The organism is Rhizobium sp. Root1204, assembly GCF_001424965.1.
GTDB lineage: Bacteria > Pseudomonadota > Alphaproteobacteria > Rhizobiales > Rhizobiaceae > Pararhizobium.
The window spans coordinates 1-44,706 of the sequence record NZ_LMCZ01000022.1 but is presented as its reverse complement, the minus strand read 5'-3'; the positions used below and the strand labels follow the sequence as shown (position 1 = coordinate 44,706).

The window sequence follows — 44,706 nt, the reverse complement described above, 5'->3', positions numbered from 1 at the left end:
AATCAGGTGCTCGACACAGAATCACAAGTGATTCTTTCGATTCAAGATTTCAGCGAAAGCTTTTTGTAAACGAGTCAGCTACTTATGGGTAATTGCAAGCTTCGCCGGATGCTTACGCAAAACCCGCATAACGAACAATGCTGCGAAAAGAGCGCCGCGCGATGTAGCTTGCGGAAGAAAAGCTTGATCTCTTCGACGGTTCCGACCGCAACGCAGACCGCGCGACCGTCATGCTCACTCTCACCATCACCGCACGGCTGAATGACGTAGACCTCGAGGCCTGACGCGCCGATATCTTTGCTCAAATCGCGGACCTACCTGCGTCTCGCCTCCCGGAAAAAAATCAGCGCCGGAAATCTTGTCTCACTACACGATTGAGCCGACAATATTCACAGTCAGAAGGAGCCCGGCCTCAAGGGGGCGAGATCATCTTGGAACAATGGGCAGCTTCATAGGAAGCTGCATCCCAGAAGTAGTGTTATGGGAATGGAAGCGTCGTCGCCAGTTCATCAGCAGGCAGCCTCAATCCACATTCCTTCATAATAACTCCGATCAACATCGCGCGAATCTCTCTTCCGCGTGACTAACGGATGCTTATGTATTACACGACGAAAAAATCTTGGAATCTTCTCGCTGCCGAAAAGCTCCTACCGTCAGCGTGGCAAGCCACACCACATCACATCCGGAAAACCCCGTATAATTTTTCGATATGATTCTGCAGAAGTTCAGCCTGCTGACCGCCGAAATCGGAAAAATTTCCGACCTTGGAATAATGCCGCTTCAAGCGGGCGAAAAGATCCAGGATTTCTTGGTTCTCGTCGGAAATTTCTAAAATGTTCAGCAGATGCCAACACGCGTCATTCAGATGCTTGCTATCGGAACTCAGGCACCTCTCGAAATATTTCTCATACATCCCCCTAGCTTCTGCATAACGGCCGAGTTCACGAAATGCATGTCCAAGGATCACGTCGAAATCTCGTAATCCATGCATTTCGTAGAGAGCCTGTGCATTCGGGAGGGCCTGTTGGAACCGCCGGGAATCCATCTGTTCGAGAGTTTTCCGGCGAAGCTCGCTCGTGTCCACTGCCTGCGGGGCATCCCCGACCGTGTTCAGCAACTCGCTAATCTCGGCAGTTCGTCGAATGTCATTAGCCCTTTTGTACCAATCCTTCGCTTTCGGGAGATCGCCGGAGCGATTGTAAAGATGGCCGAGCTGGACGTGAAGATCCCAGTCCTCAGGCTTCAATTTCAGGGCTTCGGCATAATGTGCCTCAGCCTGAGAGAAATTACCCAACTCCTTGCTCATATGGCCCATCTGGACCAAAATGCCGAAGCGCTGGTTGTCGTTCCTTAGAACCCTACGATAGGCTTCATAAGCCTCCGACCAGCGGCCTGAGCGTTGCGCGCGCTTGGCCTTATCGAGAAAAGACTTCGCCGTTCTACGCCCAACAAAATTGAGATAGTCCAGTTGCATTTTCATCAGTCCAATCTTCTCAGCTTTACACTCTGAATGCTGATCCACTGTTCTGGTACCGAGTCTTGCACCTGTAGGCGTACCTCTAGAAACGCGTGAGTGTTGAGTTTTTCGAAAACGAAGCTACCGCGGAGATTACCGCGGGCAGAGACATAGAACAAGCGATCGGCGCCGACATTAGCAACGACATCGATCGCAAGGGTCGCCCATTCAGGCTGAACTATATCAAGTTCCAGCGCCCAGCACCCTGACGCAACATGGCATTTTGGGCCGCTGAGGATAAAACCGTCTTTGACCACCCAAGAATCCGAACGAAATTCTTCCGCGCGCGCAATCATCGAGGGCGCCAGCTCCCATCGCTCGTCTAAGTAACGGCACAATGTGAGAGTTTCCAACGTGCTATGCGAAACCACACGAAAGCCAGAAGTCTCGATTAAGCCGCGTACTTTTGGAATGTCACCCTCTCGCGATTGCAGGCTTGCAGCACTGTCCCAATTGATAAGGTGCCCCTCCTCTATTGCTTTCGCGTTCAGAAGGGCAAGCAGATCAAGCCGAGATTTCGTTTCACTCTCCAATTGATGTACTAAACGTGCGAGCTCTACTTCTCCCGGGTGTCGAGAGAGCACCTGTCTGTAGGCATGCAGAACAAAAGCCTTCTCGTCATTGGGCGCAAACAACAGGACGTTCTCGACCACAAGAGCAGCTGCGGGAACGTTGACACGGGAAAAATTGAGCGCAGCTGTTGCCTTATCAGTCGGATATCGTTCCCCTTTCGCGTTGTACAAGCTTTGGATAATCTGCTCACGAGTGGCCCCGCGCTTAACCCGATCTACCAAGCGATGCAAAGTTGAATCACTTATATCAACCGCCATTCTCTCAGCTAGATGCCTGACAAAGGACCGAGGCTCAGATGCGAATTCCGCTGCCGATAGGCGGAGAGTTTTCGGCTCATCGGGATTGCTGATTTTGTCGTCGGTCATATCGCGCCTCCAATTTTTTGGTCAATGAACCATTGATACCTTCCGGCAAGTTTTTCATAGCTGAATGCGTCCATCATGTGCCGTGCATCAAGATCAAAGATATTTAATAGCGTCCGGTTGCCCATTAAAATTGTTATGGCTTCGGCCAAAGTTTCAACATTCAAATCGGTTATTCGATGACTTACGCGACTAAGATCGTTGAGAACGGGGGAGTAAGAGCAGAGGATCGGAGCGCCCGCAAGCAAAGCTACTCGCACCGCCCCAGTCGCGGTCTCATTTGAATCCCCATATGGAAACACAAGCAAGTCACATTGACTTAAGCGGGAGACAATCTCGCTTTCCGGCAGGAACGAGTAGTCGGTTTCGACGTTGTCCCTCAGGTCAAGAGCATCAATCACCGTTTCGGTCTGCCGTCGCGCTTCGAGCGACTGCTCTGCGTCAGTTACGCAGTTGAGAAGAACAAGCCGAACGTCATCGGCGACCATCGACCGGATGCGTCCGACTGCTGCGACCAAGAGATCGATATTTTTGTGTTTAAAGAGGAACCCAAAGCTACCAATCGTAAAAACGTCGTTCTCAACCCGTAGCCCCCCGTTTGCCCGTTGAAATCCATGTGGGATCACCACGACATCGCGCTGACCGGCGTTGGACAATAATGCGGCGTCGCCAGCAGAGTGAACAAACACACAGTCAAAGCTTTTGACCCAGTCGAGTTCGCCCTTAAGCGCAATCTCCTTTACGTTGTGCATTGTTATGACGCGAACCTTGTATCTCGAGCTCGCAAGCGCGTCGGTAATGCGAAGCATGTCATCGTATGAAAAATGACCGGGATGGTGCTGCCACCACAGAATCGGACTATCAGCCGAGAGTAGTGCATCGATCAACCGGTCTATACCACGATGATCGTAGCTCCATAGACGGGAAACACGATCGTCGGGATCATGGCTCGTGTCAATCCGATCCTCGTCTATTACGATGCGGCTAAAAATATTGGCGATCCGCCCGCCGAATATTTCAGTCGAATAGAGATGTTCCGAGTACGTCGCAATACCGCAGCGCTGACGCCATGTGGTGATCAGGTCAATCTGCGACGGCGGTGACAAGTCGTCTTTTGAGGGATCTCTATTTAGGGCGGCAAAAAGGCACTTTTCAATTCGCTCGGCAACACGAGCCCAGGTGAGTTCACGAAGAATCAACTGTCGGCCGACTTCCGTCCTTTGCTTTGCCTGCTGAGGATCGCTCAGAGCTAGCCGCATTGCAGACCCAATTGAAGAGACAGAGGGCTCGGCCCACATACTGTAGCCGCTCGAGACGTGGCTTTCGGAAGGAGCGAGCGTATATTCGATAGGGAAGGAAGTTTCGGGTGTGCAAAAGTCCGTCTGACCAGAAAACGCGGTCGTCGCAACTGGCACGTTAAACAGCATGGCTTCCGCGAACGGAAGCCCGAATCCCTCACCTCTACTTGGCGCGACCAAAAGGTCGGCGGACTTGTACAGAGAAACAATTTGAGAGTTTTCCCAGTGGCTGTTTACCACCGTGATCTTAGGGGCAGATTGTATGCCCTTTGTTGCCTTGCCGACATATCTTTCAATCTCGTTATGCGGGTTGGGTGTTGTCTTTATGAAAAGCTCGACATCGTCAGCTTCTGTGAAGGTACGACAATATGCATCGACCAACAACTCCGCCCCCTTTCGCGGCAAGCAAGAGGAGACGTGCAATATTCTTTTGCTAGTGTTCTTTTGGTAAGGAGCGACCGTGTCTTTAGCAAGCGCAAGGATATGATCACATCCGTTGCCTATGACATCAATTGGAATTGTTACACCTGATCCTTTGAACGATTGTTTCACAAAATTTGACGTCACCATCATGAAATCGAGGTCACGGTTGAACCGATCAACCATGTAAACTGGGATCTCCGTCTCTTCCCACGCGAAGCAAACATAAGCGTTTAATTCGCCGACCATATCGCGGGTCTCTGGAGGCCACGGATTTCTTAAGTGAAACTTGTATTTGCCTTTAGACGGGTAACTATCAAGCATAGCCTCGTAAACATCAGGCATCTCCTTGAGCTTGGTATCGGTCTGCCAGTCCAGTTCTTTAGAATGGCAACGGACCCGGAAACCGGCCTTGATGAGAGATCGCGCAAGATTCCTATTTACAATCGCAAGGCTATAGTCACCTTTAAAGGGCCCATCGAGCAAAATTGCATGGCGCTTTAGAATAGCCTTGTTACCAAGCGTCAATAGAGGGAATTCATCTAATTTATACACGATATTTACCATAACTGCTTAAATTGAGGAGCATTTAATTAGAATCTCATCATACTGTTCTGCCTTGCGATAACTGGGATCAGCCTAGAACCTGCTGGGGTCTTCCACGCTTGTCAGAGAGGCAATTTCGGTACTAAGTACCTTGGTCGAAGTCAACCCGATAGCAGATCGAAGCACTACTAGCGCTAAATTTCCGCAGGCCGAGACCGTCGGCGTACAACCAAAGTTCTAGCTCACGGATGACAAATCCGCGTTTCGCAGCACTCCAAAAACAATTCGTGAGATCTTTTTTACAGTAGCACCCCATGCGTCGTGGGCCTCAAAGGGTCCGGGCGTCATCGTATGCTCCAGCTCTTGGCGGAAGGCAACTTGATTTTCGGGGCACTAGTCGGTAGCCACGGCGTCAGGGCTATCTGCACAGTATCGAAATGCCGAAACCAAAGTCCAAACGCATTGCACCACACGTATCAGTTGGCGATCACTTCGCAGCGTAAAGTGCCCGCGACCGTTCCAGATGCTTCAGTACCGCCTGTTCGGCAGCATCGGGGTCACCGGCTTCCAGACAGGTGATGATCTCTTCGTGTTCGGCCAGGGTGAATTTTTCCTTGCCGGTCCAGATCAGCATTTCGGTATGGTATTCCTTCAGCCAGGCAAGCATCGCCTCGCTGACGGCAATATAGATCGGGTTGCGTGAAATCCGTGCGATCCGCGTGTGGAACTCCATGTCAGCGGCGATGAAGGCTTCGGCATCGCCAAGTGATGCATGCTGCCGTTCAAGGACTTCGCGCAAACTTGCGATGTCCTTGGCATCACTCTTCAGGGCAGCCTCACGCGCCATACCCCGCTCGAAGAAAATCCGGGCGCATTTCAAGTGCTCCAGCGTATCGGAGGATTTGGCCAGCATGATCTTCGCAGTCATGTCCATCTGGCGGAAGATCGATTGCGCCGTCAGTTCCAGTACCTTGGCGCGTTCGCCATGCGAGATGACGACCAGCCCCATGCCGGCCAGTGCCTGCATCGCCTCGCGGATCGCTGGCCGGCCAACACCGAAACGCTCCATCAGTTCGCGCTCTGACGGCATCTCGTCGCCCGGCTGGAGTTCGCCGGACGTGATCATCGCCTTTAGCCGCGCAAAGACTTCGTCGGACAGTTTGCGGCGAACGATCTGTTCGGTCTGGTGGCCCATAGTGTCTCGCTGGTTTGCATTTACCATCGTTATGCACCGCTCCTGTCGCGAAGGAAATCCACGCATCTGATTGTGAGACCACAGTCCACATTGATTGACGGGTGTGCAAGCTTCCTCTTGCTTAATTGATATACTCATTATACCAGTTGCCAGGGATGCGCCAGCTGAAACTGGCCGGGCTTTGACTTACCGGGAGGCTTTTGCGCGAACATGATTGTCGTCACCTACAGAATCGAAACGCCGGGCAGCGTCGAGGCCATGGCGGATAAGATCGCCAGCGATCAATCGACGGGAACCTTCGTACCCGTGCCCGGCGAGACGCCGGAGTTGAAGGCCCGTGTCGCAGCCCGTGTCCTTGCCATCCGTCCCCTTGACGACGCCGCCACCGTGAGCTGGCCAGAGGCTGAAGCAAGCCACGGCCCGATCCACCGCGCCGATGTCGATATTGCCTTTCCGCTCGATGCCATAGGCACCGATCTTTCCGCTCTAATGACCATTGCGGTCGGCGGCATCTTCTCGATCCGCGGCATGACCGGCCTGCGCGTCGTCGATCTGAAACTGCCCCAGGAATATAGATCCGCCTATCCCGGCCCGCAATTCGGTCTCGCCGGCAGCCGCAAGCTTACGGGTGTCTATGAGCGGCCAATAATAGGCACTATCGTCAAGCCGGCGCTAGGCCTGCGTCCTCATGAAACGGCTGAGCTTGTTGGTGAGCTGATCGGTTCCGGCGTTGATTTCATCAAGGACGATGAGAAGCTGATGAGCCCGGCCTATTCGCCGCTTAGCGAACGCGTCGCAGCGATCATGCCGAAAATTCTCGATCACGAGCAAAAGACCGGCAAGAAGGTGATGTACGCGTTCGGCATCTCGGCGACCGATCCCGACGAGATGATGCGCAACCACGACCTTGTTTTGGAAGCCGGCGGCAATTGCGCCGTCGTCAATATCAACTCCATCGGCATGGGGGGAATGGCGTTCCTGCGCAAGCGCTCCGGTCTCATTCTGCATGCCCACCGCAACGGCTGGGATGTGCTGACCCGCCATCCCGGTATCGGCTTTGATTTCAAGGTCTGGCAACAGTTCTGGCGCCTCCTCGGTGTCGATCAATTCCAGATCAATGGGATCGGCGTCAAATATTGGGAACCGGACGACAGTTTCGTCGAAAGCTTCAAGGCTGTCACAACGCCGCTGTTCGATCAATCCGACTGCGCCCTTCCTGTTGCCGGCTCGGGACAATGGGGCGGACAGGCACCGGAAACCTATCGCCGGACGGGACGGACCACCGATCTGCTTTATCTATGTGGCGGTGGCATCGTCAGCCATCCGAATGGACCGGCGGCAGGTGTGCACGCCGTGCAGCAAGCTTGGCAGGCGGCCGTGGCCGATATTCCGCTTGAGACCTACGCCAAGGATCATCCGGAACTTGCCGCTTCCATCCAGAAATTCGGCAGTGCAAGCGAGTAGGCATCATGAACGCACAGATCAATCCGCTCCTCTCCTATTATGGCGACGACCTGACGGGCTCAACCGATGTCATGGAAGCGCTGGCCTCCAATGGCGTCGATACTGTCCTGTTCATGGATGTTCCGGACGCGGCCCTGCTGAAGCGTTTCGGCCATTGCCGCGCCATCGGCCTTGCCGGCACCAGCCGCAGCGAAACGCCGGACTGGATGGATGAAAACCTGACACCCGCCTTTCACTGGCTAAAGAGCCTGGGCGCCGACATCTGCCACTACAAAGTCTGCTCGACTTTCGATTCCAGCCCATATATCGGCAACATCGGCAAGGCCGTCGAAATCGGCAGGACGATGTTCGGGCAGCCTTATGTCCCTGTTCTTGTCGGCGCGCCGCAGCTGAAGCGCTACACGGCCTTTGGCCATCTGTTCGCCGCCTATCAGGGCGAGGTCTACCGCATTGACCGACACCCCGTCATGAGCCGCCATCCGGTAACACCGATGACCGAGGCTGACCTGCGACTGCATCTGAGCGCACAAACGGCCCTGAACATCAGACTGGCAGATCTCTCCATGCTTGCCGCTGCTGATGCGGAGAACCGGATCGATGATCTTTGCCGCGATGCGAACGGCATGGTCCTCTTTGATGTCGACAGCCCTGAGAGCCAGTCCCAAGCCGGCCACCAGCTCTTGCGCCTGCGCCGCGGCGGCGGGTGGTTTGTCGCCGGTTCTTCCGGCGTCGAATATGCGCTGCTGGCGGCCTGGCGTGCGGCCGGCCTGACGGAAGGCAAGACGAACTTCCCTCTGCCCGGCAAAGCGGACCGTATCGCGGTCGTTTCCGGTAGCGTCTCACCGACCACCGAACGGCAAATCCGCCATGCGACCCAAAACGGCTTTTCCGGTATCAATCTCGACCCGCTGGAACTGCTCGGCGAAAATGGCAATGCCGCGCTGGAACAGGCAATTGCTGCTGGTCTTAGCAGCCTCAAGCGCGGCGACAGCGTCGTTCTCAACACGGCGCTCGGTCCATCCGCCGATCGCGGTGGCGATATCGATCGCATCCCGGGCAGCCGCCACCGTCTCGGCCGCCTGCTCGGCACGATCCTGCGCCGCCTGGTCGAGGAACAGCAACTGACCCGCGCCGTCATTGCCGGCGGAGATACGTCGAGCCATGCGCTTCGGGAGTTGCATGTGCAGGCGCTGACCACGCTGCTGCCACTGCCACAAACCCCGGGATCGCCATTGTGCACGGCCCACGGCGCTTATGCAGCGACCAACGGTCTGCAGATTGCGCTCAAGGGCGGTCAAGTAGGATCAGACGGTTACTTCGCGCAGATCCGCGACGGCCTTCAAGGGTAAAAATGCCTATACCCTACTGAACTGCCCGAGCCCCATTGCGACGGTCTTTCGGAGGCACGGGTGAAAACGACGCACGCAGACTGGCATTGAACTGCGTCAGCAGATGCCGGTCAAAATGGCCTTCCGATTTCAGCATCATCCTCAGTGTTTCGGCAGGCGTCCATGCGCGTTTGTAGGGTCGCGCCGAGGTCATCGCATCATAGACATCGCAAATGGCCGCTATCCGCGCGGACGGGCTGAGCTGCTTATCCGACAGCCCGAAGGGATAGCCCTTGCCGTCAACCCGCTCATGGTGGTGGAGGCAAACATCCAGCACGGTTTGCGGCATGTCGGCCTGGCGCGACAGCAATTCGTAGCCACGAACCGGGTGAGTGCGGATCTGCGCCATTTCCTCGTCGGTCAGTGCACCCTTCTTCGACAGCAGCGCGTCAGGCATGACCATCTTGCCGATATCGTGCAGCAGGCCGCTGACGCCAAGAATCCGTACGGCCTGCTCATCGAATTTGAGAAAGCGCGCGAAATGCACCATCAGCGCGCTGACGGCAAGCGAATGCAGGAACGTATATTCATCCTTCGTCTTGAGACGGGTAATACCAATCAGCGCTGCCGGATTGCTCTCCATCGATTTGGCGATCTGTTCGACAGCGCGATCGGCGGGCTCGAATGTGGCCGTGCCACTTAGCCTTACGTTGGCAAACAGCGTATCGAGGAGCGGCCTTGTTTGCTCGATCGTCTGCAGCGCTTCCTTGATCTCGGTCTGGGTAAACGCCCGGGAAAGGCTGGACAACGATGTCTCGCTTTGTCGCGCCTCCGGCTGGGCCGGACCGGAACCCACATCGACTCCCCTGCGGATATCGATAACAAGACTGATGATATTGCTGGCTCTGACCTTCGCCGCCGCTGCTTCATCCTTCAAGAGAAAGCTGCGCACAGGTGCCGCCTCGTCCCGCAAGGGATCCTCGATATCGGTGACAAACATCCCCACCCGGACTTGGTGTCGCTTGATACGCTTGAGCATTTCACCGCCTCCCTCAATCATCACGCGCACTCAACGGAGTGGCACCAATAAACCGTCGATTTCCGAGTATAAATATTGATCTTTCACCCACGAAAAATGAAAGCCTCACGTTTTCACTCAGCAACACTATCGGCGCCGCTACTCTCCCAAAGCGTGATCTTTGGGTAGAACCATTTAATCGGCGTTAAGACCCGGGCTTCAGCTTTTCAAAATAATCAAAACCTAAGAGAAAATGAACTTGCTTGTTCTAGCGAGCTTCTATGCGCAGCCGGTCGCGGCACGACCGGAGCCCCATGCATCGCTAGCGGGATCCAGCTCTGTTGAGCCGCAAATGCTTTAGAGACGTCGCAAGTCGCCGACGTCTGCGGCTTCGTCACGTGAAGGTGGCGCAGAGCACACCTCCACGGCCAATAGAAAAACATCATCTGTGGGCTGGCATCAGTTCGTCGAGCTCGGCCGAGCGTCGATCCAAAGACAATCGTTTGCGGCTTGCAAGCCCACTTTAACCGTGTTGGATTTCGAACTCGCCCGCGATTCTTGGGCAGTTTGAAGGTGCTTTTTGCTCGCGTTTAGATTTTGGGAGAATTGATTTTTGCGCAATTTTCGACAGATATTTTTCGGCCGGTCTCGGGCCATTCTCTTGAGCGCGGCATTTGTTTGCTTTGGCTTCGGGCAGGCTCACGCACTGTGCAATGCTTCAAGCGTGCTCGTGTATGGCGGGACACCGGGTGGCATAATGGCCGCAATACAAGCAGCAACGATGAAAAAGAAGGTCATCCTGCTCGAACCAACTGCCCATGTTGGCGGGATGATGTCGAACGGCCTAACGAAAACTGACGCCTCTCCCAGAACGAATGTCTATGGCGGACTGGTCGCCGCTTTTCTCAGGCAGGCGCGCAATCATTATCGAAGTTCTGATCCGGTGCGAATATATTTTGAATCTCATTGGGCGGAACAGACATTCAAAACGGGATTATCTCGGGCAGGCGTGGTTGTTAGGTATGGCCAACGCATCACCACAGTGACGCGCTCCGGACGACAAATCAAACGCGTGCGCATGACGACTGGCGAAGAATATTGCGCCGATATTTTTATAGATGCGAGCTATGAGGGCGACTTGATGGCGAGATCAGGCGTCTCGACCATTATCGGGCGGGAAAGCAGTAGCAAGTATGGAGAGAGTGCTGCAGGGGTGCAGCGGATCAACTACCCCACTGTTGGCCCGAACGACATCGAAATTAAGGTTGACCCGTATGTCAAACAAGGCGACCCGCGAAGCGGCCTCTTGCCGGGCGTTATTGACACGGGACAACTGGCAATTGGGTCAGCCGACAAGAGCCTGATGGCGTTTAATTATCGTTTCTGTATCACCCGGACAGGTCAAAAGGTGCCGTTCACCAAACCGCAAAACTATGATCCATTGCGCTATGAAACGACTGCGCGGTTTCTTCGTGCTGCTCAAAATGCTGGCGTCAAAATCTCTGCAAGCCATTTTACCGGTGGCGGAGTAACCGTGAATGGCCAACAGGATGTCAACTCTACACCGTATTTCTCCACCAATGTATGGCATATCGGCTACAGCTATGTCGTGGGAAATGAAGCGAAACGCAACGCCATAAGAAACATGGTACGTGACCATATTCTCGGCCTTATGTGGTTTGCAACAACAGACCCGCGCGTCCCCGCTCACGTGAGGGAATTGACTGCCCAGTATGGCCTTTGTGCAAACGAATTCCAGGACAACGGCAATTTTCCGCGGCAAATATATGTTCGGCAGGCGCGCCGGCTGGTAGGGCAGCTGGTTCTGACACAAAACGATTTGCAGAATAAAACCCGGTTCCCGGATTCCATTGGTTTGGGTTACTATCCAATGGATGAGCATGGTATGATCCGGACCGTCAAAGCCGGCTACATCGCCGACGAAAGTCGAGAAAGCATCAGCGTCGGCCCCTATCAGATACCTTACCGCGCCATGCTCCCGAAGCAGACCCAGGTGACCAACCTCATTGTACCGATCGCATTATCAACCAGCCACGCCGCGTATACATCGGTTAGGGTTGAACCAACCTACATGGTCCTTGGCCAAGCTGCTGGGGCAGCGGCCGCACTTGCGACCAATGGCGATGCCTCCGGTGTGAATATAATTAAATTGAGGAAAACCCTTGCCGCCGCCGGCCAGATCATGGAGTAGCCCGCCCAGACGCGCTTCCGATCGGTCGGCCCCACATAATCGCGAGATTTTAAAGTGGCTCGCAAACGCGCTTTCTGTTCTCCTCGTCCCCGGGGAAGTGGAAGCGCCAATTCAATCGTGATTGGACTTTATCCATAGTAGGAGCCAGGGTACGAGGATTGTAACTGCGGAGCATCAATCGTCTCAATGGAGGCAGAAATGAAGCACCACGAATTCAATCGACTGCAAACACTCGCGAAGATCAACCAAGCTTACCCGCATCAAGAAATCATGCCTCGCACCGAACGCCTTCGACGCTGGGTGGAACTTCTCGACCGGGATCCGCACCGCGTCCTATCGACACTACAGCAAACTGAATATCAACCGGACGCGGTCCGCGCACTCTTGCGCTGCGACAACTCGGCTATCTCAGTCGCCTACGACGATCCGGTTCTACGGGCAGCCGGGATGGAAAACGATACCTATGGCGAGGCACGGCGATTTTTCGAGCTGCCCGACCGGCATTTGCACAGAATTGTCTGCAATTGTCATTTTGGCGCGACTGTCAGCGCTGGAGTGACTGCCTGTTACTTGCGGGCAAAGCATGTGGACAGGAAAAGAGGCTTCTGGGCTCGTTTGCGCGCGGTGATCGCTGAGTAACTCGACACCATAACTCTCGACGCCTGATCCGAAGTGCGTCGAGGAATGGGTTGCCGTGCCTGCGGATAATAAGAACTTGAAGCTTTGGCCAAACAAAAATCAAAAACGTTTGGAACGGTTGGCATTGCTTAAACCATTTGTCATAGGGCTCATCTAAATCGAACGAACTACGCTCTGGATTGAGGAGCAGTCGGTTGAAAGTTGGGTGAATGCCACCTGTTGTGGGATTCCTATTTCTAGCCGCCGCGGCGTCATCGGTTCTGGCTTTATCGTCCTGTAGCGGGCTTCCTGGTTACGGCCCCAGGGAGGGGACAATTCAATCGGGTGAAAAAGCGGCTGTAACCCCCTATAAGCTTGTTCCTGTCACCCCTGCACTTACCGACCTGCTGTCGCGAGAACAAGAAAAGCCCTTGTCGGCTGCATTCGGTGCAGCCCGCCGACAAAGTGTGTCGCGCATTGGGGTCGGTGATGCCGTCAGTGTGACCATCTGGGAAGCCTCGAAGGAAGGGCCCTTCTCGACCGGCACCCAAAGTTCAACTCAAATCCCCCCGCAAGTTGTGACTGACAGTGGAACCATTTCCGTCCGCTTCGCTGGGCATGTGAGGGTGGTGGGCCAAAGCCCCGATGCTGTGAAATGACCATTGAAAAGGCCTTGGCCAGAATCGCCGTGCAGCCTCAGGCGCTTGTCAGTGTTGTGAAAAACAACTCCAACGCAGTAACAGTAACCGGGGAAGTGGCGGCAAGCGGCCGCATTCCGCTCACACCTGGTGGAAATCGTCTGCTTGGCGTTATTGCGGATGCCGGAGGTCCACGGATTGAATCGCATCAATTGGCGGTGCAGGTCACGCGAGGCACAAAGTCCGAAACCATCCCAATGGAACAACTGATTTCTGATCCTCGCGAGAATGTCTACGTTCAGCCCAACGATGTGATCACGCTTATTCGACAACCTCGGAGTTTCACCGTCTTCGGGGCGGCTATGGCCAATGCCTCCGTACAATTCGATGAGACGCAGTTATACCTCAACCAAGGACTGGCTAAAGTAGGTGGCCTGAACGATGATAAAGCAAACGCCAGAGCCGTGTTTATTTATCGTCGAGAACCCGCCGCAATCATTCGGGCGTTCGCCCCGAACGCCGGTCCGCGCCTGTATCCCAAGGCGCGTCGTTTGCGAACACCGTGAATACCATGTCAGTGAGGTAACTCGGCCAGGGCAATAGCGCCCGGCATAAACTCTCCCATCGTCGGCGATCCTCGACATGATCGCGGCGGACAATCCACAGGACATGTTTCGAACTCCTAATGGAAGAAGCAAGTTCAACGCGTCAAGACGGCAATACGAACCAGCGTTTAAAAAAAACCAATCGAGCCTGACCATCCGCGTTTAAGAGCGCTTAACGATCGGGCCGTCCCCGGCCAGATGGTAGAATAGTGCAAGCGCCAGCTTGACGTGAACCGTTCTGCTGTCGCCATAAACCAAGTCCTCGCCTCAATATTCCGGGCCATATTGTTTAGTGTCACGGCAAACAGTTCCAGCCATTTTTGGCAGGAGACCTGGCGTCATCTGCCCGACACCGCCGCTCGCCTGGACACGTTTGTCCACCGAATGAGCCGCAACGAGACGCAACGGCGCAGGAGAAGTTTTTCAATTTCTGCAGGTGGTCCGGCATGTGCCCGCAAAATCTCGCATCAAAACCCGACGCGAAAGCTGAAGTTCAAAGGGTGCAACCCACCCGGCTGACGTTTGAGAAGTCGAACAATATCTCGCTTTACAAGCGAGCAAGCCATCGTGCCCGGACCGTTTCCGGGCGAGGTGCATTTGGTGAGAGTGAGATCAACGGCTTGACTGGTGCGAGCGCCAAATCCGCCCACGGTCCACCAGCGATACTGGTCGAAAATCCTTTTGGCAAAAACCACTGGATATTTCTGGTCAGGCGTTGAGGTCCTGAAGGGTTGGAGCACGACAAGCCAGATGAGTTTCAAAACCTCACCTCACTATGTGAGATACTGATTGACTCATTATACCAGCTGACATAAACAATGGCGAAACTAACGCAGGTGAGGAAACATGACTTCGATCGCACTCTTCGGTGCTGGCGGCAAAATGGGCTACCGGCTTGCCAAGAACCTCAAGGGCTCACGTTTCGACGTACGCCACGTGGAAGTAAGCGATGCCGGCAAGGCCCGGCTTCAAAATGATCTTGAGCTGTCTTGCGTCGATGTCGATGCAGCGCTCGCAGGCGCTGACGTGGTCATTCTCGCCGTGCCCGACACGGCCATCGGCAAGGTTGCAGCCGGCATTTCGGACAAGCTGAAACCCGGCACCATGGTCGTGGCGCTTGATGCGGCCGCCCCTTTTGCGGGTCATTTTCCCGAGCGTGCAGACCTCACCTACTTTGTCACCCATCCTTGCCATCCGCCGATCTTCAACGACGAGACGGATATGCAAGCCAAGAAGGACCATTTTGGCGGCCTGTTTGCCAAGCAGCACATCGTCTCTGCCCTAATGCAGGGTCCGGAAGAAGCCTATGGTCTCGGCGAAGAGATCGCCAAGACCATCTGGGCACCGGTCATGCGCTCGCACCGCGTCACTGTCGATCAGATGGCGATGCTGGAACCGGGACTGTCGGAAACCGTTGCCGCCTCGCTGCTCGTTGTCATGAAGCAGGCGATGGATGAGTGCGTGAAGCGCGGCGTGCCGGAAGAAGCTGCCCGCGACTTCCTGCTCGGCCATCTCAACGTGCTCGGCGCCGTCATTTTCGGCGAAGTCCAGGGCGTGTTTTCCGATGCCTGCAACAAGGCCATCGAGTTCGGCATCCCCGCGCTGATGCGCGACGACTGGAAAAAAGTTTTCGAACCCGAGGAGATCGCCGAAAGCATCCGGCGCATCACCTGATCAAGATAGGGCCTTTGCCTTATGACATTGCGGCTCCGCCGGGAACGGGGCCGCATCCTTAACTTAACCGGGAGGAACCACATGAAACTGACACGCAGACTGACGCTTGCCGCCTTCGCCGGCGCCCTTTCACTGGGCGTCGCCATGCCGGCATTCGCTGCCGACCTCATCGCCATTATCACCCCATCGCACGACAACCCCTTCTTCAAGGCGGAAGCCGTCGGTGCTGAGGCAAAAGCCAAGGAACTTGGCTACGAAACCCTCGTTCTCGTCCATGACGATGACGCCAACAAGCAGAGCCAGTTGATTGACACTGCCATTGGCCGCGGCGCCAAGGCAATCATTCTTGACAATGCGGGCTCGGAAGCCTCGATCGCAGCTGTCCAGAAGGCCAAGGATGCAGGCGTCCCCTCCTTCCTGATCGACCGCGAAATCAACGCCACCGGCGTTGCCGTCTCGCAGATCGTCTCCAACAATTATCAGGGCGCGCAGCTTGGTGCGGAAGAGTTCGTCAAGCTGATGGGCGAGAAGGGTAACTATGTCGAGCTGCTCGGCCGCGAAGCCGACCTCAATGCCGGCATTCGTTCCAAGGGCTATCACGACATCATCGACGAATATCCTGAGTTGAAGATGGTCGCCCAGCAGTCGGCCAACTGGAGCCAGACGGAAGGTTACTCCAAGATGGAAACCATCCTACAGGCTAATCCGGACATCAAGGGCGTGATCTCGGGCAATGATACGATGGCCATGGGTGCGATCGCCGCCCTCCAGGCAGCTGGCCGCAAGGACGTCATCGTCGTCGGCTTCGACGGTTCCAACGATGTGCGCGACTCGATCACTGCTGGTGGCATCAAGGCAACCGTGCTGCAGCCGGCCTACGCCCAGGCACAGATGGCTGTCGCACAGGCTGACACCTACATCAAGACCGGCAAGGGTCCAGCGGAAGAAAAGCAGCTGATGGATTGCGTGCTGATCAACGCTGACAACGCCGCCAAGCTCGAAACCTTCGCGCTCAAAAACTAATCCTCCCCAAGGATGCGCACAGGGCAGATACACTCTGCCCTGTGCGTTTTTTGCCATTTGACGGAGTGACTTTTATGCCAAATTTTCGGGCTGCCGCCGCCATCCCGCTGGCCATCGTTCTGGCCCTCAGCGGCTGCAAGATCATCAAGACTCCGACAGCCGAAGAAGCTGCCGAAGCTGCAAGCGGTGGTTTTAATCCCGGGCGCCAGGTCGCCGAAATCTGGGACAGCAAAGTCATCCCGTTTCTTGAAACCCGTGCAGGCCCGTTCCAAGAGGTCAACGCCTTATCAAAATCCGATCTTAATGCCGCCGCGGCAAAATACGGCCACAAGGAAAAGGAGGGCAGCGCACCCTGGACCTTCGCGGCGAAAGTCTCCGGCACGATTATCAAGGCCGAAACAGCGTCGCGCGCCGCCTATCTCGACACCGATATCGACGGTGACGGCAAGGCGGATGTGCGCATCCAGATCGGCCCGGTCATCAAGGGCACGGCCATCCGCGACAGTCTCGACTTCGTCAGTTTCAACGACTTCAAGAACCAGATCCAGTGGGCCGAATTTGGCAAGGCCTTCAATGTCCATATTAACGGCCTGACGCTGGAAAAGCTGCCCAGGGAGAGCCTGGAAGGCAAAAAGGTCGAGGCGCTCGGCGCCTACCCATTGCCATCCAGCGGCCAGCCGGCACTGTTGACACCCGCCACCATTACGATCGGCGGCTGACATGGCGGAGGAAACCCACGACACCATTCTGAAGCTTGACGATGTCACCAAAGTCTATTCCGGCATCGTCGCCGTCAAGCATGCCAGCCTCGAGCTGCGGCGCGGCGCAGTCAATGTTCTCGTTGGCGAAAACGGTGCTGGCAAGTCGACACTGATGCGCATGATCGCCGGCGTCGAAAAGCCTTCACTTGGCCGTATTCTTCTCGAAGGCAAGGAAGTCGAGTTCAACTCTCCGGCCGACGCCCAGAAGCATGGCATCGGCATGGTGTTCCAGGAACTCAACCTGTTCGGCAATCTCTCGGTCGCCGAAAACATTTTCGCCACCCGTGAAATTACCCGCGGTCTTCGTGGCATTGACCACAAGGCGCAGGTTCAAAAAGCCAACCAGTTCCTCGACAAGCTCGATGCCGGCATCAGCGCCGAAACCATGGTGGAAGACTTGCCGATCGGTCAGCAGCAGCTGGTCGAAATCGCCAAGGCGATCTCGCTCGATACCCGAATCCTTATTCTCGATGAGCCGACTTCAGCGCTTTCGGCTGCCGAAGTCGACATTCTGTTCAAGGTGATCGGCGAGCTGAAGGCTCAAGGTGTCGCCATCGTCTATATCTCGCATCGCCTCGAAGAATTGATGCGCATCGGCGATTACATCACCGTCCTGCGTGACGGTCAGATTACCGGCCAGGCGATGGTCAAGGATATCGACACCAAATGGATCGTCCGCTCGATGATCGGCTCCGATGCCAAGGATTTCGCAAAGCCGCTCGATCACAAACTGGGCAATGAGGCCTTTCGCGCCGAGGACATTTGCCTGCCGCGCAAGACTGGCGGCTTTGCCGTCGATCACCTGTCGATCTCGGTTCGCGCCGGTGAAGTATTGGGGATTTATGGCCTGATGGGCGCCGGCCGTAGCGAGTTCTTCGAATGCGTCATCGGCCAGCATGCACATTCGACCGGAAAGATCTTTGTCGCTGGCGAAGAGATCGCCGCCAAGGACACCTCCACCCGCATTCGCAAGGGCCTCGCCCTTATTCCGGAAGACCGCCAGCGCGAAGGCCTCGTGCAGGTCCTGTCGATTGCCGCCAATCTGACATTGGCGAGCCTTGAGAAATTTGTAAAATTCGGCTTCCACATTGCCGGCGACCGCGAGCAGTCGGCCGTCAAGGAGCAGGTCCGCAATCTCTCGATCAAGGCGCCGAACCCGGATTTCGACGTCACCTCGATGTCCGGCGGCAATCAGCAGAAGGTGGTGATCGGCAAGGCGCTGATGACCAATCCGAAGGTTCTGCTGATGGACGAACCGAGCCGCGGCATCGATGTCGGCGCCAAGGCCGATGTCTTTCGCACCATGCGCAAGCTCGCCGGCGAAGGCCTCGCCATCCTGTTTTCCACCTCCGACCTCGAAGAGGTCATGGCGCTGTCAGACCGGATCGCTGTCATGAGCAATGGCAAGATTACGACGATCCTGGACCGGGCTGACGCTACTGAAGAACTCATCGTCAAGGCTGCGTCCGAGGGACACAAATCGGCCGGCCACACATCGACAAGGGAAATTGCGTGATGACGACTGCAACCTCGACCGAAAAAGCCCCGGCGGCCGATAGCGGCTCCATCCTCCTGACGCTGATGAAGCTTAGGACCTTCATCGCGCTGTTTGCCGTCATCGCCTTCTTTTCGATCTTTGCGCCGAACTTCCTGTCGACCGCAAACATCATCCTGATGTCCAAGCACGTGGCGCTGAACGCTTTCCTCGCCATGGGAATGACCTTCGTCATCATCACCGGCGGCATCGACCTGTCGGTCGGCTCGATCGTCGGCCTCTGCGGCATGGTCGCCGGTGGCTTGATCCTCAACGGCATCGATCTGCAGATCGGCTACACGATGTATTTCAACGTCGTTGAAGTGTGCCTGATCACGCTTGTCGTCGGCATCCTCATCGGCGCGGTCAACGGCCTCTTGATCACCAAGCTCAACGTCGCCCCGTTCATCGCCACGCTCGGCACGCTTTATGTCGCTCGCGGTTTTGCGTTGCTGTCGTCTGATGGACAGACCTTTCCCAACCTTGTCGGCAAGCCGGAACTTGCCACCACCGGCTTCGGCTTCCTCGGCTCCGGCCGTATCATCGGCCTGCCGGTATCGATCTGGATCCTGATCGTCGTGGCGCTCGCTGCTGCCTATGTCGCCAAATACGTGCCGATCGGCCGCCAGATCTTTGCCGTCGGCGGCAATGAGCGTGCCGCCCGGATGTCCGGCATCCGCGTCGATCGCGTCAAGATGTTCGTCTACATGTTCTCCGGTTTCTGCGCAGCCATCGTTGGCATCGTCATTTCGTCCGAATTGATGGCCTCGCACCCGGCAACCGGCAATTCGTTTGAGTTGAATGCGATCGCTGCGGCCGTTCTCGGCGGCACCTCGATGTCCGGCGGCCGCGGCACAATCGGTGGAACCATTATCGGCGCCTTCGTCATCGGCATCTTGTCCGACGGCTTGGTGATGATGGGCGTCTCCTCCTTCTGGCAGATGGTCATCAAGGGTATCGTCATCATCGTCGCCGTGGTGGTAGACCAGGCACAGCGCAGGTTGCAGCAGCAGGTGACACTGATGCAGCTGGCGAAGAAGGGCTAAGATTTAAATCCCCTCCCCAATCCTTTTCTTTGCGAAGAGGGTTCGGGACGGGTTCTTTTTTCGAAATGCGGAGAAACCACATGTCAGACCTCAAAGGCGCCCTGATTGGCTGCGGCTTCTTCGCCGTCAACCAGATGCACGGCTGGAACGGCGTTCAAGGCGCTGCCATCGTTGCCATCTGCGACCGTGATCCCGAACGTCTGAAAATAGTTGGGGACCAGTTCGGCATCGAACGGCGATATACCGATGCAAGCCAGATGTTTGCCGAAGGCGGCTTTGATTTCGTCGATATCGCCACGACCGTGAACAGCCACCGCGCTCTTGTCGAAATGGCCGCCGCGCACAAAGTCCCGGCGATCTGCCAAAAACCGTTTGCTCCGACGCTTGCCGATGCCAAGGCTATGGTCGCGGCCTGCAAGGCTGCCGGCGTACCGCTGATGATCCATGAAAATTTCCGCTGGCAAACGCCGATCCAGGCCGTCCGCAAGGCGCTGGAGAGTGGTGCCATCGGCTCSCCCTTCTGGGGCCGCTTTTCGTTCCGCTCCGGTTACGATGTTTTCTCCGGCCAGCCCTACCTCGCCGAAGGCAAGCGCTTCATCATCGAAGATCTCGGCATCCACACGCTGGATATCGCGCGCTACATTCTCGGCGACGTCACTTCGCTGACCGCCCGGATCAAGCGCGTTAACCCCAGGATCAACGGCGAGGACGTCGCCACCATCCTGCTCGATCACGACAATGGCGCAACCTCCATCGTCGACGTGAGCTATGCGACAAAACAGTCGATAGAGCCTTTTCCGGAAACACTGATCGAGATCGACGGAACCGAGGGTTCGATCCGCTTGTCCCAAGGTTACGAGCTGCAAGTCACCAATGCCGGCGGCACGGTCAACACCGACGTCGCGCCGACACTTCTCCCCTGGGCATCGCGCCCGTGGCACAATATCCAGGAAAGCGTGTTCGCCATCCAGCAGCACTGGGCTGACAGCCTGAAAGCGGGCACGGAAACCTCTACCTCCGGCACCGACAATCTGAAGACCTTCGCTCTGGTCGAGGCCGCCTATGAAAGTGCCGCGACCAAAGCCACCGTCGATATCGGAACGCTGCTGACATGATGGACGCAGAGCTCGCCTTCACGCTCTACGGCACAAGGCAGGCCGAGCCCGCCCCGCGCATATTGAAAGCCGGAAAGCTGAGCGCACATCTTGCAGGCGGCAATCTGCGCAATATCACCTATGACGGCGTCGAGGTGCTGCGCGCGATCTCCTACCTGGTCCGCGATCGCGACTGGGGCACATACGACCCCACGCTGTCCGATATCACCGTCACTGAAACGGAAACCGGCTTCGCCATTGCGTACTCCGCCCGCTGCATCGCCCCGGAGGGTTCCCTTCTGGAGGTGTCCGCCTCTATCGAAGGCAACGCCGATGGCAGGCTTACGTTCGGGGGCACCGCCCGGTCGCCGAACGGCTTCGAAACCAATCGCTGCGGCTTTTGCATCCTGCATCCAATCGTCGGTGTTGCCGGTACACCGGTGACCATCGAGCACGTCGATAGTAGCATCGAAGACACGAGATTGCCCGAACTGATCGAACCCTGGCAACCCTTCAAGGACATGCGCGCCATCACGCACACCGCGTTTCCCGGCGTCACCATCGAATGCCGCATGGAAGGCGACACGTTCGAGATGGAAGACCAGCGCAACTGGTCGGACGCCTCCTACAAGACCTATGTTCGCCCGCTCGCCTTGCCATGGCCCTACCAGATCCCGGCAAACGAACCGGTCTCCCAGCGGATCACCCTGACCATTACAGACACCCGTGCCGCCTCGGGCAATCCTCCCGCCTCCGCCGACAGCGACGACATCATCAAGCTCACTCCCGGAACAGTTGCCGGCATTATGCCCGCCATCGGCCTGTTGATTACGCCTGAGGAAGCCAAGGCCAGCCTCGCGGCTCTCCAGCAACCGGATGCCCCCAGGGTTCAGGAGTTACTTTTCCATTTCGACCCGGCAGCCGGCCATGACGGGTCGGCTTTTACGGATTTCGCCGAAATCGCCGCTGTTCACGCGGGCACCACCACGATCGAAATCGCCGTCCCCTGCCAGCGTCCGTTGAACGAAGAACTGCAGGAAATCGCCGCATGGATGCGTCGTGCGGGTTTTGCGCCTGATGCCATCATGGTTTGCCCGTCGATCGACCGGCAATCCACCCCGCCCGGCAGCATATGGCCTGATTGCCCGCCGCTCGAAGACGTGTATGCGGCAGCGGCAAACGCCTTTCGTGGCGTCCGTCTCGGTGGTGGCATGCTGTCTTATTTCACCGAGCTCAACCGCAAGCGCGTGCCGGGCGAAAACCTCGCCTTTATCAGCCATTGTACCAATCCGATCGTCCATGCAGCCGACGATATCAGCGTCATGCAGACACTCGAAGCCCTGCCATTCATCACCCGCTCCGTGCGCGCCATTTACGGCAACAAGCCCTACCGTATCGGTCCCTCGACCATTTCCATGCGTCAAAATCCCTATGGCAGCCGCACGATGGACAATCCGGACGGCGCCCGTATCCCGATGGCCGACTGTGACCCCCGCCACAACGGCCAGTTTGCAGGTGCCTTCGCTGCCGGTTATGCCGCGTCGGTACTGGATGCCGGTCTCGAAACGCTGACATTGTCGGCGCTGACCGGTCCGTTCGGGCTCTATGCCGGCAGCAATGAACCGGTTGCAGAAGGCGGCAAGCGTCCGCTCTATGCCATCATCAAAGAGCTGGCAGACGTTGCCGGACAAAAATGGCGAAACGTCACATCTTCCCTCCCGGGCACGGTAATGGCCTTTACGATCGACACAGCGGCGGGCGAAACGACTTGGATCATCAATCTGACAGGCGAGGAGCAGTCGATAGACACGACGCAACTCGGCACCCGTACGCTGCGAACGCAGCTCGCTCCATTTGAAGTAACCTCCATCGCGTTTTGACTGGAAATGGAGCCATGATGATGCCCGTTTTTGATGTGGTTGGCGTGCACACTGGCTAATTCGTTGCCAACCTCGGATCCCTGACCTTGGTCGCGCTAAGTACTTCCTGAAATGCGCTGAATGCGCTCGGGTGTTCATTTTTACGATAGATCAGAAGCGTCTCGACAGGCCCGAGCGGGTGCGTCTGAACGTTGGCCGGCCAGTGCATGAGGTCAAGAACTGACCCGGGCATCACACCGGCCGCGTCTCCTGTCGCAACACTCGCCAGGATCGCATGATAGGAGCCGAGTTCAGTTGTCGGCAAGCTGCTCGACTGACTGGCCCAATGCTCGGCAATCCGGCGATAGGTGCAGCCAGGCTCTAGTGCGGCCAGCGATCCGACGCGAAGGTCGGCGGCAGACCTGATCTTCGGGTGACCGGACGGCAGGACGATCAGGAGGTCTTCAATAAAAACCCGCTCCGCTTCCAGTGACTGAAGTTCGCTATCGAACGCCAAATCTTGCTCCAGCATCGATGCGGGTGGACGCGCGATGAGCGCACAATCCAGCGCGCCATTGAGGACGTCACGCGCGAGATCGCGCGACGCGCCCATCGTCAAGCGAAGAGAAACCTCCGGCCACATCTGGTTGAATTGCGTCAGCGCGGCCGGCAGCCGGCTTGCCGCCGTGCTTTCCATGGTGCCGACCCGCAACGTTCCAGATGGCACAACAGGCCGCAGCGCCTGCCGCGCTTCCAAGGCGAGCGCCACGAGACGGTTGCTATAGGCAAGAAAGGTCTCGCCCTCCCGTGTCAGCGTCATCTTCTTGCCATCACGGCTGAACAACACGACGCCAAGGTCCTCCTCCAACTGCTGGACCCGTGTCGTCACATTAGACGGCACGCGCCCGACGGCTTTTGCCGCTTTCGTCACGCTGCGTTCGCTGGCAACAGCGAGGAATATTTCGACAGAGGACAGGTCCAACGAAAAATCTCGATTCCTGAATTAAGAGGCCCTATAGTTCTTTATAGGAAAATCACGAACGTCGCTCAAGCGAATACCAGCCTTTGGCTGCGCGGTGTTGACTGGGAAAGGCGGATAGTCATGTCGGACGAGCAAGAAGCGGATGACGGACCCCGCGAATTGGCTTCGCCTGCCTGCCTGATGCACGAGGTGGATCCTGCATATATGGGGTTGCCGCCGGCAGCTACCGCCGCCACTTTTGACAATGCGGCATGGCGGCGGACAGAACGCCAAAGATTGATCGAGGAACGCAAATCCCTACCGGTTGCTCACCGTGAGGAATTCGGCCGATTAATCTCGATCCATCTCGATCAGGTGATCACCGACCTTGCCGGCAAACATATCAGCCTGTTCTGGCCTTTCCTTGGCGAGCCCGATCTGCGGGAATGGATGGCCAACGCTAGCGCGCGCGATGCGACATGCCTGCTGCCTGTCGTGGTTGCCAAACGTGAGCCTCTGATCTTCCGGTCGTGGAAAACGGGAGAGCCGCTGGTACGCGGTGTGTGGAACATCCCAGTGCCGGCAGAAGGGAAGCAAGCTGTCCCCGATATCGTCATCGCGCCCGTTGTCGGCTTCGATAACGATTGCTTCCGGCTGGGTTACGGTGGCGGGTTCTTCGACAGAACACTCGCCAGCTTCGACCGCAAACCCTTGACGATTGGCGTCGGGTTCGCAACTCAAAGGATCCGGACCATCCACCCCCTCCCCCACGACATTCCCATGGATGTGATCGTGACAGACGCGGGCGTGCGATATCGATGAAAGTCCGTTTTGCCGACCCATATCGGCAGAGCGACATCCGCTGCGCACTTCGGCTGGCGAATTGATCTGTCGACTGATGCCATCCGATGGTTTTGAAAGAGTTGGGGCGCGGAAAACCGCGCCCCCATAGCCTACTTGATCGGTGGGGAAGCCTTGCCAAGCTTTACCGACGGCTCGCGGCCCCAAACACGCAACTTGCCGAGCTCCGAAACAAATGCGGACAAGCCATCCTCTCCGGGTAATACGAGAACACCCTCGTCGACGTCACCGGCAATCCCGGCTTTTTCGAGCAGCGGCAAGGCCGATTGATCGTGACCGATGAACTTGCAGTGTTGAAAAGCGTCGGCGACGAAGTCCCGGGCAGTCGCTTCTTTGACCAGATCATCAATCGCGGCGGTGGACGTGAGAATGGCCACGGCATCGAAGAGCACCGATGGCCCACCGTCGATCATGTGATGCGCCTCGATCCACGAACCGTCGGATGCCGTAACGCCCCCGACTTTTGGAGCGATCAATTCGAATACGGCTTTCTCCTTGGTGATCGCCGTGGTCAGGTCCTTGAGCAGCTTGGCATCGACCCCGTCAGTGATCAGAATGCCAAGCTTGCGACCTTCGAAACGCTTAGGCCCGCGTTCGACGATGCTGAGTGCCGGCGATGGCGCCAAGTCCTGGCGCGTCGGCATCGCCGCATCGGCCGGCTTCGGCATGGCCTGGAAGCCAAGCTTCTGCGCAACGGTCGTTGCCAGTGTCTGATCGATGTTCATCAGATGTGACACCATGCGTTCCCGGATGACCGGCGCCTCCACCTTGCTGAGCTCAAAGGTCAGCGCCATGGCGATGTGGCGCTGCTCGGGCGGGGTCTGGCTGATATAGAACTGTCGAGCCTGACTGTAATGATCGGCGAAGCTTTCTGGACGGAGCCGAACCTTCTGCCCCTGTTCTTCTGAGGGAAAATGCCGATAGCCTTTCACTGGCGACTCACGCGGTCCTTCATCGCGCGAATTCGGCTGATAGTTCGTTCGGCCGACCGGGTTGCGCATCGCCATATGGCCGTCCTGTTGAAAATTGTGGAACGGACACTTCGGCGCATTGATCGGAAGGTGTGTAAAGTTCGGTCCGCCGAGGCGCTTCAGCTGCGTGTCGAGATAGGAGAAATTGCGGCCCTGCAGCAGCGGATCGTTGCTGAAGTCGATGCCCGGCGGCACGTTCTGGGTCATGAACGCAACCTGCTCGGTTTCGGCAAAAAAGTTGTCCGGCATGCGGTCGAGCACCAGCCGGCCGATCGGCTGAACCGGCAAGATTTCCTCAGGAATAATCTTTGTCGGATCCAGGATGTCGAAGTCGAAGCTGTCGGCAAACTCCTGGTCGAACAGCTGGACGCACAGTTCCCATTCGGGAAAGTTCCCGGACTGGATCGACTGCCAGAGATCGCGGCGGTGAAAGTCCGGGTCGGCGCCGTTGATCTTGACCGCCTCATTCCAGGCGACCGATTGCAGACCGAGCTTCGGTTTCCAGTGAAACTTGACGAATGTGGACTGGTCCTTGGCATTGACAAACCGGAAGGTGTGTACGCCAAACCCTTCCATAAAGCGGAAGGAGCGCGGAATAGTGCGGTCCGACATGATCCACATGACCATGTGCATGCTTTCCGGCGTTAGCGAAATGAAGTCCCAGAAATTGTCATGGGCAGTTTGCGCCTGTGGGAAGGCGCGGTCTGGTTCCTGCTTTGCGGCGTGGACCACATCGGGAAACTTGATGGCGTCCTGAATAAAGAATACCGGGATGTTGTTGCCGACCAGGTCCCAGTTGCCTTCTTGCGTGTAAAGCTTGACGGCGAAACCACGGACGTCACGGGCGAGATCGGCAGAGCCCTTATTGCCGGCGACCGTGGAGAACCGAACGAATGCGGGTGTTTTTTCCCCTGGCCGCTGAAATAAATCGGCCCTTGTGTAGGCCGCGAGCGACTCATAGGTTTCGAAGAAGCCGTGAGCGCCGTAACCGCGCGCGTGCACCACACGCTCCGGGATACGCTCATGGTCAAAGTGGAAGATCTTTTCACGGAAGTGAAAGTCATCGATGAGCGCCGGGCCGCGGGCACCCACACGTAGCGTGTTCTGATCGTCGGCCACTGGACCACCCTGGGCGGTCGTCAACACCTCACGCCCCTCCTCAGCGAACTGGTGGAGCTCACCGCCTTCTCCGCGATGGAGCTTCTGGTCATGGATCGTGACGGTGTCGGCCACCGATGGTTTTTGGGCCTTCGCCACTAACGTTTTGGGCGAAGTTGCTGCGACTTTCGACGGTGTCGACTTCTTGACCATCTGTCGATCCTCTTGATTGTTGGAATTTAGGGAAAAGGCCGCCCTCGTGAGGCGGCCTCTTGGGACACTGCGGAATGATCAGGCGGCTTTTGTGCCCTTGGGATTTGCGGAAGCTTCAGCAAGCTTCGTCAGCTTCTGGTCGGTTGCCTCTTCTTCTGCAAGATTTGCCTGAAGAAGAGGGGTTGCCTCCTCGAGGCCAAGCTGCTTGGCCCAGGCGATCAGCGTGCCGTAACGGGCGATCTCGTAATGCTCGACGGCCTGCGCCGAGGAAATCAGGCCCGCGTCGAGGGCGACCGACCCCTTGTATTCTTCCATGATCTCTTCGCCTTCGGCGATGATGCCCTGGATGGCTTCGCAGGTTTTCCCGCGCGCAGCCTTGCCAAGCAATTCAAAGACCTGCTCAAGGCGCTCGATCTGGCCCTGCGTTTCGTCGCGGTGCTGCAGGAAGCCGGCTTTGCCTTCCTCAGACTGGGCGGCGCGGGCCATTTTCGGCAGTGCCTTTAAGATCTGCTTTTCGGCGAAATAAATGTCCTTGAGTGTATCAAGAAACAGATCGTCCAATGTTTTCTCGGCCATTATCTTCTCCTTTTGGGGGACATTGTTCACGCCGCTCAACGTCCCGATCAAGCAAATGTTCCTGCGCCAGAGCCTCCCACAATTGTCGATAGCCGAGAGTGCCCCTTGATCTCTGCGTGGAACCATTTTTAGCTGACGAACCGTGCTAGATATTCGCCTTTTCCATGTCCTTCAGCGATGAGTTGTCTTCTAAGCCGTCAACACTGGCATGCGCGGTTTGTTCCTGCGGCCGGCCCGATTAGTCGATGATCACCGAAACTCTTTGACGTCGGAATGCCTGGCGTTGCGAAGTTATGCCTGACCACGATGCTGCCTTGATCTCGAGCCGGAACGACCGAGTTTTGCCTGATGACGAGGTGTGGCATCTTGGAGACTCAGCGGCCAAGCGGGCGGGCCTTGCCCGCCGAGCGCGCGGTCCTGCTCCCCGGTCGTGCAGGTTCGATCATCCGCTATTTCGACATTCGTGCTGTCGAACAACGATTGGAGGAAACCAGCGGGGTACTTGCGGCGTTTGTGCTGTGACAGAAAAGGAGAAGGTCCTATGGCAGACGACAGCACCACGACAATACGAGCGATTTTCGAGACACGTGCGGCGGCTGACCTCGCGGTCGAACACCTTGTTCAGCAACATGGCATTTCTAGGCCTGACATTTTCATTCAGTCTGCGAGTGGCGAAAACACAGCCGGCGCCAGGCCGTCCGGTGGCGATGCCTCGCATGAAGGCGGCGCTCGCCACGATGGGGCAATAGAAGGCGAGATTGAAGTCTCCGCGGATATCGCCGCCGATCAAATCGCAGCCGTCCAGCGAAGCTTCGGAGATGCCGGAGCAATCCGCGTTTCGGGCAAATAGCAATTTACGGGGGCCGCCTTGACGCTGGCCCCGTTTCTCTTGGCGGCAGGATGATAAACCATGGTCGACAATCTCTCGAAATACCGCGGCAAACGCGATTTCAAAAAGACCGCCGAGCCCAGCGGAGAGGCGAAGGTCTCCACGTCCAACCGTCGGCGGTTCGTGATCCAGAAGCATGATGCGACCCGGCTGCATTACGATCTCCGGCTGGAGCTCGACGGTGTGTTCAAGTCCTGGGCGGTGACGAGAGGACCATCGCTTGATCCTGGCGACAAACGCCTCGCGGTGGAAGTTGAAGACCATCCGCTGGATTACGGCGATTTCGAAGGCACCATTCCCAAAGGCCAATATGGCGGGGGCACGGTCATGCTCTGGGATCGCGGCTATTGGGAGCCTGAGGGGAAGAAGACGCCGGAAGAGGCTCTTGCGAAGGGTGATTTCAAGTTCACGCTTGAGGGTGATCGCCTACATGGCAGTTTCGTGCTTGTCCGCATGCGGAATGATCGCGATGGCGGCAAACGCACAAACTGGTTGCTGATCAAGCACCACGACGAGTTTTCGGTCGAGGAGAGCGGCGCAGCCGTGCTTGAAGAGAACGATACCTCGGTGGCGTCCGGCCGGACGATGGAGGCTATCGCGTCCGGCAAAGGCAAGAAGCCGAAACCGTTCATGCTGCAAGGCGGCGCGGTCGAAGCCGATGCGGTTTGGGACAGCAATCACGGTCTTGCCGCCGACGAGCGCAAGGCTGGTATAAAGACAGTGGCTAAGACAGCGAAAAAGCTAACGGTTTCCAAAAGTGGAAAATCCTCGATGCCAGACTTTATCGCGCCGCAGCTTTGCGAGAGCCTGGCGCGTCCGCCATCTACCGATGGCTGGATCCATGAAATCAAGTTCGACGGTTATCGGATCCAGATGCGGGTCGAGAACGGTGAGGTCACTCTCAAGACCCGAAAGGGCCTGGACTGGACGGCAAAATGGTCGGCCATTGCTGCGTCGGCCTCTAAGCTTCCCGACTGCATCATCGACGGCGAGATCTGCGCACTCGACGAAAACGGTGCTCCTGATTTCGCGGCGTTGCAGGGAGCGCTCTCGGAAGGCAAGACGGACGACCTGGTCTTTTTCGCGTTCGATCTCCTGTTCTCCGGCGACGAGGATCTGCGCGAATTGGCGCTCACCGAGCGAAAGGACAGGCTCGCTGCATTCTTGTCCGAGGCCGGCGACGATCCCAGGCTCCGCTTCGTTGAGCATTTCGAGACAGGCGGCGATGCGGTGCTTAAGTCTGCTTGCCGCCTGTCTCTGGAAGGTATCGTCTCGAAACAGGCTGATGCTCCCTATCGGTCCGGCCGGAGGGAGACTTGGGCGAAATCCAAATGTCGCGCCGGTCATGAAGTGGTCATCGGCGCTTACGCCACCACAAATGGCAAGTTCCGCTCGCTGCTGGTAGGTGTCAATCGTGGTAACCATTTCGTCTATGTCGGGCGGGTCGGTACGGGTTATGGCGCAAAGGTCGTTGAAACTCTCTTGCCGAAGCTAAAGGAAATGGAAACCTCGAAGTCACCGTTCACTGGCATCGGTGCGCCAAAAAAATCGTCCGACATCGTCTGGCTGAAGCCAGAACTCGTGGCTGAAATCGAGTTTGCCGGCTGGACGGGTGACGGCCAGGTTCGGCAGGCGGCCTTCAAGGGTCTGAGGGAAGATAAACCAGCCAACGAGGTGGAAGCCGAGACGCCGGCATCTCCCGTCGCAAACGAGGTTCCCCATCCGGAAACCGCCAAGCCGCCTCCCAAGCGTTTCCGTAAGGGTGCGAAGGCCGAAGTCATGGGTGTGATGATCTCCAGTCCCGAAAAGCCACTCTGGCCGGATGCCGGCGATGGCGAACCGGTTACCAAGGTCGATCTGGCGCGCTATCATGAAGCGGTTGGGCCGTGGCTGATCGACCATATCAAGGGGCGACCTTGTTCGATCATTCGCACCCCCGATGGCATCGGCGGCGAGCAATTCTTCCAGCGCCATGCCATGCCCGGAACGTCGAACCTGCTCGAACTTGTCACCGTCTTTGGCGACAAGAAGGCGTATTTGCAGATCGACCGTGTCGAAGGGCTTGCTGCGATTGCCCAGATCGGCGGCGTCGAACTCCATCCCTGGAACTGCGAGCCCAAGCAACCAGAAGTGCCCGGACGATTGGTCTTTGACCTTGATCCAGGCCCGGATGTTGAATTCTCGACTGTCGTCGAGGCCGCACGGGAAATCCGTGACCGCCTTGAAGAACTCGGGTTAGTCAGCTTCTGCAAGACAACCGGCGGCAAAGGCCTGCATGTGGTCACGCCCCTGGCCGTGCCGAAGGGAAAGAAACTCAGTTGGGACGAAGCCAAGGGTTTCGCGCACGACGTCTGTCAGGATATGGCGCGCGACAATCCGGAGCTCTACCTGATCAAGATGGCAAAGAACCAGCGCGAGGGCCGCATCTTCCTCGATTATTTGCGCAACGACCGGATGGCGACGGCGGTTGCGCCATTGTCGCCGCGCGCCCGTCCAGGTGCGACCGTTTCAATGCCGCTCAACTGGAGCCAGGTGAAGACAGACCTGGATCCTAAGCGGTTCACCATCCGCACCGTGCCCGAGCTGTTGAAGAAGAGCACCGCGTGGCAGGACTATTGCGACGGGCAGAGACCGCTGGAGCAGGCCATCAAGCGGCTTGCAAAAACACGAAAAGCTGCGGCTTGAGGATGGCAATAAGCGATTAAGCAATGGATAGAGAGACCGAGCCACCCGTCGGAGCGACGACGGACCTTCCTCATGATCGCGTCACGGTTCAACGGTTTCGTGAAACGTTTCCCCGTGCCCGGTGGAGCGATAGGCTGAATGCCTGGTTCGTGCCGGGCCGCACTGCAGGCAAGCGCATCGGACGCTGGCTAGCGGAAATGGAAGCCGAGGCCGATGCCTTTGCCGACGAAAAGGGCAGGGATGCGTTCGCGTTCGAACCGATCGAAAGCCGCTATCTCGAAGCTGCCCTATCTGGCCTGCAAATCCGGACGCCCTATTCGCGCGCAATCGTCACCGAAATCCGGGAAATTCCATTGGCGCGCTGGGATGCGGACCGCCGCCTGTGGACTGTTCCTTACCGATCACTGGATGAATTACGCCGACGATGGCCAGCGATCGAAGCGGCGGCCGAGCGCAACGAGCCGGATGTGCGAAAGGCGCGGCGTGAGGCCTTGAAAGGCACCGAGGAGGAGGAAGCGGCCAAGGCGAGAACCAGTGAGCGCCGCCGGAAACGGTATCCCGTACCGGTCGATGACATGCCCCCATTGGAACGTGCCATCGGTACGCATGCGGGCGTCGTTATCTTCACCGAGACACATGGCGAGCTGGCAGATCCGCAAATTGTGTCTGCGTTCTATTTTCAACCGCCGCCAAACGGGGAACACGCCTGGGCGGCTTGGCGGCCGGGGTCTCTTGAGGAACTGGTCGCGACCTGGCCAGCCCGAACGCCGCCCGGCGAGCGGGAAGTGGCTCGCGGCTGGTGGGTGCCGGATCTCGAAGAACTGCGGACTGCCCGGCAGAAAGCCAGATCGAAACGACGCGCCGAGCAAACACGGCAGGGAGGCGACGTCCGATTGCAGAACCTGTTGAGCGGGGACAAGTGATGGATAAGATGGAAAGGTTTCAAAGGCTTCCACCTGTGGAGCCGCGTGAGATGATTGGACTGTGGACGGGGCGGGGTATTCCTTCCGGCCACCCTCTGGACGGCGTGCTCGAAAACCTCGGGTGGTTTGGCAAACGGTTCTCGGCTCAGATGCGTGCTGATGCGCTGTTGTTCCACGGAGGCGATAAACGCCTGGTCGCCATCGATCCGGCCCGGATTCCGCTCCGTCTTGCACTCCGTTTCCACAAGCTCGGCAGGACCCGAGCCGCGAGCAACCTGTTTTCCTATTTGCTGCGCCGGCTGAGAGCCAAGGGTCCGGTAGCGTCATTGAAGGCCGTGCCGTTCCAGGGGGTGACAAGTGCTGCGATGGCACATGACACCCAGCCCATCGTTGACCATTTCCGTAAGGTCGATGATAATCGCGTCATGGGAGCTATGGTGATCGATAGCGACGACCGCGTCTATTTCTTCGAGCTCGAGCGCGTTGAAGAGGTGTGAACCGATGCGGCAGGACTTAACCTGCCGCATGAAGCTACATAGCTCATCGAACATGCGGGTAGCTGTTGCGCTTGCTGCTTTGGGCGCCCAAACTGTCAATTCCCGGCGCGAGCAGATCGTGCCGCTCAGCGAACGCGACAAAAACGGCCCAGGCCGTCTGCACCTCGATTTCACCGTTGATCGCGGCCTTGCACCCTTGAGCGCCAATTCGCCCGAATGATCTGCCGCCTTCCGCCAATCCATCAGGATTTGGTAGGCACGCATGACCGATTTGACCTCGGTTGGGATACCGAGGCCCAAGAGGATCGTGACGGGCTTCTCGAACATATTGGCGCCCGCCGCTTCTTGAAGTTTTTTCAGGCCGGAAGAATCGTTCGATCGCAGCGTCGCGGCGGATTTAACCTCGATGCCGACGATCCGGCCCCTCCGATCCTCGAGTACGAGCTCGACTTCGTCCTGTTCGCGCGTCCGGAAATGTGAAGGAGTAACGTATCTCTCACTCCAGGTAAGAAGTTCGAGAAACTCACCCACGACAAAGCACTCTAGCAGAGGCTTTCACCAGGCTGCGGTTTTATGTTTGTGCCCAAAATAAAGAACAACGCGCCGAAGGCTGCAGCCCCTGCAAACATGACGAACATGGCAGGGCCACCAAAAACACCGAGTGTGGCACCGCCCACGGCCGGCCCAAGGAAACCGCCGACAGTCGAGAGCGAATGGGCCCCGAAATAGCTGCCCCGATTTTGCGCATAGGAAATCCGATCAACCATTATGTATTCTGAAGGAACCACGAGAATCTCGCCGGCCGTGAAGATGACCATCGAAACCGCGAACCCCGTCAATCCCGTGGACGCCAGGAAACCCACCTGGCCGAAGCAAAGAAGAGCGCAGCCGCCCAAAAGCGCGCCCAATGGGCCAGCGCGTCCGATGAGACGCCGCGCGATCGGGTTTCCCGTCAGGACAACCACACCGTTTATCGACACGAGATAGGCGAAAATTTCTACCCCGCCCGTTACATTCTGCGTGACGTATGGAGCCAGCGTGGCGGTCCATTGACCATAAACGGCAATCAGCAACGTGCTGCCACTAATGAAGAACGCCAATTGTCTGTCGCGCATCGCGGCGATAACGCTTTTGATCAGAGATACTTGTTTCGATGCTTGACAGTCGGCGCGTTCACGTCCTGGGAGCCTCAAAAGCTGCAAGCCGATCGCGAGCGTCGCGTAAAGCGTACCGGCGGCGATAAAGAGGCCGGTCGAGGCGATGCCCGCCCAAACACCGATCAACGGACCAACCGCCCATCCGATGTTCGATGCCGTGTATCGCCAAGAGAAGTATTCCAGTCGATCGGGTTCGGCGCATATGTCGCTCATCAGCGCGCGTGAAATTGATCCATAAACCGAGATCGCGACATAGGCCCCGCTTTGCGCGAGGCAAAACGAAAACACCGTTTCGGCCAGCCCCATGCCGATCATGGCGCACGCCATCAAGATCAAGGTTAGCGTGAGTACAAACCTGCGTCCAACTCTGTCCGAAATCGATCCCGCGAAAGGCGCAGCCACGGCTCCAATCAAAGGGCCGAGGCCCAACAAAAAGCCGATCGTGGCCGGACCGAGGCCGAAGGTCTGCTGGAGTTTTATTGCGAGAAAGGACAAGGTCATCGCACGGGCGATACTGACGAGGCCCGCCACAATAACGAGAAATAGGGCAGCATGCGGGTTCGTGTGTCCTTCGCCCATCTCGCCCCTCCCCTTGCTTGCAGTGTCTCAGGAACACTGCCCGTAGCAGCTAGGGCGTGGCGAACTGAGAGGATTCACATGCCTTTTGGTTTGCACCTGAACAGTGTCGGCGAGGTATTCATTTTACGTTGTGGTCGATCTTGCGGAACACAGAACACCTACGTTCGGTTGGCAACGTAAGAGCTCGGTGCCACGACCAATCATCGCAGTTGCCGAGGCAAATCGCCCCGATTTGATCGATATCTGGAATGGCGGTCGCACCCCTAGCCACGCTTAACTCTATCTCGTACGCCGTTCCACGGGCGCATCAAGCTGCCAAAATCGCTAGATTGTCGGCTCACTCGGCAGCGCCCATCTTACGACTGGCGGGTGCGGCGGAATTTACACACAAGCATCCAGATGAATCGTCGGACGAACCGCTACCACCGATTTTGGAGGACGCTATTATGGTTGACCCGCAAATAATCGAACGCTGGCGTAACGCCCCGCGGCTAACAACTTTCTCCACTTTCTTCGAAAGAACTGCGAGCGGACAGGGAGGGGCCCCGGACCTCGGACGACCTGAACCGGATCTTAGTCTACTTGATTTCGATCTCGACTGTGCTGCCTATGGTGATACGCACACACGCCTCTTCGGCAACTTCGACAGCCACTATCACGCCAGCATTCCCTATAGGCTTGAAGAAACGTGCCGTCTCGGCGCCGCCATTTTCACCTTCTCCCTACAAGCTTGGGCTCGGACCAGCTTACCGGCGACGGTTTATACGTTGGGCGCTGGAACGGGCTGCCTCGCACGCTCCATCGCGGCTCTTGGCGACGGACGGATTCAGACTCTCGCCTGCAGTCCGACACCCGCCAATCGGCAGGCTTTTTTCGCCAAACGGGGAAGCGAACACGCGCATTTCTTTCTTGGGCCGTTTTTTGATCTGGACAGCAGCCGCTACTCGACCGATCCGGATCTTCTGCCATTTCGCGATGGATTCGACGTCCTGGTCGAAGACACGACGTTTCAAATGTACGATGATGATCGAGCGCAGCAACTGGCGTTCATCGCGCCACGCATTCGGCACGGAGGCATCCTCGTGCAGGTCCAAAAACTCGCGAATGAAGACCAGGATGCCTACGACGAGCGCGAACGCCAGAAGGATGAGTTGTTCAAGAGCCGGTACTTCACTTTAAGTCAGATATCCGAGAAGAAGGCTGAGATCCTCGGTACGATGGCGAATTGCCAAGTCGATTTAAAAACCACAGTGTCCGCTCTCAGATTGTTTTTCCGCTACTGCGCACTGACCTGGAACAGCGGTAATTTCTACACGATCGTCTCATCGAATTCCCGGGCGTCGATCCTGGAGTTCGTATCGTTGATGGTGAAACCGGCGATCCCTCCCGCGTATTGCTACGAAAAACTCCCAACTGTGCTTATCGATACGGAGTCGGACCCACTCGCCGCGGCTCTCTCGTGGCGCAGGGCCAAGACGATGACGGTGCTCGCTCCAAAACGACCTCCGGCGTCATGAAATGAACACGGGCCCATCTGCTGAATCAGGCGAGCACGCTAGCGCGGCCGAAGTGCGACGTTCATTATCCTATCTGATGCCGCACCTTGCCCCCTACTGGGCGCGTCCGTTGCGCGCATATGCGTCCACCCTTTACGACGTCAAGCATTATCGGCCCGGCAGCCATACGCGGGACCATGCAATGGATCTCTTTCGCAATTGCATCGAAAGGGCAGCGCGCAGGTCCGGCTTTAGTGATGACGAAGCTCGAAGCGCCAGTCTTGAGCTACTCGCATCGCCTGTATTGCAGACCGGCCCGCATTGCCTGCTAATACTCGAACCCGACGCCTTTTACACACATCTGTTCAGCCTGCTCGGTCTGATGGCCCATGGCCGACAATGGCATGTCACCTATTTTGTCTCGACATCGGCGTTCAAGGAAAAAGCAAAGAAGGGCCCTGGCTGGCTCCATCTCGGGGGTGAAGCGCTCAACCTCTTCGGCCTTCCGCGAAGCAGAATGGACGGCAGCAGCATTGCTTGCTCGAACGGTACCTACCGTTTCGCGCTTTCGAACTCCAGAGGCGAGGTCGCACCGAATACCTCTGCGGCTCGGCTGCTTGAAGAATTGCCGTCCGCTGCATTTCCGTCGGCAGCCGAAGCGATCAGGACGGCCAATCAAACTCTCTGGCGCCGCAAGTTCCCCGCGTCGGTAAAGCTGCTTCAACTCGATGACTTCGACATTGCTGACCTAATTGCTGACCATCTCAGTGATGAGGAATCATGGATGTCGGCGCATATGATGGGCGACGGCGACGCCGCTGAATCTATATTGAGCGAAATCGACCGCCTGAACGCTTCCGCGTGGGGAGGCTGGGTTCGCCGAACAACAGACTTCTTTTGGCGCCTGGAAAAAAACAGAGTTGTCCCCTTGCGCCTACATGCGGGCATACTGCGAACTGATGGGTCTTCAAATAGCTTCGAAGTTGGGTTCAACCCGGGCAGCCTTGCGACGGCTCTTCGTCAGCGCGCGGTCCTACCCAGCTTGTTCACGGCGTTTCTGGTATCCTCAATCCTACCGGGGGTGAGAGTGCTCGGGGGGTGCCGCCAGACGGTCTATTTTCCGCTGATGCGGTATCTGGCGTCACTCTGTATTGAACGATCAGGCGATCTCAATCTCCTGAAAGCACTCAGGGAAGACGAACGACCCGGATTATGGGGTCACCGCGTCCTGAGACCATCCGGCGGCTATCCGTTTCTAGAAATCGAGCGTGCTCATGGCGTTTTGCCCCTTTTAGCAACTTACGCGGAGATGCCGTTGGTACATGCCAGTGGCGATCTTGCCAGCTTTACGACAGATCCGATCTGGGCGAAGTTGTCAGGACACATCGCCGCGGGCGAGATCACCCGCGCGTCAGATGAGTGGCGGTGGTCCGGCGCCTGAGCTTCGAGGAAGGAGCCCAACGCCGCGCGTTGCTCTGCTCTTACGGTACCGTCATCTGACCGGGTAAGGGTCGGTAAAGAAGCTGTGGCCGACTGATTTCGAGAAGAGTTAGCGGTGAGTCGCTAGCTTAAGACTGGCTCGAGGTATTGCCTGAGAACGAAAGTCATCGATCCGCTATTTCGAGTCCCTGAAGCGAACGCCCGCGCCGCCGCCGTTTTCCGGAATGAAATCAATTCCGGCCTTCACAAACGCTGCCATTATACTTGCCAGATTGTTGCCAATGGGTTTGTGCGCTCCGCGTTCAAAGTCAGCAATTGTCTGGCGAGACACATTTGCTGCTTCCGCAAGCTGGGCCTGGCTCCAGCCCAACATAGCCCGTGCCCCACGGCACTGCTCAACGGTAAGATGATCTTTACTCAAGGCAAACTTTCTGATTGACTTCTATCATTCTGTAGGGAACATTGACGATGCGGCCGAGTAGGTGATGGAAACACCCGCTCGACCTAACCACAATCAAGCTGTTGGGAGCTCGGATCATGGCTGATTCTGAGAATAGCAGAACTTTGCCTGCAATCATCCATAGAAACTCTTCCCAACTTCCGAGTACGGAAGACCTCACCGCCTGAGCGATAGACCCCTCGCTGCGCGGGCGCCGAAGCGCGCACGTTGTTGAGGAGTTCAATCACTACGCAGTCCTCATAAAAACAAGAAGGGAACATCATAATGCAATCACTGCACCGACTCCGCACGTCCATACTCGTAGCAAGCCTCGCTACGGCAGTGTCCGCGGTGTTTCTCGGGACAACCGCTGTTGCGGAGGAACTGCGTATCGGGACCCAGCTCAAGCTGATGACTCTCGATCCGCACTACGCCGATCTTAATGAGAACAACTCGCTGCTATCCCATATCTACGAACGCCTCGTGGTTCAGGACCGGCAGCTGAACCCTCAGCCAAGCCTTGCCACTTCCTGGAGACGTCTGTCAACGACGCAATGGGAATTCAAGCTGCGCGACGGCGTCCGCTTCCATGACGGCTCGCCCTTCACTGCCGAGGACGTCATTTACTCGATCAAGCGCATCCAGGACTTCCTGAAGCCGCCGAGCGGCGGGTTCCAGACCTATACGCAGGCGATCAAATCCATCACGGCGCCTGATCCAATGACTGTAGTCATCGAGACGGCCATCGACGTCCCGACCCTCCCGCTTTCTATGACTTCCATTTTCATCATGGGTCACAAGTCGGGAGACTTTGCGACCACTCAGGATGTCAACTCTGGAAAGCAGTCCGTTGGGACCGGACCCTACAAATTCCAGAGCTGGCAATCCGGTGAAATTCTCAGCCTGACGCGCAACGATGCCTATTGGGGCAGCCCACCTGCTTGGTCAGAGGTGGCTTTCCAAGTCATCGAAAGTCCTGCTGCGCGCGTCGCCGCGTTGACGACAGGGGATGTCGATCTCGCCGATTACATACCGGCGCGTGACGTCGAAGGGCTTGAGAACCGCGGATTGGCGGTCGAAAGTACGAGCGCTGCCCGGTCCAATTTCCTGCAGTTTGATATCGCTCGGGAAAAGCCACCGGGCATAACCGACACATCCGGAAATGCGATTCAAAACCCCTTCCGGGACAAGCGCGTGCGCCAGGCCCTGACGATGGCGACAGACCGTGCCTTCCTCGCCGAGAAGATCCTCCTCGGCTACGGAACGCCCGCAGCGCAGCTCTTTCCGACCGGCTTGTCAGGAACGTCGGCCAATCTCACGGTAGCACCGCCGGACTATGAGGGTGCAAAAGCCCTGCTTGCAAAGGCAGGTTTTCCTGACGGCTTCAAGGTCGTGCTCGCTGGGCCTGCCGGCCGATATCCCGGCGACAGCGAATCCTTGCAATCCATCGCGCAGAACTGGGCGAGAATAGGTGTCAGCGCCCAACCGGTCGTAGCGCCGTTTTCGGTCTTCGCCACGCAAAGGTCAGATGGCGCCTACCCTGTGTGGTACGGCGGCTGCTCCGGCGAGGCAGTAACCTTCTGCCTCCGAGCCGTTCTGGGCTCTCCGAATGCGAAAACGGGGGCCGGATCACTCAACTATGGAAAATACCAGAACCAAAGCTTTGACGCGATGCTGGATAAGGCCATGTCCATGGAGGATGGTCCGGATCGGAGCGCGGCAATCGCCAGCGCAACGGAACTGGCCATGGCCGACTATCCGATGCTTCCTCTTTATCATTTCCACCTGATCGTAGGGCATGGGCAAAAAGTGGGTTCCTACGCGGTGCATCCGCGCGGATGGACGACGGCAATGCAGGCCGTTCCCTCGGAAGAGTGAGGGCACGCCCATGATGACCACCATCGTTGGAAGGCTTTCACAAGCCGCCCTCCTTCTACTCGCCATGTCGGTGATCGGGTTTGTCGGCATCCACAGCGTCGGCAACCCCGTTTACAACATCGTCAATATCGAAACAGCCACCCTCGAGGATATTCGCAACGCAACGATCGCGCTGGGATTGGATCAACCGCTCTGGCGACAGTATCTTCTCTTCATGGGCAATGTCGTCACCGGAAACTTCGGAACGTCGTACATCTACCACCTGCCTGCTTTTGATCTGGTGATGAGCAAGCTGCCTGCGACGCTTGAGCTGGCCTCGATGGCCATGTTGATCGCAGCTCCGTGCGGCGTCTTGCTCGGGCTGCTGGCAGGACGAAGACAGGGTGGCGCAATCGATCGCGCCATTCTCAAGGCCAGCGTCTTTGCACTCAGCATTCCGTCATTCTGGCTGAGCATGGTGCTCATCCTGGTCGGTGCGATCACTTTGGGCTGGTTTCCGTCAGGTGGCCGCGGACCAACGGTCTCCTTGGTGGGCCAGGAATGGAGTTTCCTGACGCTGGAGGGCGTACGGCGGTTGACACTGCCCGCATTGGCGCTTGCCATTCCCAACATTGCGCTGATCGCGCGACTTGCACGGGCGGGAACGATCGAGGTGGAAAGCCAGGATTTCGTCCGCTTCTGCCGGGCAAAGGGCCTCTCACCGAGGCGCATCCTGTTTCGGCATACACTGCCGAATATCAGTATTCCCATCGTCACGATCGTCGGCATGCAATTCGGCGGAATGCTGGCCTTCGCTGTCGTGGTGGAAACCATCTTCGCCTGGCCGGGAATCGGCAAACTGTTGATCGACTCCATCCAACTGCTCGACCGGCCAGTCGTGATGGCAACCTTGACCTTCGTTTCCCTCGCCTTCGTCGGGCTCAATGCGCTCGTCGACCTGATTTACGCCATGCTCGATCCGCGCGTGCGCCTTTCCACATGAAAGGAAATTCCATGAAAGCCAATACACTCCGTACGCTTTGGAAGCGCCACAGGGGAATGAGCATTAGCCTACCCGGGCTCCTGCTCGCAGCCTACGTTCTGCTGGCGTTGGCAGCGCCTCTCATCGCGCCACAAAATCCGTACGATCCATTACAGATCTATGGATGGGAAGCGTCGTCGCCTCCGGGGACCATGGGAGGTGCCGGGTACTTTTATCTGCTCGGGACCGACGGTCTCGGACGCGATATACTCAGCACCATCCTGTACGGCCTACGCATCAGCCTCGTCGTTTCCATTACCAGCACCGTTATCGCTGCGCTAATCGGACTCACCGCGGGGGTCAGTGCTGCGTATTTCGGCAGGTGGGTCGACGTCGTCATCATGCGGATCGTCGACCTCCAGCTCAGCCTTCCAACCATCTTGGTGGCCCTGATTGCCATTGTCACACTCGGACCGGGGATCGATCGGATCATACTGGCGATAATCATCGTGCAGTGGGCAACCTACGCCAGGGTCATTCGAGGTGTTGCGTTGAGCGAAACCGGTAAGTCCTATCTGGATGCAGCGCGCCTCCTCCGGCTCCCCAAGAGAAGGGTCATCTTTCGCCACCTGCTTCCCAACAGTATCGCACCGGCCATTACCTTGATCCCGATAGAATTGGGGCACGCCGTGGCACTCGAGGCAACCCTGTCATTTCTCGGGCTGGGCGTGCCAGTCGACAAGCCTTCGCTTGGCTCGACCGTTGCAAACGGCTTCCAGTACCTGATGACCGGTCAATACTGGATCAGCCTGTTCCCCGGCCTCGCCCTGCTCGGCCTCATCGCAAGCATCAATTTCGTCGGCGAGGGCGTCCGGCGCAGCCTTGATCCAAGGAGCCGATCCTATGACGCACGATAGCCCACACGCCCCCTTGCTGGTGGTGAGAAATCTCACCTTGATGCATCGCGCAACAACGGGCAGCACCCCGATCCTACGCGACGTCAGCCTGAGCCTTCAGCGCGGAGAAATCCTTGGGATCATCGGCGAATCCGGAGCGGGAAAGTCCTCGCTTGGCAATGCCATCCTCGGCCTGCTCTCGCCCGACTTCGAGCGGACGACCGGTACCATCCTCTTCGATGGCAAACCGCTCGACGGTAACAACGAGCGCCAATGGGCCACGATCCGAGGGCGCAGGATATCAGCTATCTTCCAGGATCATACCGCATCGCTTGATCCGCTGATGGCCATCGGTTCTCAACTTGAGGAAACCATCATGGCCACCGACGACACCATTCCACGTCGGCAAGCACGCGACCAGGCTATCCAATTGCTGACCCGCGTCGGCATTCCGGACGTTGACCAACGATATCACCATTACCCTCATCAGTTTTCCGGGGGGCAGCGCCAGCGTGCCGTCATCGCCATCGCGCTTGCCGGCAGACCCGATATTATCATTGCAGATGAGCCGACGTCCGCGCTCGACGCAACCGTTCAAAAGCAAATCCTCTACCTCCTCCGCGAACTCGTGGAGGAAACCAATGTGTCGATCATCCTGGTAACCCACGACATGGGCGTCGTCTCGGAAATTACGGACAGTGTGATCGTGATGAGACATGGGGAGATCGTCGAGCAGGGGTCCACGTCATCCCTCCTCGACGCACCGCAACGGAAATATACCCGTAGCCTTCTCGCCGCGGTCCCAAGACTGCGGGTGTCCGGCGCCGGGGAGAGCAAGGAACCCACCGAGCATCTGAACGACCCGCCCTTGAACGTTAGTTCTGCGCAACCCGGCGGGGACCCAATCCTCGTGGCACGGGGAATAACGAAGTGCTTTTCCAGTCGCGGGTTCGCGCTGTTGCGCAAGGGGTCCCAGACACCCGCATTGCAAGATGTTTCCGTTCAGTTGGAACGTGGGATGATCACCGGAATTGTTGGTGAAAGTGGCAGCGGCAAGAGCACAATAGGACGGATCATTGCCGGCCTGGAAACCGCTGGCGAGGGAGAGATCGAGATCGATGACACCTGTTTCGATCCCTCGCGGTCTGGATCGCGCAGCGGCCTCCTTGGAAAGGTGCAGATGATCTTCCAGGACCCGGCGATGTCGTTGAACCCGCGAATGTTGATCAGTGAGACACTGCGAGAAAGTGTCCGCTTCGGCGAAACCACCACCAAGAATGAACTGTCGATGGTGGAGACAATGATGGATCGGCTCGGGTTGGCGCGAAGCCTCCTCCCCCGGTATCCCCATCAGCTCTCGGGCGGGCAGAAGCAGCGCATTTGCATCGCGCGCGCGCTTCTCGCGGGCCCGAGCATCGTCGTTGCCGACGAACCGACCTCAGCCCTTGACGTGTCCGTACAGGCAGAGATCGTCCAGCTTTTGAGGGAGAATGTGAAGGAGCAGGGCATTTCAATGCTCTTCATCTCGCACGATCTTGCCCTCGTGCAGGAGCTCTGCAGTTCGATCTACATTTTCAAGGATGGCAGGGTCGAAGACGTGGGCTCGTCGGAGTTCATCTTCACACATTCGCAAAACCCGTACACGCGAAGCCTGATCGATGCCCGCCCCAGGCGATTTACGCACTGATGGCGACCATTTTTACCTAACACCATCCACATTCTGGCGGCGGCTGCCTGCTGCGAAGGAAAGTCTGACATGACAAATACATTCAATATCGCCGTAACCGGGCAATCTCTTATCAAACACGACATTCGCGGTGTTGATACGCCAGGATTTCGAAAAGCGCGTGAGATCCTTGGTCAAGCGGATCTCTCGTTCACCAACTTCGAAAGCACGATCCTTGGAAGCCATGGCGGATGGCCGATGAAAGGATCGTTCTTCGGATGCAGCCAGCCGGTTGTTCTCGATACCCTTCAGGCTCTCGGATTCCAGGCACTTTCGTTATCGAACAATCATGCATTCGATCTCGGTCCGTCCGGGATTCTCTCAACTTCGGAAGAGGTCGAAAGGCGCGGCTTCCTTCACGCTGGTATCGGGCGCAATCACACAGCGGCGGGGCGCCCCGGCAAAGGGTCGTTTGGCGGCAGGAATGTGGCGCTCGTGGCCATGGATGGAGGTCCGGGACCGGATTTTATGTATGCGGGAGATGCCGCTCCTGGTCGTCCCGAACGTCCGGGGGTGAACCGGCTGAGGGTGACCAAGGTTGTCGACGTGGATGACAACGCTTTCGAACAATTGCGAAGGGTCCGTGACAAGGTCGGTTACACGCGGATGGATCTCGGCAACGACAGCCAACCCGACGATACGCCTCACGTTGATCCCGAAGCGGAAATCAGTATCGCCCGCGCTATTTTCAGACGCTCCGATAAGGTCGGACGAAACATCACGGTCGATGAGATCGACACAGCGCGACACCTCGCCGCAATCTCGTCTGCGGCGGAGGGAGGGAACCTCGTCATCGCCTACCTGCATCACCACCATTGGGCCTCCGACTGGTATCAGGTTCCCGAATGGGTGGGCGCGTTTGCGAAAAAATGCATCGATGCCGGCGCGGCCATGTTCGTCAGCCACGGTGCTCCCGTTCTCCAACCGGTCGAAATATACCGTCAACGGCCAATCTTCTACAGCCTGGGCAATTTCATCTTCCACGTGAGATCCGAGAAATCGCCCTGGATGGCTCGGGAGGTCTGGGAGAGTGTGATCGGGCTATGCTCGTTCGGCGACGATGGCAAGCTCGTCGAAATGTCCTTTCATCCGATCATTATCGGCGGCGCCGAGCAGTCACGGACTGACGCTTTGGAGCAACGCCTCGCGCCGGAACTTGCCCGTGGTGATGATGCTGAGAGAATATTGATGCGCTTTCAAGAGCATTCAGCGAAGGTCGGTACTAAGATCGAGATATCCGGCAACTCGGCCGTTTGGAAAACGTAGGCAGGCCCAAATGAAGGACCTTGGAACTACAGGGCATGCCTTTGTGGTTGTTAGGTGTTGAAAAGCATTGCCGCGATCCGGCATTTCGCGACGGATCGCCGCTAGATGGCGTCACTCGACGGCGTTCCAAGCACCTTTGTGCGCTAGGCTTAGACAGGACCGCCGCTTTTAGCGTGTCGTGAATGACGAAGGCTCGTGCAGTCAATCTATCAAAGTTGTTAGATTGTCGATTGTGACAGACATCGGCACCCTCACCACTCTGCGCTGACGGTGAGGGCACGATGTTAAAATTACTGACTAAGCGTGATCAACGTAAGCGCCGTCTCCGCCCCATTGGATTGGCTATATTTTGAGGCTTGCTGCGTGTGCGAGAAGGTTTCCAGGACTAACTGGAGATTTGCATGGCAGAA

The 44,706-nt window shown here is 57.2% G+C and carries 38 protein-coding genes and 2 pseudogenes; 28 read left to right on the top strand and 12 right to left on the bottom strand.

Annotation, left to right across the window (positions count from 1 at the left end; all coding sequences use genetic code 11):
• Window positions 1-124 precede the first annotated feature (124 nt).
• Window positions 125-281 (top strand): annotated as a pseudogene (locus ASC96_RS33425) (IS66 family transposase); the annotation flags it as partial.
• Window positions 282-676: 395 nt separating this feature from the next.
• On the opposite strand, the gene ASC96_RS18655 reads toward ASC96_RS33425, so the two are convergent.
• The 4 genes from ASC96_RS18655 to ASC96_RS18640 form a co-directional block, all read right to left on the bottom strand.
• Window positions 677-1,480, bottom strand: a complete 804-nt coding sequence (locus ASC96_RS18655) for a tetratricopeptide repeat protein (RefSeq protein WP_060504634.1) — start codon at window positions 1,478-1,480, stop codon at window positions 677-679.
• A complete protein-coding gene (locus tag ASC96_RS18650) occupies window positions 1,480-2,454 on the bottom strand; it encodes a hypothetical protein (protein ID WP_060504633.1) in 975 nt (324 codons plus the stop codon). Before ASC96_RS18650 ends, ASC96_RS18655 begins: the two co-directional genes overlap by 1 nt.
• A complete protein-coding gene (locus ASC96_RS18645; protein WP_162246371.1) occupies window positions 2,451-4,724 on the bottom strand; it encodes a glycosyltransferase in 2,274 nt (757 codons plus the stop codon). Before ASC96_RS18645 ends, ASC96_RS18650 begins: the two co-directional genes overlap by 4 nt.
• Window positions 4,725-5,202: 478 nt before the next feature.
• Window positions 5,203-5,910: a transcriptional regulator NanR gene (locus ASC96_RS18640; protein ID WP_060504631.1), complete on the bottom strand. Its 708-nt coding sequence runs from the start codon at window positions 5,908-5,910 to the stop codon at window positions 5,203-5,205.
• Window positions 5,911-6,120: 210 nt separating this feature from the next.
• Here ASC96_RS18640 and oiaX point away from each other — a divergent pair, with 210 nt between their 5' ends.
• Window positions 6,121-7,374 (top strand): 3-oxo-isoapionate-4-phosphate decarboxylase OiaX, encoded by a 1,254-nt coding sequence (gene oiaX / locus ASC96_RS18635; RefSeq protein ID WP_060504630.1) that lies wholly within the window; start codon window positions 6,121-6,123, stop codon window positions 7,372-7,374.
• A 5-nt stretch (window positions 7,375-7,379) separates the two neighbouring features.
• The gene (locus ASC96_RS18630; RefSeq protein ID WP_060504629.1) at window positions 7,380-8,723 is read left to right on the top strand and encodes a four-carbon acid sugar kinase family protein; all 1,344 of its coding nucleotides are present in this window, start codon (window positions 7,380-7,382) and stop codon (window positions 8,721-8,723) included.
• 13 nt (window positions 8,724-8,736) lie between these two features.
• Here ASC96_RS18630 and ASC96_RS18625 read toward each other — a convergent pair whose 3' ends face one another.
• A complete protein-coding gene (locus tag ASC96_RS18625) occupies window positions 8,737-9,741 on the bottom strand; it encodes an HD-GYP domain-containing protein (protein ID WP_060504628.1) in 1,005 nt (334 codons plus the stop codon).
• A gap of 703 nt (window positions 9,742-10,444) precedes the next feature.
• Between ASC96_RS18625 and ASC96_RS18620 the strand changes: the two genes are divergently transcribed.
• The 11 genes from ASC96_RS18620 (at window position 10,445) to ASC96_RS18575 (ending at window position 22,805) form a co-directional block, all read left to right on the top strand.
• Window positions 10,445-11,932: an FAD-dependent oxidoreductase gene (locus tag ASC96_RS18620; protein ID WP_348270816.1), complete on the top strand. Its 1,488-nt coding sequence runs from the start codon at window positions 10,445-10,447 to the stop codon at window positions 11,930-11,932.
• Window positions 11,933-12,130: 198 nt separating this feature from the next.
• On the top strand, window positions 12,131-12,571 hold the full coding sequence (locus tag ASC96_RS18615; protein WP_060504638.1) for a hypothetical protein: 441 nt from the start codon (window positions 12,131-12,133) through the stop codon (window positions 12,569-12,571).
• A gap of 634 nt (window positions 12,572-13,205) precedes the next feature.
• A complete protein-coding gene (locus tag ASC96_RS18610) occupies window positions 13,206-13,754 on the top strand; it encodes a polysaccharide biosynthesis/export family protein (protein WP_060504626.1) in 549 nt (182 codons plus the stop codon).
• A 485-nt stretch (window positions 13,755-14,239) separates the two neighbouring features.
• Window positions 14,240-14,512 carry a hypothetical protein gene (locus tag ASC96_RS32820; RefSeq protein ID WP_156397662.1) on the top strand — a complete coding sequence of 91 codons (273 nt, stop codon included), beginning with the start codon at window positions 14,240-14,242 and terminating at the stop codon, window positions 14,510-14,512.
• Window positions 14,513-14,639: 127 nt separating this feature from the next.
• Window positions 14,640-15,467 (top strand): phosphogluconate dehydrogenase C-terminal domain-containing protein, encoded by an 828-nt coding sequence (locus ASC96_RS18605; protein WP_060504625.1) that lies wholly within the window; start codon window positions 14,640-14,642, stop codon window positions 15,465-15,467.
• An 81-nt stretch (window positions 15,468-15,548) separates the two neighbouring features.
• Window positions 15,549-16,490, top strand: coding sequence for a D-ribose ABC transporter substrate-binding protein (locus ASC96_RS18600; protein WP_060504624.1), 942 nt, complete (start codon window positions 15,549-15,551; stop codon window positions 16,488-16,490).
• A 74-nt stretch (window positions 16,491-16,564) separates the two neighbouring features.
• Entirely contained in the window at window positions 16,565-17,209 is a 645-nt protein-coding gene (locus ASC96_RS18595; RefSeq protein ID WP_060504623.1) for a DUF2291 family protein, read from the top strand.
• Window position 17,210: 1 nt separating this feature from the next.
• Window positions 17,211-18,767: a sugar ABC transporter ATP-binding protein gene (locus ASC96_RS18590; protein ID WP_060504622.1), complete on the top strand. Its 1,557-nt coding sequence runs from the start codon at window positions 17,211-17,213 to the stop codon at window positions 18,765-18,767.
• Complete coding sequence (locus tag ASC96_RS18585; RefSeq protein WP_060504621.1) at window positions 18,767-19,831, top strand: ABC transporter permease; 1,065 nt, start codon at window positions 18,767-18,769, stop codon at window positions 19,829-19,831. Before ASC96_RS18590 ends, ASC96_RS18585 begins: the two co-directional genes overlap by 1 nt.
• An 80-nt stretch (window positions 19,832-19,911) precedes the next feature.
• Complete coding sequence (locus tag ASC96_RS18580) at window positions 19,912-20,946, top strand: Gfo/Idh/MocA family oxidoreductase (protein ID WP_060504620.1); 1,035 nt, start codon at window positions 19,912-19,914, stop codon at window positions 20,944-20,946.
• The gene (locus ASC96_RS18575; protein WP_060504637.1) at window positions 20,946-22,805 is read left to right on the top strand and encodes a hypothetical protein; all 1,860 of its coding nucleotides are present in this window, start codon (window positions 20,946-20,948) and stop codon (window positions 22,803-22,805) included. The genes ASC96_RS18580 and ASC96_RS18575 overlap by 1 nt, the downstream gene beginning before the upstream one ends.
• A 55-nt stretch (window positions 22,806-22,860) precedes the next feature.
• On the opposite strand, the gene ASC96_RS18570 is transcribed toward ASC96_RS18575, so the two are convergent.
• Window positions 22,861-23,766: a LysR family transcriptional regulator gene (locus ASC96_RS18570; protein ID WP_060504619.1), complete on the bottom strand. Its 906-nt coding sequence runs from the start codon at window positions 23,764-23,766 to the stop codon at window positions 22,861-22,863.
• Window positions 23,767-23,886: 120 nt separating this feature from the next.
• Between ASC96_RS18570 and ASC96_RS18565 the strand changes: the two genes are divergently transcribed.
• The gene (locus ASC96_RS18565) at window positions 23,887-24,567 is read left to right on the top strand and encodes a 5-formyltetrahydrofolate cyclo-ligase (RefSeq protein ID WP_060504618.1); all 681 of its coding nucleotides are present in this window, start codon (window positions 23,887-23,889) and stop codon (window positions 24,565-24,567) included.
• A gap of 131 nt (window positions 24,568-24,698) precedes the next feature.
• Here the strand turns inward: ASC96_RS18565 and catE are convergent, their stop codons facing one another.
• Window positions 24,699-26,888 (bottom strand): catalase C, encoded by a 2,190-nt coding sequence (catE, locus tag ASC96_RS18560; RefSeq protein WP_082512163.1) that lies wholly within the window; start codon window positions 26,886-26,888, stop codon window positions 24,699-24,701.
• Window positions 26,889-26,966: 78 nt separating this feature from the next.
• Window positions 26,967-27,467, bottom strand: a complete 501-nt coding sequence (locus tag ASC96_RS18555) for a ferritin-like domain-containing protein (RefSeq protein ID WP_156397667.1) — start codon at window positions 27,465-27,467, stop codon at window positions 26,967-26,969.
• A gap of 538 nt (window positions 27,468-28,005) precedes the next feature.
• Here ASC96_RS18555 and ASC96_RS18550 point away from each other — a divergent pair.
• From ASC96_RS18550 to ASC96_RS33950, 6 genes are read left to right on the top strand one after another with little or no spacing between them, the layout of a single operon-like run.
• Window positions 28,006-28,314: a hypothetical protein gene (locus tag ASC96_RS18550; RefSeq protein WP_060504616.1), complete on the top strand. Its 309-nt coding sequence runs from the start codon at window positions 28,006-28,008 to the stop codon at window positions 28,312-28,314.
• Window positions 28,315-28,374: 60 nt separating this feature from the next.
• Window positions 28,375-31,038 carry a DNA ligase D gene (gene ligD, locus ASC96_RS18545; protein WP_060504615.1) on the top strand — a complete coding sequence of 888 codons (2,664 nt, stop codon included), beginning with the start codon at window positions 28,375-28,377 and terminating at the stop codon, window positions 31,036-31,038.
• Between the two features lie 23 nt (window positions 31,039-31,061).
• The gene (locus ASC96_RS18540; RefSeq protein ID WP_060504614.1) at window positions 31,062-31,961 is read left to right on the top strand and encodes a hypothetical protein; all 900 of its coding nucleotides are present in this window, start codon (window positions 31,062-31,064) and stop codon (window positions 31,959-31,961) included.
• Window positions 31,961-32,458 (top strand): DUF4334 domain-containing protein, encoded by a 498-nt coding sequence (locus ASC96_RS18535; protein WP_060504613.1) that lies wholly within the window; start codon window positions 31,961-31,963, stop codon window positions 32,456-32,458. Before ASC96_RS18540 ends, ASC96_RS18535 begins: the two co-directional genes overlap by 1 nt.
• Window positions 32,459-32,486: 28 nt before the next feature.
• Window positions 32,487-32,678 (top strand): hypothetical protein, encoded by a 192-nt coding sequence (locus tag ASC96_RS34430; protein ID WP_156397660.1) that lies wholly within the window; start codon window positions 32,487-32,489, stop codon window positions 32,676-32,678.
• Window positions 32,675-32,938 (top strand): hypothetical protein, encoded by a 264-nt coding sequence (locus ASC96_RS33950; RefSeq protein WP_060504612.1) that lies wholly within the window; start codon window positions 32,675-32,677, stop codon window positions 32,936-32,938. The genes ASC96_RS34430 and ASC96_RS33950 overlap by 4 nt, the downstream gene beginning before the upstream one ends.
• On the opposite strand, the pseudogene ASC96_RS33945 reads toward ASC96_RS33950, so the two are convergent.
• Both ASC96_RS33945 and ASC96_RS18525 read right to left on the bottom strand, forming a co-directional pair.
• Window positions 32,912-32,989: pseudogene (locus tag ASC96_RS33945) on the bottom strand (hypothetical protein); the annotation flags it as partial. The gene ASC96_RS33950 and the pseudogene ASC96_RS33945 sit on opposite strands and share 27 nt — an antisense overlap.
• An 11-nt stretch (window positions 32,990-33,000) precedes the next feature.
• On the bottom strand, window positions 33,001-34,194 hold the full coding sequence (locus ASC96_RS18525) for an MFS transporter (protein WP_060504611.1): 1,194 nt from the start codon (window positions 34,192-34,194) through the stop codon (window positions 33,001-33,003).
• 446 nt (window positions 34,195-34,640) lie between these two features.
• Here ASC96_RS18525 and ASC96_RS18520 point away from each other — a divergent pair, with 446 nt between their 5' ends.
• Both ASC96_RS18520 and ASC96_RS18515 read left to right on the top strand, forming a co-directional pair.
• Window positions 34,641-35,711 (top strand): class I SAM-dependent methyltransferase, encoded by a 1,071-nt coding sequence (locus tag ASC96_RS18520; protein WP_060504635.1) that lies wholly within the window; start codon window positions 34,641-34,643, stop codon window positions 35,709-35,711.
• 181 nt (window positions 35,712-35,892) lie between these two features.
• A complete protein-coding gene (locus ASC96_RS18515; RefSeq protein WP_060504610.1) occupies window positions 35,893-37,131 on the top strand; it encodes a hypothetical protein in 1,239 nt (412 codons plus the stop codon).
• Between the two features lie 174 nt (window positions 37,132-37,305).
• Here the strand turns inward: ASC96_RS18515 and ASC96_RS18510 are convergent, their stop codons facing one another.
• Window positions 37,306-37,551, bottom strand: a complete 246-nt coding sequence (locus tag ASC96_RS18510) for a helix-turn-helix transcriptional regulator (protein ID WP_280140017.1) — start codon at window positions 37,549-37,551, stop codon at window positions 37,306-37,308.
• 303 nt (window positions 37,552-37,854) lie between these two features.
• On the opposite strand from ASC96_RS18510, the gene ASC96_RS18505 reads away from it, so the two are divergent.
• Genes ASC96_RS18505 through ASC96_RS18490 form a run of 4 tightly spaced genes read left to right on the top strand, consistent with a single transcriptional unit; the run spans window position 37,855 to window position 42,991 of the window.
• The gene (locus ASC96_RS18505) at window positions 37,855-39,447 is read left to right on the top strand and encodes an ABC transporter substrate-binding protein (protein WP_060504608.1); all 1,593 of its coding nucleotides are present in this window, start codon (window positions 37,855-37,857) and stop codon (window positions 39,445-39,447) included.
• Between the two features lie 10 nt (window positions 39,448-39,457).
• On the top strand, window positions 39,458-40,429 hold the full coding sequence (locus tag ASC96_RS18500; RefSeq protein ID WP_060504607.1) for an ABC transporter permease: 972 nt from the start codon (window positions 39,458-39,460) through the stop codon (window positions 40,427-40,429).
• 11 nt (window positions 40,430-40,440) lie between these two features.
• On the top strand, window positions 40,441-41,325 hold the full coding sequence (locus ASC96_RS18495; RefSeq protein ID WP_060504606.1) for an ABC transporter permease: 885 nt from the start codon (window positions 40,441-40,443) through the stop codon (window positions 41,323-41,325).
• Complete coding sequence (locus tag ASC96_RS18490) at window positions 41,312-42,991, top strand: ABC transporter ATP-binding protein (RefSeq protein ID WP_060504605.1); 1,680 nt, start codon at window positions 41,312-41,314, stop codon at window positions 42,989-42,991. The genes ASC96_RS18495 and ASC96_RS18490 overlap by 14 nt, the downstream gene beginning before the upstream one ends.
• Window positions 42,992-43,003: 12 nt before the next feature.
• Here the strand turns inward: ASC96_RS18490 and ASC96_RS33940 are convergent, their stop codons facing one another.
• Complete coding sequence (locus tag ASC96_RS33940; RefSeq protein WP_244482183.1) at window positions 43,004-43,216, bottom strand: hypothetical protein; 213 nt, start codon at window positions 43,214-43,216, stop codon at window positions 43,004-43,006.
• Here ASC96_RS33940 and ASC96_RS18485 point away from each other — a divergent pair.
• Window positions 43,115-44,296, top strand: coding sequence for a CapA family protein (locus ASC96_RS18485; protein WP_244482181.1), 1,182 nt, complete (start codon window positions 43,115-43,117; stop codon window positions 44,294-44,296). The genes ASC96_RS33940 and ASC96_RS18485 overlap by 102 nt on opposite strands.
• Window positions 44,297-44,706 lie beyond the last annotated feature (410 nt).

Excerpts from the sequence above, each read along its gene's own strand:
- ASC96_RS34430 (WP_156397660.1), top strand. The coding sequence starts at position 32,487 with ATGAAGCTACATAGCTCATCGAACATGCGGGTAGCTGTTGCGCTTGCT.
- ASC96_RS18515 (WP_060504610.1), top strand. The coding sequence starts at position 35,893 with ATGGATCTCTTTCGCAATTGCATCGAAAGGGCAGCGCGCAGGTCCGGC.
- ligD (WP_060504615.1), top strand. The coding sequence starts at position 28,375 with ATGGTCGACAATCTCTCGAAATACCGCGGCAAACGCGATTTCAAAAAG.
- ASC96_RS18655 (WP_060504634.1), bottom strand. The coding sequence starts at position 1,480 with ATGAAAATGCAACTGGACTATCTCAATTTTGTTGGGCGTAGAACGGCG.
- ASC96_RS18585 (WP_060504621.1), top strand. The coding sequence starts at position 18,767 with ATGACGACTGCAACCTCGACCGAAAAAGCCCCGGCGGCCGATAGCGGC.
- ASC96_RS18535 (WP_060504613.1), top strand. The coding sequence starts at position 31,961 with ATGGATAAGATGGAAAGGTTTCAAAGGCTTCCACCTGTGGAGCCGCGT.
- ASC96_RS33940 (WP_244482183.1), bottom strand. The coding sequence starts at position 43,216 with ATGGCTTCCAAGGATCGTGCTTTCGAAGTTGGTGAACGAGAGATCCGC.
- ASC96_RS18600 (WP_060504624.1), top strand. The coding sequence starts at position 15,549 with ATGAAACTGACACGCAGACTGACGCTTGCCGCCTTCGCCGGCGCCCTT.
- ASC96_RS18625 (WP_060504628.1), bottom strand. The coding sequence starts at position 9,741 with ATGCTCAAGCGTATCAAGCGACACCAAGTCCGGGTGGGGATGTTTGTC.
- ASC96_RS18575 (WP_060504637.1), top strand. The coding sequence starts at position 20,946 with ATGGACGCAGAGCTCGCCTTCACGCTCTACGGCACAAGGCAGGCCGAG.
- ASC96_RS33950 (WP_060504612.1), top strand. The coding sequence starts at position 32,675 with ATGATCTGCCGCCTTCCGCCAATCCATCAGGATTTGGTAGGCACGCAT.
- ASC96_RS18595 (WP_060504623.1), top strand. The coding sequence starts at position 16,565 with ATGCCAAATTTTCGGGCTGCCGCCGCCATCCCGCTGGCCATCGTTCTG.
- ASC96_RS18500 (WP_060504607.1), top strand. The coding sequence starts at position 39,458 with ATGATGACCACCATCGTTGGAAGGCTTTCACAAGCCGCCCTCCTTCTA.
- ASC96_RS18615 (WP_060504638.1), top strand. The coding sequence starts at position 12,131 with ATGAAGCACCACGAATTCAATCGACTGCAAACACTCGCGAAGATCAAC.
- ASC96_RS18550 (WP_060504616.1), top strand. The coding sequence starts at position 28,006 with ATGGCAGACGACAGCACCACGACAATACGAGCGATTTTCGAGACACGT.
- ASC96_RS32820 (WP_156397662.1), top strand. The coding sequence starts at position 14,240 with ATGTGCCCGCAAAATCTCGCATCAAAACCCGACGCGAAAGCTGAAGTT.
- ASC96_RS18495 (WP_060504606.1), top strand. The coding sequence starts at position 40,441 with ATGAAAGCCAATACACTCCGTACGCTTTGGAAGCGCCACAGGGGAATG.
- ASC96_RS18540 (WP_060504614.1), top strand. The coding sequence starts at position 31,062 with ATGGATAGAGAGACCGAGCCACCCGTCGGAGCGACGACGGACCTTCCT.
- ASC96_RS18605 (WP_060504625.1), top strand. The coding sequence starts at position 14,640 with ATGACTTCGATCGCACTCTTCGGTGCTGGCGGCAAAATGGGCTACCGG.
- ASC96_RS18650 (WP_060504633.1), bottom strand. The coding sequence starts at position 2,454 with ATGACCGACGACAAAATCAGCAATCCCGATGAGCCGAAAACTCTCCGC.
- ASC96_RS18525 (WP_060504611.1), bottom strand. The coding sequence starts at position 34,194 with ATGGGCGAAGGACACACGAACCCGCATGCTGCCCTATTTCTCGTTATT.
- catE (WP_082512163.1), bottom strand. The coding sequence starts at position 26,888 with ATGGTCAAGAAGTCGACACCGTCGAAAGTCGCAGCAACTTCGCCCAAA.
- ASC96_RS18640 (WP_060504631.1), bottom strand. The coding sequence starts at position 5,910 with ATGGGCCACCAGACCGAACAGATCGTTCGCCGCAAACTGTCCGACGAA.
- ASC96_RS18505 (WP_060504608.1), top strand. The coding sequence starts at position 37,855 with ATGCAATCACTGCACCGACTCCGCACGTCCATACTCGTAGCAAGCCTC.
- ASC96_RS18630 (WP_060504629.1), top strand. The coding sequence starts at position 7,380 with ATGAACGCACAGATCAATCCGCTCCTCTCCTATTATGGCGACGACCTG.
- ASC96_RS18565 (WP_060504618.1), top strand. The coding sequence starts at position 23,887 with ATGTCGGACGAGCAAGAAGCGGATGACGGACCCCGCGAATTGGCTTCG.
- oiaX (WP_060504630.1), top strand. The coding sequence starts at position 6,121 with ATGATTGTCGTCACCTACAGAATCGAAACGCCGGGCAGCGTCGAGGCC.
- ASC96_RS18490 (WP_060504605.1), top strand. The coding sequence starts at position 41,312 with ATGACGCACGATAGCCCACACGCCCCCTTGCTGGTGGTGAGAAATCTC.
- ASC96_RS18520 (WP_060504635.1), top strand. The coding sequence starts at position 34,641 with ATGGTTGACCCGCAAATAATCGAACGCTGGCGTAACGCCCCGCGGCTA.
- ASC96_RS18590 (WP_060504622.1), top strand. The coding sequence starts at position 17,211 with ATGGCGGAGGAAACCCACGACACCATTCTGAAGCTTGACGATGTCACC.
- ASC96_RS18610 (WP_060504626.1), top strand. The coding sequence starts at position 13,206 with ATGACCATTGAAAAGGCCTTGGCCAGAATCGCCGTGCAGCCTCAGGCG.